This window comes from Pseudomonas sp. GM79 (assembly GCF_000282495.1).
In the GTDB taxonomy this organism is placed as follows: Bacteria; Pseudomonadota; Gammaproteobacteria; order Pseudomonadales; family Pseudomonadaceae; genus Aquipseudomonas.
Genome location: NZ_AKJE01000108.1, coordinates 113,037 through 163,257, shown reverse-complemented (window position 1 = coordinate 163,257; position 50,221 = coordinate 113,037). Strand labels below are relative to the sequence as shown.

General features: G+C 56.7%; 51 protein-coding genes and 2 pseudogenes (1 of these 53 running past the window's edge). 27 read left to right on the top strand and 26 right to left on the bottom strand.

Annotated elements, in window-relative coordinates; all coding sequences use genetic code 11:
• Positions 1-140: 140 nt before the first annotated feature.
• Positions 141-1,253, bottom strand: coding sequence for a sugar diacid recognition domain-containing protein (locus PMI36_RS03665; RefSeq protein WP_008075440.1), 1,113 nt, complete (start codon positions 1,251-1,253; stop codon positions 141-143).
• A gap of 169 nt (positions 1,254-1,422) precedes the next feature.
• On the opposite strand from PMI36_RS03665, the gene PMI36_RS03670 reads away from it, so the two are divergent.
• The 3 genes from PMI36_RS03670 to rarD all read left to right on the top strand — a co-directional run bounded on the left by PMI36_RS03670 (position 1,423) and on the right by rarD (position 5,432).
• Positions 1,423-2,733 carry an MFS transporter gene (locus PMI36_RS03670; RefSeq protein ID WP_008075439.1) on the top strand — a complete coding sequence of 437 codons (1,311 nt, stop codon included), beginning with the start codon at positions 1,423-1,425 and terminating at the stop codon, positions 2,731-2,733.
• 325 nt (positions 2,734-3,058) lie between these two features.
• Positions 3,059-4,072 carry an aldo/keto reductase gene (locus PMI36_RS03675; RefSeq protein WP_008075437.1) on the top strand — a complete coding sequence of 338 codons (1,014 nt, stop codon included), beginning with the start codon at positions 3,059-3,061 and terminating at the stop codon, positions 4,070-4,072.
• A 481-nt stretch (positions 4,073-4,553) separates the two neighbouring features.
• Positions 4,554-5,432: an EamA family transporter RarD gene (gene rarD / locus PMI36_RS03680; protein ID WP_008075435.1), complete on the top strand. Its 879-nt coding sequence runs from the start codon at positions 4,554-4,556 to the stop codon at positions 5,430-5,432.
• Between the two features lie 182 nt (positions 5,433-5,614).
• Here rarD and hppD read toward each other — a convergent pair whose 3' ends face one another.
• Positions 5,615-6,691, bottom strand: coding sequence for a 4-hydroxyphenylpyruvate dioxygenase (hppD, locus tag PMI36_RS03685; RefSeq protein ID WP_008075434.1), 1,077 nt, complete (start codon positions 6,689-6,691; stop codon positions 5,615-5,617).
• A gap of 246 nt (positions 6,692-6,937) precedes the next feature.
• Positions 6,938-7,885, bottom strand: coding sequence for a DMT family transporter (locus tag PMI36_RS03690; protein ID WP_008075433.1), 948 nt, complete (start codon positions 7,883-7,885; stop codon positions 6,938-6,940).
• A gap of 275 nt (positions 7,886-8,160) precedes the next feature.
• Here PMI36_RS03690 and PMI36_RS03695 point away from each other — a divergent pair, with 275 nt between their 5' ends.
• The 3 genes from PMI36_RS03695 to PMI36_RS03705 all read left to right on the top strand — a co-directional run bounded on the left by PMI36_RS03695 (position 8,161) and on the right by PMI36_RS03705 (position 11,271).
• A complete protein-coding gene (locus PMI36_RS03695; protein WP_008075432.1) occupies positions 8,161-9,033 on the top strand; it encodes a LysR family transcriptional regulator in 873 nt (290 codons plus the stop codon).
• A gap of 103 nt (positions 9,034-9,136) precedes the next feature.
• A complete protein-coding gene (locus PMI36_RS03700; protein WP_008075431.1) occupies positions 9,137-10,672 on the top strand; it encodes an EAL domain-containing protein in 1,536 nt (511 codons plus the stop codon).
• Between the two features lie 233 nt (positions 10,673-10,905).
• Positions 10,906-11,271 (top strand): histone-like nucleoid-structuring protein, MvaT/MvaU family, encoded by a 366-nt coding sequence (locus PMI36_RS03705; protein ID WP_008075430.1) that lies wholly within the window; start codon positions 10,906-10,908, stop codon positions 11,269-11,271.
• A 173-nt stretch (positions 11,272-11,444) separates the two neighbouring features.
• On the opposite strand, the gene PMI36_RS03710 is transcribed toward PMI36_RS03705, so the two are convergent.
• Positions 11,445-11,948, bottom strand: a complete 504-nt coding sequence (locus PMI36_RS03710; protein ID WP_085990046.1) for a DUF4946 domain-containing protein — start codon at positions 11,946-11,948, stop codon at positions 11,445-11,447.
• Between the two features lie 156 nt (positions 11,949-12,104).
• Here PMI36_RS03710 and gloA point away from each other — a divergent pair, with 156 nt between their 5' ends.
• A complete protein-coding gene (gene gloA / locus PMI36_RS03715; RefSeq protein WP_008075428.1) occupies positions 12,105-12,626 on the top strand; it encodes a lactoylglutathione lyase in 522 nt (173 codons plus the stop codon).
• A gap of 142 nt (positions 12,627-12,768) precedes the next feature.
• Here the strand turns inward: gloA and ahpF are convergent, their stop codons facing one another.
• From ahpF to PMI36_RS03730, 3 genes are all read right to left on the bottom strand, one after another.
• Complete coding sequence (gene ahpF / locus PMI36_RS03720; RefSeq protein ID WP_008075426.1) at positions 12,769-14,358, bottom strand: alkyl hydroperoxide reductase subunit F; 1,590 nt, start codon at positions 14,356-14,358, stop codon at positions 12,769-12,771.
• Positions 14,359-14,483: 125 nt separating this feature from the next.
• A complete protein-coding gene (gene ahpC, locus PMI36_RS03725) occupies positions 14,484-15,047 on the bottom strand; it encodes an alkyl hydroperoxide reductase subunit C (protein WP_007900047.1) in 564 nt (187 codons plus the stop codon).
• Between the two features lie 137 nt (positions 15,048-15,184).
• Positions 15,185-16,123 carry a site-specific integrase gene (locus tag PMI36_RS03730; RefSeq protein WP_008075425.1) on the bottom strand — a complete coding sequence of 313 codons (939 nt, stop codon included), beginning with the start codon at positions 16,121-16,123 and terminating at the stop codon, positions 15,185-15,187.
• 177 nt (positions 16,124-16,300) lie between these two features.
• Between PMI36_RS03730 and PMI36_RS03735 the strand changes: the two genes are divergently transcribed.
• Positions 16,301-17,320: a DNA-binding protein gene (locus tag PMI36_RS03735; RefSeq protein WP_008075424.1), complete on the top strand. Its 1,020-nt coding sequence runs from the start codon at positions 16,301-16,303 to the stop codon at positions 17,318-17,320.
• On the opposite strand, the gene gorA is transcribed toward PMI36_RS03735, so the two are convergent.
• Both gorA and galU read right to left on the bottom strand, forming a co-directional pair.
• Positions 17,317-18,675 carry a glutathione-disulfide reductase gene (gene gorA / locus PMI36_RS03740; RefSeq protein WP_008075423.1) on the bottom strand — a complete coding sequence of 453 codons (1,359 nt, stop codon included), beginning with the start codon at positions 18,673-18,675 and terminating at the stop codon, positions 17,317-17,319. The genes PMI36_RS03735 and gorA overlap by 4 nt on opposite strands.
• A 129-nt stretch (positions 18,676-18,804) precedes the next feature.
• A complete protein-coding gene (gene galU / locus PMI36_RS03745; RefSeq protein ID WP_007900040.1) occupies positions 18,805-19,644 on the bottom strand; it encodes a UTP--glucose-1-phosphate uridylyltransferase GalU in 840 nt (279 codons plus the stop codon).
• A 281-nt stretch (positions 19,645-19,925) separates the two neighbouring features.
• Here galU and PMI36_RS03750 point away from each other — a divergent pair, with 281 nt between their 5' ends.
• Complete coding sequence (locus PMI36_RS03750; protein WP_007900038.1) at positions 19,926-20,114, top strand: hypothetical protein; 189 nt, start codon at positions 19,926-19,928, stop codon at positions 20,112-20,114.
• Positions 20,115-20,253: 139 nt separating this feature from the next.
• Positions 20,254-20,535, top strand: a complete 282-nt coding sequence (locus tag PMI36_RS0129935; protein WP_032830692.1) for a lipoprotein — start codon at positions 20,254-20,256, stop codon at positions 20,533-20,535.
• 177 nt (positions 20,536-20,712) lie between these two features.
• Here PMI36_RS0129935 and PMI36_RS03755 read toward each other — a convergent pair whose 3' ends face one another.
• Together PMI36_RS03755 and PMI36_RS03760 are read right to left on the bottom strand one after the other, a co-directional pair.
• Positions 20,713-20,943: a hypothetical protein gene (locus tag PMI36_RS03755; RefSeq protein ID WP_007935641.1), complete on the bottom strand. Its 231-nt coding sequence runs from the start codon at positions 20,941-20,943 to the stop codon at positions 20,713-20,715.
• Positions 20,944-21,015: 72 nt separating this feature from the next.
• A complete protein-coding gene (locus tag PMI36_RS03760) occupies positions 21,016-21,372 on the bottom strand; it encodes a hypothetical protein (protein WP_008075420.1) in 357 nt (118 codons plus the stop codon).
• Between the two features lie 212 nt (positions 21,373-21,584).
• Here PMI36_RS03760 and PMI36_RS03765 point away from each other — a divergent pair, with 212 nt between their 5' ends.
• From PMI36_RS03765 to ada, 5 genes are all read left to right on the top strand, one after another.
• Positions 21,585-21,887, top strand: coding sequence for a DUF1883 domain-containing protein (locus PMI36_RS03765; protein ID WP_007900033.1), 303 nt, complete (start codon positions 21,585-21,587; stop codon positions 21,885-21,887).
• 28 nt (positions 21,888-21,915) lie between these two features.
• Complete coding sequence (locus PMI36_RS31645) at positions 21,916-22,086, top strand: hypothetical protein (protein WP_162130638.1); 171 nt, start codon at positions 21,916-21,918, stop codon at positions 22,084-22,086.
• A gap of 127 nt (positions 22,087-22,213) precedes the next feature.
• Positions 22,214-22,924, top strand: a complete 711-nt coding sequence (locus PMI36_RS03770; protein WP_008075418.1) for a 2OG-Fe(II) oxygenase — start codon at positions 22,214-22,216, stop codon at positions 22,922-22,924.
• Positions 22,914-23,594: a DNA oxidative demethylase AlkB gene (gene alkB, locus PMI36_RS03775; RefSeq protein ID WP_008075417.1), complete on the top strand. Its 681-nt coding sequence runs from the start codon at positions 22,914-22,916 to the stop codon at positions 23,592-23,594. Before PMI36_RS03770 ends, alkB begins: the two co-directional genes overlap by 11 nt.
• Before the next feature lie 87 nt (positions 23,595-23,681).
• Positions 23,682-24,755: a bifunctional DNA-binding transcriptional regulator/O6-methylguanine-DNA methyltransferase Ada gene (gene ada / locus PMI36_RS03780; RefSeq protein ID WP_008075416.1), complete on the top strand. Its 1,074-nt coding sequence runs from the start codon at positions 23,682-23,684 to the stop codon at positions 24,753-24,755.
• Here ada and PMI36_RS03785 read toward each other — a convergent pair.
• Both PMI36_RS03785 and acuI read right to left on the bottom strand, forming a co-directional pair.
• Entirely contained in the window at positions 24,719-25,207 is a 489-nt protein-coding gene (locus tag PMI36_RS03785; protein ID WP_008075415.1) for a GyrI-like domain-containing protein, read from the bottom strand. The two genes, ada and PMI36_RS03785, sit on opposite strands and share 37 nt — an antisense overlap.
• A gap of 53 nt (positions 25,208-25,260) precedes the next feature.
• Positions 25,261-26,244 (bottom strand): acrylyl-CoA reductase (NADPH), encoded by a 984-nt coding sequence (acuI, locus tag PMI36_RS03790; protein ID WP_008075413.1) that lies wholly within the window; start codon positions 26,242-26,244, stop codon positions 25,261-25,263.
• A 160-nt stretch (positions 26,245-26,404) separates the two neighbouring features.
• Here acuI and PMI36_RS03795 point away from each other — a divergent pair, with 160 nt between their 5' ends.
• The 9 genes from PMI36_RS03795 to PMI36_RS03835 all read left to right on the top strand — a co-directional run bounded on the left by PMI36_RS03795 (position 26,405) and on the right by PMI36_RS03835 (position 33,076).
• Positions 26,405-27,469 carry an NAD(P)H-dependent flavin oxidoreductase gene (locus PMI36_RS03795; RefSeq protein WP_008075412.1) on the top strand — a complete coding sequence of 355 codons (1,065 nt, stop codon included), beginning with the start codon at positions 26,405-26,407 and terminating at the stop codon, positions 27,467-27,469.
• A 217-nt stretch (positions 27,470-27,686) separates the two neighbouring features.
• Positions 27,687-28,445 carry a molybdate ABC transporter substrate-binding protein gene (gene modA / locus PMI36_RS03800; RefSeq protein WP_008075411.1) on the top strand — a complete coding sequence of 253 codons (759 nt, stop codon included), beginning with the start codon at positions 27,687-27,689 and terminating at the stop codon, positions 28,443-28,445.
• Positions 28,446-29,126, top strand: a complete 681-nt coding sequence (modB, locus tag PMI36_RS03805; RefSeq protein ID WP_008075410.1) for a molybdate ABC transporter permease subunit — start codon at positions 28,446-28,448, stop codon at positions 29,124-29,126.
• Between the two features lie 3 nt (positions 29,127-29,129).
• On the top strand, positions 29,130-30,209 hold the full coding sequence (gene modC, locus PMI36_RS03810) for a molybdenum ABC transporter ATP-binding protein (RefSeq protein WP_008075409.1): 1,080 nt from the start codon (positions 29,130-29,132) through the stop codon (positions 30,207-30,209).
• 75 nt (positions 30,210-30,284) lie between these two features.
• On the top strand, positions 30,285-31,322 hold the full coding sequence (locus PMI36_RS03815; RefSeq protein WP_008075408.1) for a DNA topoisomerase IB: 1,038 nt from the start codon (positions 30,285-30,287) through the stop codon (positions 31,320-31,322).
• A 69-nt stretch (positions 31,323-31,391) separates the two neighbouring features.
• Positions 31,392-31,649, top strand: a complete 258-nt coding sequence (locus PMI36_RS03820; protein ID WP_008075407.1) for a hypothetical protein — start codon at positions 31,392-31,394, stop codon at positions 31,647-31,649.
• Positions 31,650-31,780: 131 nt separating this feature from the next.
• Positions 31,781-32,011, top strand: coding sequence for a hypothetical protein (locus PMI36_RS03825; protein WP_007900017.1), 231 nt, complete (start codon positions 31,781-31,783; stop codon positions 32,009-32,011).
• A 307-nt stretch (positions 32,012-32,318) separates the two neighbouring features.
• Positions 32,319-32,603 carry a hypothetical protein gene (locus tag PMI36_RS03830; RefSeq protein ID WP_008075405.1) on the top strand — a complete coding sequence of 95 codons (285 nt, stop codon included), beginning with the start codon at positions 32,319-32,321 and terminating at the stop codon, positions 32,601-32,603.
• A 47-nt stretch (positions 32,604-32,650) separates the two neighbouring features.
• Positions 32,651-33,076 (top strand): hypothetical protein, encoded by a 426-nt coding sequence (locus PMI36_RS03835; protein ID WP_008075403.1) that lies wholly within the window; start codon positions 32,651-32,653, stop codon positions 33,074-33,076.
• Between the two features lie 275 nt (positions 33,077-33,351).
• Here the strand turns inward: PMI36_RS03835 and PMI36_RS31575 are convergent, their stop codons facing one another.
• The 5 genes from PMI36_RS31575 to PMI36_RS03855 form a co-directional block, all read right to left on the bottom strand.
• Positions 33,352-34,080: a hypothetical protein gene (locus PMI36_RS31575; protein WP_008075401.1), complete on the bottom strand. Its 729-nt coding sequence runs from the start codon at positions 34,078-34,080 to the stop codon at positions 33,352-33,354.
• Between the two features lie 182 nt (positions 34,081-34,262).
• Positions 34,263-36,410 carry an ATP-dependent helicase gene (locus PMI36_RS03840; protein WP_008075400.1) on the bottom strand — a complete coding sequence of 716 codons (2,148 nt, stop codon included), beginning with the start codon at positions 36,408-36,410 and terminating at the stop codon, positions 34,263-34,265.
• A gap of 913 nt (positions 36,411-37,323) precedes the next feature.
• Positions 37,324-37,677 (bottom strand): HNH endonuclease, encoded by a 354-nt coding sequence (locus PMI36_RS03845; protein ID WP_008075398.1) that lies wholly within the window; start codon positions 37,675-37,677, stop codon positions 37,324-37,326.
• A gap of 256 nt (positions 37,678-37,933) precedes the next feature.
• A complete protein-coding gene (locus tag PMI36_RS03850) occupies positions 37,934-38,224 on the bottom strand; it encodes a hypothetical protein (RefSeq protein WP_008075396.1) in 291 nt (96 codons plus the stop codon).
• Positions 38,224-40,389 carry a toprim domain-containing protein gene (locus PMI36_RS03855; RefSeq protein WP_008075394.1) on the bottom strand — a complete coding sequence of 722 codons (2,166 nt, stop codon included), beginning with the start codon at positions 40,387-40,389 and terminating at the stop codon, positions 38,224-38,226. Before PMI36_RS03855 ends, PMI36_RS03850 begins: the two co-directional genes overlap by 1 nt.
• Between PMI36_RS03855 and PMI36_RS31035 the strand changes: the two genes are divergently transcribed.
• Positions 40,377-41,024, top strand: coding sequence for an HNH endonuclease (locus tag PMI36_RS31035; protein WP_238543599.1), 648 nt, complete (start codon positions 40,377-40,379; stop codon positions 41,022-41,024). The two genes, PMI36_RS03855 and PMI36_RS31035, sit on opposite strands and share 13 nt — an antisense overlap.
• Positions 41,025-41,580: 556 nt before the next feature.
• On the opposite strand, the gene PMI36_RS03860 is transcribed toward PMI36_RS31035, so the two are convergent.
• From PMI36_RS03860 to PMI36_RS32275, 3 genes and pseudogenes are all read right to left on the bottom strand, one after another.
• The gene (locus tag PMI36_RS03860) at positions 41,581-41,844 is read right to left on the bottom strand and encodes a PAAR domain-containing protein (protein WP_008075392.1); all 264 of its coding nucleotides are present in this window, start codon (positions 41,842-41,844) and stop codon (positions 41,581-41,583) included.
• Positions 41,845-41,931: 87 nt separating this feature from the next.
• Positions 41,932-42,300: a hypothetical protein gene (locus PMI36_RS03865; RefSeq protein WP_008075391.1), complete on the bottom strand. Its 369-nt coding sequence runs from the start codon at positions 42,298-42,300 to the stop codon at positions 41,932-41,934.
• 423 nt (positions 42,301-42,723) lie between these two features.
• Positions 42,724-43,255, bottom strand: a pseudogene (locus PMI36_RS32275) (RHS repeat-associated core domain-containing protein); the annotation flags it as partial.
• A 367-nt stretch (positions 43,256-43,622) separates the two neighbouring features.
• Here PMI36_RS32275 and PMI36_RS03870 point away from each other — a divergent pair.
• Together PMI36_RS03870 and PMI36_RS0129910 are read left to right on the top strand one after the other, a co-directional pair.
• A complete protein-coding gene (locus PMI36_RS03870; protein ID WP_157214982.1) occupies positions 43,623-43,949 on the top strand; it encodes a hypothetical protein in 327 nt (108 codons plus the stop codon).
• A 241-nt stretch (positions 43,950-44,190) separates the two neighbouring features.
• A pseudogene (locus PMI36_RS0129910) lies at positions 44,191-44,982 on the top strand (tyrosine-type recombinase/integrase); the annotation flags it as partial.
• A gap of 505 nt (positions 44,983-45,487) precedes the next feature.
• Here PMI36_RS0129910 and PMI36_RS03875 read toward each other — a convergent pair.
• The 5 genes from PMI36_RS03875 to PMI36_RS03895 form a co-directional block, all read right to left on the bottom strand.
• Positions 45,488-46,198, bottom strand: a complete 711-nt coding sequence (locus PMI36_RS03875) for a GntR family transcriptional regulator (protein ID WP_008075386.1) — start codon at positions 46,196-46,198, stop codon at positions 45,488-45,490.
• Positions 46,199-46,269: 71 nt separating this feature from the next.
• Positions 46,270-47,292, bottom strand: a complete 1,023-nt coding sequence (locus PMI36_RS03880) for a proline racemase family protein (protein ID WP_008075385.1) — start codon at positions 47,290-47,292, stop codon at positions 46,270-46,272.
• A gap of 11 nt (positions 47,293-47,303) precedes the next feature.
• Entirely contained in the window at positions 47,304-48,785 is a 1,482-nt protein-coding gene (locus PMI36_RS03885) for an aldehyde dehydrogenase family protein (protein WP_008075384.1), read from the bottom strand.
• Positions 48,782-50,080 carry an NAD(P)/FAD-dependent oxidoreductase gene (locus tag PMI36_RS03890; protein ID WP_008075383.1) on the bottom strand — a complete coding sequence of 433 codons (1,299 nt, stop codon included), beginning with the start codon at positions 50,078-50,080 and terminating at the stop codon, positions 48,782-48,784. Before PMI36_RS03890 ends, PMI36_RS03885 begins: the two co-directional genes overlap by 4 nt.
• Positions 50,077-50,221 carry the 3' portion of a 4-hydroxyproline epimerase gene (locus tag PMI36_RS03895; protein WP_008075382.1) on the bottom strand. The gene runs 899 nt beyond the window's last position, so only the last 145 of its 1,044 coding nucleotides appear in the window; its start codon lies off the right edge, out of view — the gene reads right to left on this strand; the stop codon is at positions 50,077-50,079. Before PMI36_RS03895 ends, PMI36_RS03890 begins: the two co-directional genes overlap by 4 nt.

The window sequence follows — 50,221 nt, the reverse complement described above, 5'->3', positions numbered from 1 at the left end:
CTGCCGAAGGCTGCGATCTTTTGATCTTGCTCTTTTCCGGCGCACTGAAGATCAAGATCAAAAGATCGCAGGCTTCGCCAGCTCCTACATTTGAACGTGTGCGAATGAATGTGCGTGATCGACCCGGGGAATTGTGTGTATCAGTCGGTTTGGGGCAGCAGCTGGACACCAAGGTACAGCGCGAGCATTCCATCCAGCTTCAGCGGGTCGACGCCGCTGAGTTCGGCGATCCGCTCCATGCGGTAACGCAGACTGTTGCGATGAATGCCCAACGCCTCGGCGCAGGCCTGGCTCTGGCCGTCGTGTTCGCACCAACTGCGCAGGGTCGCCAGCAGTTGGCCGTTGCCATCCTTGGCGATGACTTTACGCAGCGGCCGCAGCAGTTCATCCAGCGCATCGTCGTTGCGGTGCCGCCAGAGCATCACCGGTAGCCGATAGCGGTTCAGGGTCAACAAGCGCGAATGCGGTAACACATCGCGTCCATAGGCCAACAGATCACCGACCCGACGATAGCAACGGCGCAATCCCGACAATCCATCGGCCTGCCCGCCCACGGCAATGCGCAAAATATTCCAGCCGAGGCCATCGAGCTTTTCCAGCAGCCGTTCGTTCTCGATCGCTGGCGTTGCCGGTCGGCACCACAGTAACGAAGACTTGGCCGAGCTCACGCACCAACTGTCCGGATAACGCGACATCAACCAGGCGCTGAGCGCTTCGACGGTCTGGCCCGGGCCGTGTTCCATGCCCAACTCGAACAGGTACGGCACCCGCGTCAACTGCGGTTTGAGCCCCAGCTGCTGCGCTTCGTCCAGCAACCGCGGCGAATCCCCCGCCTCGCTGAGCAGCAGCGCCAGCAGATCATCGCAACGCTGGCGCCGCCATTGCTGCTCGGCCTGCTGATTGCGCTGGCCCACCAGCATCTCGGCGGTCATTCGCACCAGCTCGGCGTAGGTGCGCAATTGCTCGGGTTCGCCGGTAATGCCGAGCACGCCAATCAAACGCTGATCGAGCAACAACGGCAGATTAATGCCCGGCTGCACGCCTTTGAGGTGAATCGCGGTTTGCGCGTCGATCTCCACCACGCGCCCGTTGGCCAACACCAGTTGCGCGCCTTCGTGGCGAGTGTTGATGCGCTCGGGTTCGCCGCTGCCCAGAATCAGCCCCTGGCTGTCCATGACATTGACGTTGTACGGCAGGATGGCCATCGCCCGGTCGACGATGTCCTGGGCCAGGTCGTGATCGAGTTCGAACATAGCGCGATTCCTTGAAAACGTGATGGAACGGGTTGTTCACCCGCACAGGCCTTGGTCATAAACCCTGTGCTCAGGCACAAAGACAATCACCCAAGGGGTGGCCGAGACTCACTGGGCGATCAACGTTACCCTTGCGTCGCAAAAAATCATAATAAAGAGAGAGCCCGCCATGTCACAGAGCGTCGCAGCTACCCTGGCCACCGCTGACGACAAAAACGCCGTTTACAAACGCATTACCCTGCGCTTGATCCCCTTCATCTTCATCTGCTACCTGTTCAATTACCTCGACCGGGTGAACGTCGGGTTCGCCAAACTGCAGATGCTCGACGCACTGAAATTCAGCGAAACCGTGTACGGCCTCGGTGCCGGGATCTTCTTCATCGGCTATGTACTCTGCGGCGTACCGAGCAACCTGGCCCTGACCAAATTCGGCCCGCGACGCTGGATCGCGCTGATGATGATCACTTGGGGCACGCTGTCGACTTGCCTGTTGTTCGTCACCACACCGACCGAGTTCTACACGTTGCGCCTGTTTACCGGTGCCGCCGAAGCCGGTTTTTTTCCGGGTGTGGTGCTTTATCTCTCGCAGTGGTTCCCGACGTTCCGTCGTGGCCGCATCATGGCGCTGTTCATGTCGGCGATCCCGGTGTCCGGTCTGCTTGGCAGTCCGTTTTCCGGCTGGATCCTCAACCACTTCGGCGCAGGCCAGGCTGGTTTGGCCGGCTGGCAGTGGATGTTCCTGCTGCAAGGCATACCGACCGTTATTCTCGGCGCCCTCGCCTACTTCCTGCTCAGCGACAGTTACGCCAACGCCAAGTGGCTGACCCCTTACGAGCGTTCGGTGCTTGAGGCCGATCACGCGCAAGACCTGGCCAGCAAACCGAAAACCGCTACCGATTCCCTGCTGGCGGTGTTCAAGAACCCGGCGATCTGGGCTTTCGGCCTGATTTATTTCTGCATCCAGAGCGGTGTCTACGCGATCAACTTCTGGCTGCCGTCGATCATCAAGAATCTGGGTTTCAGCGATAACCTGGTGATTGGTTGGCTCAGTGCGATTCCGTATCTGCTGGCGGCGGTGTTTATGTTGATGGTCGGTCGTTCCGCTGATTTGCGCAAAGAACGCCGCTGGCACTTGGTGGTGCCGATGCTGATGGGCGCGGTGGGTCTGTTGATTGCGGTGAACTTCGCTGCCAACCCCGCCATTGCCATTCTCGGGCTGACCATCGCCACCATGGGCGCCCTCACCGGCCTGCCGATGTTCTGGCCCGTGCCGACCGCAATGCTCAGCGCGGGTGCGGCTGCCGGTGGGTTGGCGTTGATCAACTCCATGGGGCAGATGGCGGGTTTTCTTAGCCCGTACCTGGTGGGTTGGGTCAAGGACAGCACCGGCTCGACCGATGCGGCGCTGTATCTGCTGGCGGGTGTGATTGTTTGTGGGAGTTTGCTGGCGCTGCGCATGACGCGGACGTTGCGGGTTTAAAGGGCAAGATCAAAAGATCGCAGGCTGCGCCAGCTCCTACACGGGAATGATGTACACCCTGTAGGAACTGGCGCAGCCTGCGATCTTTTTGCTTTGCATGCTTTTGTGGCGAGGGGGCTTGTCGGAGTGCCGCATCACCCCGTTCGGCTGCGAAGCAGTCGTAAACCCATTACATGCGGTTTAACTTTGAAATGCCGGGGCCGCTTCGCGACCCAACGGGGGCAAGCCCCCTCGCCACAGGTAATCAGGCCTGATAATTCCGATTGCTCCCAGTCACGGTTCTGGTATTTGATTAGGGCTTTCTGACCGGTAAAAGGATTTCGTCATGAGCTATCGCACGCTGGGTCATTCGGGTTTACAGGTGTCGACCCTCACATTGGGCACCATGATGTTCGGCGAACAGACCAGCACCGAAGATTCCCTGCGAATCATCGACAAGGCCTGGGACCAGGGCATCAACTTCATCGACACTGCGGACGTGTACACCAACGGCCGTTCCGAAGAGATCGTTGGCGAAGCGATCGCCAGTCGGCGGCAGGAATGGGTATTGGCCACCAAGGTCGGCTTCGGACCGGTGGACGGTATGCCGAACCGCAGCGGCCTGAGCCGCAAGCACCTGTTCAATGGCATCGACGCCAGCCTGACGCGGTTGGGCACCGATTATCTGGACATCTATTACCTGCACCGCGAAGACCACAACACGCCGCTGGAGGTCACGGTGTCCGCCATTGGCGATTTGATCCGTCAGGGCAAGATCCGCTACTGGGGCCTGTCGAACTACCGTGGATGGCGCATTGCCGAAGTGATTCGTGTGGCCGACAAACTCGGTGTCGACAGGCCGGTCATCAGCCAACCGCTGTACAACATCGTCAACCGTCAGGCGGAAACCGAGCAGATCACTGCTGCACAAAACTATGGCCTCGGTGTGGTGCCATACAGCCCGCTGGCGCGTGGTGTGCTCAGCGGCAAGTACGCGCCCGACGTGACACCGGACGCCAACAGCCGCGCTGGTCGTCAGGACAAACGCATTCTGGAAACCGAATGGCGGGTGGAGTCGTTACGCATTACCCAACAGATCCAGGAATACACGCAGGGCCGTGGCGTGGGCATCGTCGAGTTCGCGATTGCCTGGGTACTGAACAATGGCGCTGTGACTTCGGCCATCGTCGGGCCTCGCACTGAGGAACAGTGGGACGCGTACACCAAGGCACAGGCGGTGAAGATCACGGCTGAGGACGAGGCGTTCATTGATTCGCTGGTGACACCAGGGCACGCATCGACGCCGGGGTTCAATGACGTGAGCCATTTTGTGCCGGGGCGTAAACCGCATACGGCTTGAGATTTATCGCGGGCAAGCCCGCTCCCACAGGGTTTTGTGTCAATCACAAGATCTGTTGGCGGTCACGGCCTAATGTGGGAGTGGGCTTGCTCACGAAGACGGTTTCACATTCAGCATTGATGTTGGCCGGTAGACCGCTTTCGCGAGCAAGCCCACTCCCACAGGGTTCTGTGTCGATCACAAGATCTGTTGGCGGTCACGGCCTAATGTGGGAGTGGGCTTGCTCACGAAGACGGTTTCACATTCAGCATTGATGTTGGTCGGTAGACCGCTTTCGCGAGCAAGCCCGCTCCCACAGGGTTCTGTGTCGACCGCAAATATTGTGTATGACCCTGCTCCCACAGGTTGAGTGTCGACCTGCTGACTATGCTTTGGCTGAGGATCAGCCAGGATGTGGTAAATATTGATCACTCGGCCAATATTCAGCACAAAAACCACGTATCCTGCGCGCCCCGTTTGACCTTCAACCCGCGAGGACAGCTTGTCTAAAGGTATCGCTCTATCGGTTACAGCCTCGATGCTGTTTGCCGTCATGTATTACTACACATCGCTGCTCTCCCCCTTGAGCGGCGTAGAAATCTTCGGTTGGCGGATGCTGCTGACCGCGCCGTGCATGACGGTATTCATGGTGGTGTCCGGTGAATGGAAGCGCGTGGTCGAGATTGTTCGACGGCTGGCTGGCAAGCCGAAGCTGATTGTCGGCCTGATTGGCTCCGCAGTGCTGCTGGGCCTGCAACTCTGGTTGTTCATGTGGGCACCGCTCAACGGTTATAGCCTCGACGTGTCGCTGGGGTATTTCCTGTTGCCGCTGTCCATGGTCCTGACCGGGCGAATCGTCTATGGCGAGCGACTTTCCTATCTGCAGAAAATAGCGGTGTTCTTCGCCAGCCTCGGCGTGCTCAACGAGTTGTATCAGGTCGGCGGTTTTTCCTGGGCGACCTTGCTGGTGGTGGTCGGTTATCCGATTTATTTCATCGTGCGCAAGCGCCTGACCACCGACAACCTTGGCGGGCTCTGGCTGGACATGGCGTTGATGCTGCCAGTGGCGTTCTGGTTCGTGCAGGGCGGCGAGCAAGGTTTCGGTGTGTTTGATCAACATCCATGGTTGTCGCTGTTGATCCCGATACTCGGAGTGATAAGTGCTTCGGCGCTGGTGGTCTACATCATTGCCAGTCGGCTGCTGCCGTTCAGCCTGTTCGGGTTGTTGAGTTACGTCGAGCCGGTGCTGTTGCTCGGCGTTGCGTTGCTGCTGGGGGAAAGTATCAAGGCCGGCGAATGGCTGACCTATATTCCGATCTGGTTGGCGGTGTTGGTATTGGTGTTTGAAGGGTTCAAGCATCTGATGCGTCATCGACGATAAACCAAACAATGACGCCCCCTGTGGGAGCGGGCTTGCTCGCGAAGGCGGTGTGCCAGGCAACATTAAAGTCGACTGACACTCCCTCTTCGCGAGCAAGCCCGCTCCCACATTGGATTTGCCTCAGCCAATAAAAAGCCCGGCCAGCATTGCTGCTGACCGGGCTTTTTCACGCCTGAACCGGGTTAATCGGTAGAGAGCACACCCCGACGAACCTGGTCACGCTCGATGGATTCGAACAGTGCCTTGAAGTTGCCTTCACCGAAACCATCGTCGCCTTTACGCTGGATGAATTCGAAGAACACCGGGCCCATCAGGGTTTCCGAGAAGATCTGCAGCAGCAGACGCTTGTCGCCCGACTCGGACGAACCGTCCAGCAAAATGCCCCGCGCTTGCAACTCGTTGACCGGCTCGCCGTGGTTCGGCAAACGGCCTTCAAGCATTTCGTAGTAGGTGTCTGGCGGCGGCGTCATGAAGCGCATGCCGATGCTTTTCAGGTGATCCCAGGTCTTGATCAGGTCATCGCTGAGGAAGGCCACGTGCTGGATGCCTTCACCGTTGAACTGCATCAGGAACTCTTCGATCTGCCCGGCGCCCTTGGAGGACTCTTCGTTCAGCGGGATACGGATCATGCCGTCCGGCGCGGTCATGGCCTTGGAGGTCAGGCCGGTGTATTCGCCTTTGATGTCGAAGTAACGGATTTCACGGAAGTTGAACAGCTTCTCATAGAAGTTGGCCCAGTAGGCCATGCGCCCGCGATACACGTTGTGGGTCAGGTGATCGATGATCTTCAGGCCGGCCCCGACCGGATTGCGGTCCACGCCTTCGATGAACACGAAGTCGATGTCGTAGATCGAGCTGCCTTCACCGAAACGGTCGATCAGGTACAGCGGCGCGCCGCCAATGCCTTTGATCGCCGGCAGGTGCAGTTCCATCGGACCGGTTTCGATGTGGATCGGCTGGGCGCCGAGTTCCAGGGCACGCTTGTAGGCCTTTTGCGAATCCTTGACGCGGAACGCCATCCCGCACACCGACGGGCCATGCTCGGCCGCGAAGTACGACGCCACGCTGTTGGGCTCGTTGTTGAGGATCAGGTTGATCGCGCCCTGGCGATACAGGTGCACGTCTTTGGAACGGTGGGTCGCGACCTTGGTGAAGCCCATGATCTGGAAGATCGGCTCCAGGGTGTTAGGGGTCGGCGATGCGAATTCGATGAACTCAAAGCCCATCAGGCCCATTGGGTTTTCGTATAAATCTGCCATTTTGGCGCCTCATCATTTCTTATCAATTAACGGATCGTTAGTTGCTAGCAATGCTGAGACCGGAGGGTGGCGCGCAGGAGATACCCCGCACGCTGCGGGCGAGGAAGTCACCGTAGATCAATTGAAACCCAAAACTCTTCATTGTCGACCCAAGGCTCTTGCGGGCGAGGCTTCTGCTGCCAGAAGACGATTATTCTTATATGCGTAACCCGATTCTACACAGCGTAAATCAGTTTGTCCGCCTTCTTATAAAATCCCCCTTTTTGTAGCGTGCGCAAGCGGTTTGTTGCACAGAAAAATCCCCGCCAGGATCAGCCCGCCGCCCAGGCACATCACCCGTGTCAATTGCTCACCCAGCAACAATGCGCCAAACAGAACGGCGGTCAGCGGGTTCAAGGCGATGAACACACCCGAACGCGTCGCACCGATTTTGCGGATACCGTCGTAATAACCAATATAGGCCAATGCCGAACCCAGTACGCCCAGGTACAGCAGGCTCAACCATTGTTGCGTGCCGAGGCCAGCCAGCGCCGCGACACTCAGCTCACCACGCACGGCGCTGGTCACCCAAAGCATCAGCGTGCCCAGCAAAATCGAGTATGTCACCGTCTGCACCGGCCCCAACGTTTGATTCAGGCCTTTGGAGAACAGAGAATAAATGCCCCAGCCGAGCACGCAGCCGAAGATCAACAGATCGCCGATCCAGGCATCAGTACCACCGGCCAGCAATTGCGGATTGCGACTGACGATCACCAGACTGGCTCCGGCAATGCAGATCGCAATACCGGTCACTTTCGCCCGGCTCAGTCGTTCCTTGAACAGCAGCCACGACGCCAGGCCGATCACGGCCGGATTCAACGCCACGATCAACGATGCCCGTGACGCGTTGATGTAATGCAGCCCGTAGAAGAAGCACAGGTTGTAGAAGAAGATGCCGAAGAACCCCAGCAGCGTCAGTTGGAGCCATTGTCGAGGGCTGGGGCGCACCAAAGGCACACGCGCCAGCAATAAAAACAGCAGCAGCGCCATACTCGCCAGCAAGAACCGCAGGCTCGCGGCCAACAACGGACTGAGACTGTCGGCCAGAAATCGCCCGGCAACGAACGTCCCGCCCCAGATCATGGTGACCGCAGCCAGTTTCAGATAAACCGGTACATCGGAAGATTTCGCAAGTGTCTGTTCGTACGTAGTCATCAAGTCTCCACCATCAGAAATCGGGTACATGGCATAACCAGTCAGTTAAGCCATAGGGCACCCGTAGCAGCTGCCGAGCCCGCGAGGCTGCGTTCGGCTGCGCAGCAGTCGCAAGATCAGGGATCTGCGGCACGTCAGGCAGCCCGCATTAGCCGGATTCACGACTGCTTCGCAGCCGAACGCAGGCTTCGCCAGCTGCTACAGATTGCGACTGGCCTCGGCACATGCCGTATCATTCGGTTAATACCCAATCATCGTAAAATGAGTAAATACTCATGACCCTGACTCAACTCGAGATTTTCTCGCTGGTGGCCGAGCTGCGCGGCTTCACGGCGGCGGCCCATCGTTTGGAGATTTCCCAATCCGCGGTGTCCCACGCGCTCAAGTCGCTGGAACAGGAACTGGGTGTAGAACTGCTGCGTCGGCATCAGTCCCAGGTCGAGCTGAGTGACATCGGCCAGCAGCTGTTACTACGCGCTCGGGCGATGCTCGGGCTGGCCAACACGTTGCGCCAGGAAGCGGCGGATGCTCGCGGAATGAAACGCGGCACCCTGCGCATCGGCTCGTTCGGCCCGACTTCATCGATCAAACTGCTGCCAAAAATCCTGCAGCATTACCGCGCCGCACACCCGGGCATCGAGGTTCACATCGATGAAGGGCCGGATCGCCAAGTGATCCAGTGGCTGGAAGAGCGACGTATCGATATCGGCTTCGTGGTGTTGCCCCTGGAGCGTTTCGACACTTTTGGGCTGATCGAAGACCAGATGGTCGCGCTGCTGCCTGCCGACCATGCGTTGGCCGGTCGCGACAGTTTGAGCTTGAGCGATTTATGCCACGACCCTTTTGTGCTGACCGAAGCTGGCTCTTCGGAACTGGTGTCGCGCCTATTTAATGCGGCGCGGTTGACGCCGAACATTCGCTATCGCTGTTCGCAGTTGCTCAGCACGCTGGACACCGTAGGCCGTGGCGACGCCCTGACCGTTGTCGCCGAAGGCTCTTTGCCTGACCACAACGACAACCGCTACGTGAAAAAACCGCTGTCGCCACCGGTCAGCCGCCAAGTCGGGCTGGCGGTGCTCGATCAGCGTCAGTCATCACCTGCGACGCTGGCCTTTATCAAACTGGCTTCAAGCCTGAATGATCATTGAACGGCATAAGTGCTGTCGGCCAACTATCATCGCTGAACTCTTCTGGGAGGCGTGTCGCCCTGCCAGCCTTTGAGAGCCCTCTTTTATCGCGATGGATTTGCGAATGCCATTGAACGTCAAAAGTCGCCGCAAACGCGGTACCCGGATCGTCGTGACCGTTCTGAGCGCGCTGCTCCCGGTGGCGTTGGGGGTCGCCATCCTCTATCTGCAGGCTGAACGTACGCTCAAGCAAAGTACTGAACTGACTGGCGAAGAAGCCGTTCGCCAATTCGAGCTGATGCTCGACAACACCGCACTAGCGGCGCAAGAACTACTGCCTCTGGCCGGCCAGAATTGCAACGATGTCAAACTGGCCCTGCGTGAACAAGTCACCCGCCGGCCGTTCGTGCGCTCGACCAACCTTGTATGGAACACCACCCTCTATTGCAGTTCGTTGTTCGGTGAATATCAGGAAAAGATCAATCCCGGCGATTACACCCAAGGCAAGCTATGGCTCATGAACGGCAATCCAGTCACGCCCAATACCGCGTTGTTGGTGTATCGGCTGAATGAAGGGAACCTGGGCGCATTGACCACGCTGGACGGTTATCACCTGAGTAACGTGCTGCGCCTGATCGGTCGCAAAACATTATTGTTGCTGCAAGTAGGCCCTAATTGGCTGTCCGCCGACGGCAAAGTCCACAACGACGCCCTGCCCATTTTTCCGGTGGCGCAAAACACGCTGATGTCTACGCGATATGCCTTTACCGTGGCTGCCGGTTTCCCCGAAGGAGAAACCTGGCGTTACATGCGCAGTGAGTACCCGCCGCTGTTCAGTCTGTTGATGTTCTTCGGTGTGGTATCAGGTTCGATCGGGCATGTCCTGCAGAAGCGTTCGACGTCGCCGAGCCGTGAAATGCAGCGGGCGCTGGAGGCAGCAGAGTTCATTCCGTATTTTCAGCCCGTGGTGCATGGTGACAATAAGCAGTGGTCCGGCGCCGAAGTATTGATGCGCTGGAAACATCCCAAAGAAGGCCTGGTACGCCCTGATCTGTTCATCCCGTTTGCCGAACATTCCGGGCTGATCGTGCCGATGACTCGCTCCTTGATGCGACAGACCTGCGCATTGCTGGCTCCCCTGTCGACCTCGTTCGACAGGCCGTTTCACATTGGCATCAACATTACCGCCAGTCACTGCCGGGATCTGGAACTGGTCGAAGACTGCCGTGAATTCCTCAGCGCTTTCGCCCCAGGCAGCATCAACCTGGTGCTGGAGCTGACCGAACGCGAACTCATCGAGCCGACAGCCATCACCCTGCTATTGTTCGAGCAGCTTCACGGGTTGGGCGTGATGATCGCGATCGATGACTTCGGAACGGGTCACTCAAGCCTGGGTTATTTGCGTCAGTTCAATGTGGACTTTCTGAAAATCGATCAGAGCTTTGTCTCCATGATTGGCGTTGACGCCCTGTCCCGACACATTCTGGACAGCATCATCGAACTGTCGGCCAAACTCGATCTGGGTATTGTCGCCGAAGGCGTGGAAACCGTAGAACAGAGTGACTATCTGACGGCCCACGGCGTGAACTTCCTGCAAGGTTATCTGTTTGGTCGGCCGATGCCCGGCGCAGACTTCATTAGAGCATTAAGTGATCGTTAACTAACCGCTCTAAGGGGCGAAGCCATGAAGATGCGCACCAAATTGAATCAAAAGACTACTCTTGTTACATGAAGAAAAAGTCAGGATTTACTCTTGGCCAATTAACTACTACAATTTTTCATGCCTGCGCAGAACTGGCAGGTGCGCCATTATCACCGAGTCGCTTCAAGGCTCTTGGCTTATAGCTTTGTTTGCGGTTGGTATCAGCCAAACACACTATTGGAGTAAAGATATTGTCCAGACTCGCTGAATTCCGTGCAGCTGAAAAGGCCCTTCAAGAACAGCTCAAGCAGTTGGAATCGCTGAAGAACGATGCCGGGCTCAAGAAAGAAATCGAATTCGAAGAAAAGCTCCAGGGGCTGATGAAAACCTACGGCAAGAGCTTGCGCGACATCATCGCCATCCTCGATCCAAACCCGGCAAAATCCGGCCTGCAGCAGGCAGCAGCGCCTAAAACCCGCCGCGCTCGCGTGGTCAAGGTGTATCAGAACCCGCACACCGGTGAACTGATTGAAACCAAGGGCGGCAATCATCGCGGCCTGAAAGCCTGGAAGGAACAATACGGGGCTGCCACCGTTGATTCCTGGCTGCGAGGCTAAGCACTCGCGATCATAAAAAAGCCCTGCAATGCAGGGCTTTTTCATCGACAGCGTCTAAATGCAACGAAAGTCGCCGATCAACTCGTTACATTCCGATGAACTTTATGCTTAATCCCTTTGGCTATCTAAAAAATGCCGAACACGCTGAAATCTACTGATACGCAAACCTTAAACTAAAGTTTCAAGCTGTTTCGAGCCGCCGCTATGTCGTCCTGACTTGCCTTATAAACCTCTGCCTGCCCCGCATAAGAAAGAACATAGGCCTTATCGGCGTCAACCGCAGCGACCAATGTTTGAGACAGCACATGTCGACCGTTCTGCGTAATCGTGCAGGTAGTTTCCAGCGCCGATAGCCGGCTTAAGGTAGTCGGGTGAATTTTAGTGCAAACGCTCTGATACCCACTCTGAAAAAAGTCCTTTTGCACCGACTTGCGCATTTCCAGGAGCACGCCTTCCAGGTTCACCTGATGACCACTTTCTACCTGAGTCATGGTCAACTCCATCACCATCACCGGTGTACCGTCCTGGTCGTTTTTTACCGCGCGTTGCCGGGATACCTGCGGTTTAGCCTCATCTTGCGAAATAGCCTCGACAGTCCATCCGCTTGGCCAAATCACGACCGGAGCCTCTGCATAAACGGGGGTAACACCTGAAAGCAGACACATCAGGACGAACATCGATTGACAGAATCGGGTCATTGCAATGAACACTCACGAATTGAGCCGTAAAGTCTGAGCCTCACCCGGCTGTCAGGCAAGCCTGCGGTTTTGGTTTGGCGATGCCGGAGCCCTTGCGTATCATTGTGACCATTCTTGGATTTTCCGGAGGGCCCCATGAGCCTGCACGAACTCAATACATTTCCCGGTGTGACTGCACAACCCGACACCGCCACCCAGAAGTTCGTCTTCAACCACACCATGCTGCGGGTCAAGGACATTACCAAGTCGCTGGATTTCTACACCCGCGTCCTGGGTTTCTCGCTGGTGGAGAAACGCGATTTTCCGGAAGCCGAGTTCAGCCTGTATTTCCTGGCGCTGGTCGATAAAAACCAGATCCCGGCCGATGCCGCGGCTCGCACCGAGTGGATGAAATCGATTCCCGGCATTCTCGAACTGACCCATAACCACGGCACTGAGAACGACGCGGATTTCGCCTACCACAATGGCAACACCGACCCACGCGGCTTCGGCCATATCTGCATTTCGGTACCGGACATTCGTGCCGCGTGCGAGCGCTTCGAAGCGCTGGGCTGCGATTTCCAGAAACGCCTGAACGACGGCCGCATGAAGAGCCTGGCCTTCATCAAGGATCCGGATGGTTACTGGGTCGAGATCATTCAGCCGGCACCGATGTAAGTCCCATCACCAATCCCCTGTGGGAGCGGGCTTGCTCGCGAAAGCGGTGTGTCATTCAGCAGTGATGCTGGCTGACAGGCCGCCTTCGCGAGCAAGCCCGCTCCCACAATTTGGAATGTATGAGACACAAAAAACCCCATGATCACTCATGGGGTTTTGTGTTTTCGGCGTCGGCGTTTATGCAGGTGCGGATCAAGTGATCGAATGCACTGAGGGAAGCCTTGGCGCCCTCGCCCACCGCAATCACGATCTGCTTATACGGCACGGTGGTCACGTCACCGGCCGCAAACACGCCAGGCATCGACGTTTCACCGCGGGCATCGACGATGATCTCGCCACGCGGCGACAGCTCGATGGTGCCTTTGAGCCAATCGGTGTTAGGCAACAGACCTATCTGCACGAAGATTCCTTCCAGCTCGACAGTGCGCAACTCGTCCGACTGACGATCCTTGTAGCGCAGGCCGTTGACCTTTTGACCATCGCCAGTCACTTCAGTGGTTTGCGCACTGGTGATCACCGTAACGTTCGGCAGGCTGTGCAACTTGCGCTGCAATACTGCATCGGCGCGCAGTTGTACGTCGAACTCCAGCAGAGTCACGTGGGACACGATACCGGCCAGGTCGATGGCCGCTTCAACGCCGGAGTTACCGCCACCAATCACTGCCACACGCTTGCCTTTGAACAGCGGACCATCACAGTGCGGGCAGTACGCCACGCCCTTGTTGCGGTATTGCTGCTCACCGGGAACGTTCATTTCACGCCACCGGGCGCCGGTCGCCAAAATCACGGTCTTGGCTTTCAAGGACGCACCACTGGCGAAATGGATTTCGTGCAGCGCGCCATTTTTGCCTGGCACCAGCTTGTCGGCGCGTTGCAGGTTCATGATGTCCACGTCGTACTGCTTGACGTGTTCTTCCAGCGCCACGGCCAGTTTCGGCCCTTCGGTTTCCTGCACCGAGATGAAGTTCTCGATGGCCATGGTGTCGAGCACCTGACCACCAAAACGTTCCGCCGCCACACCGGTGCGAATGCCTTTACGAGCAGCGTAGATCGCCGCCGAAGCACCGGCCGGGCCACCGCCGACGACCAGTACATCAAAGGCTTCTTTGGCGCTGATTTTCTCGGCCTGGCGCTCGATGCCGCTGGTGTCGATCTTGGCGAGGATCTCTTCCAGGCCCATGCGGCCCTGGCCGAAGTTAACGCCGTTCAGGTAAATGCTTGGGACGGCCATGATCTGGCGCTCGTCGACTTCAGCCTGAAACAGCGCGCCATCGATGGCGACGTGGCGGATGTTCGGGTTCAGCACAGCCATCAGGTTCAACGCCTGGACCACGTCCGGGCAGTTCTGGCAGGAGAGCGAGAAGTAAGTCTCGAAGTTGAACTCGCCTTTGAGCGAGCGGATCTGTTCGATCACTTCGATACTGGCCTTCGAGGGGTGGCCGCCGACTTGCAACAGAGCCAGCACCAAGGACGTGAATTCGTGGCCCATCGGGATGCCGGCGAAACGCAGGCTGATGTCGGCTCCCGGGCGGTTGATCGAGAACGATGGCTTACGTGCATCGTCACCGTTGTCGAGCAAAGTAATCTGGGTAGAAAGACTGGCAACGTCTTTGAGTAATGCGAGCATTTCCTGGGATTTCGCACCGTCATCGAGGGATGCAACGATCTCGATCGGCTGGGTGACCCGTTCCAGGTACGATTTCAACTGGGCTTTAAGAGTGGCGTCCAACATACGGGCGATTTCCTTTATTCGTGTCGAAAAAAAACGCCCGAGCGAATCTCGCCCGGGCGTTTTTGAGGGCGGTGCAGCTTACTTAGGAGGTGCGGAGTTCCGCCCTGATGAAGCGCGTCACAGACTTAGATCTTGCCGACCAGGTCCAGGGACGGAGCCAGAGTGGCCTCGCCTTCTTTCCACTTGGCTGGGCAAACCTGGCCCGGGTGAGCAGCAACGTACTGAGCAGCCTTGATTTTGCGCAGCAGCTCGGAAGCATCACGGCCTACACCGCCGTCGTTCAGTTCAACGATTTTGACCTGGCCTTCAGGGTTGATCACGAAGGTGCCACGGTCAGCCAGACCAGCTTCTTCGATCAGCACGTCGAAGTTGCGGGAGATAGCGTGAGTCGGGTCGCCGATCATGGTGTACTGGATTTTGCCGATCGCTGGCGAAGTGTTGTGCCAGGCAGCGTGGGCAAAGTGGGTATCGGTGGAAACGCTGTAGATTTCGACGCCCAGCTTCTGGAACTCGGCGTAGTTGTCAGCCAGGTCTTCCAGTTCGGTCGGGCAGACGAAGGTGAAGTCAGCTGGGTAGAAGAACACGACAGACCACTTGCCTTTCAGGTCAGCGTCCGACACTTTTACGAAGTCGCCATTTTTAAAGGCGTCAGCTTTGAACGGTTTAACTTGGCTGTTGATGATAGGCATCGATGACTCTCCGTCAGGGGTTAAGAAGTTGATGGGTGAATCCTACCCAGTCGATCGCCGGCTGGCTCATTGGCAAACCTGATGCTGCTGATTGGTTTTCGCTATTAGCCGACAGTATTAATAGAAGAAAACGTGATCTACAGCGTCAATGGCTTTTCAGCGATGCGGGTCATCCCGATAAACGGGCTGGATTCAACATAGCGCATGGCGGACTTCATATCCTTCCAGCCCACGTAACTCATCAACGACTTCAAATCCCAACCGCTCTGATGGGCCCAAGTGGCAAAGCCACGACGCAAGGAGTGACTGGTGTAGTGCTCGGCCGGAATGCCGGCACGCTCCAGCGCCTGGCGCAACAACGGGATCACGCTGTTGGCATGCAAGCCCTCCTCGCTCAAATGGCCCCAGCGGTCGATACCTCGGAACACCGGCCCGCGGACCAACGCCGCTTCAGTGATCCACTGGATATAGGCCTGCACCGGACACAAACGCTGCAAGGCTGGCGTCTGGTACGTCTGACCGAGGTTCTCGCGGTCGCTCTTGCTGCGAGGCAAGTAGAGGGTAATGCCTGAGCCGGCGCTGGCCTGCACATGCTCAATCTGCACGCGACACAACTCATCGCTACGGAAACCGCGCCAAAAGCCCAGCAGAATCAGCGCCGTGTCGCGTCTGGCCCGCAGCAAACCCGGTTGATCGCCCTGCGCCTTGGCGGTTTGCGCTTCCTGCTCCAGCCAGGCCACCACTTGCTCCAGATGCTGAAGCTGCAATGGCTCGGCCTGTTTTTCCTGCGCCGGGTGCAGCGCGCGAATGCCCTTGAACACTTTGCGCACCACGGGCGCCTTGGTGGGATCGGCGAAACCCTGACTGTTGTGCCACTGCGCCAGCGCGGACAAACGTAACTTCAAAGTATTGATCGACAGCACGCCCGCATGAGCCACGAGATAGCGCGCCACGCTGTCACTGGTCGCCGGCAGGAACCCACCCCAACTGACCTCGAAATGCTCGATGGCCGCGCGATAGCTGCGACGGGTGTTGTCGCGGGTGGCGGCTTGCAGGTAGCGATCCAGATCGGTCATGGGCTCAGTTCTCGAAAACGTACCGCTGTAGCGGGTGAAACCCGGATTACAGCGCATCACACGGGGTAATACCAGTATATCCCGCATGATGAATCACAGAATTTAAACTTTATTCATATCATGGTACATTGCGAATATTAGTGGTACGTACCACAGTATCAAATCGTAGGAGAACACATGGCACGTGGCGGCGTAAACAAGGCACTGGTGCAAGCGGCACGCTCAGCAATCCTCGCCCGGGGCGAACACCCAAGCATCGACGCGGTGCGGATCGAGATGGGCAATACCGGTTCAAAAACCACAATCCATCGCTATATGAAGGAGCTCGATGACGGCGCTGAGCCCGCACAAACACCTTCCGAGCCTATCGACGATGAGCTGACAAGCCTGGTGTCGCGCCTGGCGCAACGCTTGAAAGAACAGGCGCAAGAACCCATCGACCAGGCACGCGCACAGTTCGAGCAACAACGAAAAGAGCTGGATACCCAGTTGCACGAGGCCCGTGAGGCCAATATCGAATTGCACCAGCAATACGAAATTCAAAGTCTGGCACTGACCCAGGAATCGGCAGAACTGCATGACACCCGCTCCATGCTGCAAAGCGAACAAACCCGCAATGCCGGATTGAACCAGGCGCTGGCAGATTTCGAATTACGCTTGCAAGACAAGGATGAGCAGATTCGCTCGCTGGAAGAAAAGCACCTGCACGCTCGTGAGGCACTGGAACACTACCGCAATGCCGTCAAAGACCAGCGCGAACAGGAACAGCGCCGCCACGAAGGTCAGGTGCAGCAGATTCAGATGGAGTTGCGTCAGGCGCAGCAAAGCGCACTGGTTCGCCAGGATGAAATCACCCAACTGCATCGCGACAACGAGCGCTTACTGACGGAAAACCGCGGAACGCTGCGAGAGTTGAGCCTGTCGCAAGAGCAACTCAAGCACACCAATAGCCGACAGGATCAGCTGCTGGACCAGATCAACCGTATCGACAGCGAACGCACCCTCCTCCAGGAACGCTTGCGCATTGCCATGCTGGAAAGCCAGTCACTCAAGCAGAACATCGACGAGCAGTCGCACATCAACAAAGCGCTGGAAGTTGAACTGATCAAGTTGCAGGCAAGCCTGGATGAAAGCGCGCGCCTGGCCGCTGTCGTTGCGACAGGGCCAGACGCATCAGCGCCACGTAAGGACGATTAACTCGCGACCGGCGTACGCATGGTGACGAACTCTTCGGCGGCAGTCGGATGCACGCCGATGGTTTCGTCGAAGTCACGTTTGGTTGCGCCGGCCTTCAGCGCAATCGCCAACCCCTGAACAATCTCGCCAGCCTCCGGACCGACCATGTGGCAGCCCAGGACCTTGTCAGTCTTGGCGTCCACCACCAGTTTCATCAAGGTTCGTTCCTGGCATTCAGTCAGGGTCAGCTTCATCGGCCGGAAACGGCTTTCGAAGATCACCACCTCATGCCCGGCCTCCCGCGCCTCTTCTTCGGTCAGGCCGACAGTGCCGATGTTAGGCAAGCTGAACACGGCGGTCGGGATCATCTTGTAATCCACCGGACGATATTGCTCGGGTTTGAACAAACGCCGCGCCACGGCCATGCCTTCCGCGAGCGCGACCGGCGTGAGCTGTACTCGCCCGATCACATCGCCCAGAGCCAGGATAGATGGCTCTGCGGTTTGATACTGCTCATCGACCTCGACAAAGCCTTTCTTGTCGAGTTTGACGCCGGTGTTTTCCAGCCCAAGGTTGTCGAGCATCGGACGCCGACCGGTGGCGTAGAACACGCAATCCGCCTCCAGCTTACGACCGTCCTTGAGCGTGGCTTTCAGGCTGCCATCGGCTTGCTTTTCGATGCGTTCGATGTCGGCATTGAATTGCAGGTTCATGCCGCGCTTGGTCAGCTCTTCCTGCAAATGCTTGCGCACCGCACCATCGAAGCCACGCAGGAACAGATCACCGCGATACAACAGCGTGGTCTCGGCACCCAGCCCGTGGAAAATCCCGGCAAACTCCACCGCAATGTAACCACCACCGACCACCAGAACGCGCTTTGGCAGCTCTTTAAGGAAGAACGCCTGGTTAGAACTGATCGCGTGCTCGTGCCCCGGAATCTCCGGGATCTGCGGCCAGCCACCGGTAGCGATCAGGATGTTTTTGGCGGTGTAGCGTTTGCCATCGAACTCGACGGTATGCGGATCGACGATTTTCGCATGGCCTTCATGCAAGGTCACACCGCTGTTGACCAGCAGATTGCGATAGATGCCGTTCAGGCGATTGATCTCGCGATCCTTGTTGGCGATCAGCGTCGCCCAGTCGAAATTCGCCTCACCCGGGGTCCAGCCGAAGCCTTGCGACTGCTCGAAGTCTTCGGCGAAGTGTGCGCCATAGACCAGCAATTTTTTCGGCACGCAGCCGACGTTCACACACGTACCGCCCAGGTAGCGGCTCTCGGCCACGGCGACTTTCGCGCCAAAACCGGCCGCAAACCGCGCAGCCCGCACACCGCCGGAACCGGCGCCAATCACATACAGGTCAAAATCGTAGGCCATTTCTATCTCCTCGGCAGGCCACCAGCATACCTGCGAGCGGCCTTTGGGCAAGCGTTGCAAACTATGTGGGGCCGGAAAATGAAAAAGCCACCCGAAGGTGGCTTTTCAATACAAGCAGCTCAAGCGCTATCAGTAAGCCTTGCCAGTCTTGTAGAAGTTCTCGAAGCAGAAGTTGGTCGCGTCGATGTAGCCTTCGGCGCCACCGCAGTCGAAACGCTTGCCTTTGAACTTGTAGGCCATGACGCAGCCGTTTTGTGCCTGCTTCATTAGGGCGTCGGTGATCTGGATTTCGCCGCCCTTGCCTGGCTCGGTTTGTTCGATCAGGTCGAAGATGTCCGGGGTCAGGATGTAGCGACCGATGATCGCCAGGTTCGACGGCGCATCTTCAGGCTTTGGTTTTTCAACCATGCTGTGAACGCGGTAGATGTCATCGCGGATCATCTCACCGGCAATCACACCGTACTTGTGAGTTTCTTGCGGGTCGACTTCCTGAATGGCAACGATCGAGCAGCGGAACTGCTTGTACAGCTTGACCATCTGGGTCAGTACGCCGTCGCCTTCCAGGTTTACGCACAAGTCATCCGCCAGTACCACGGCGAACGGTTCGTCGCCGATCAGCGGACGGCCGGTCAGAATCGCATGGCCCAAGCCTTTCATTTCGGTCTGGCGAGTGTAGGAGAACGAGCACTCGTCGAGCAGTTTGCGGATACCGACCAGGTATTTCTCTTTGTCAGTGCCCTTGATCTGGTTTTCCAGCTCGTAGCTGATGTCGAAGTGGTCTTCCAGAGCGCGCTTGCCACGACCGGTGACGATGGAGATTTCGGTCAACCCGGCATCCAGTGCTTCTTCGACGCCGTACTGGATCAGTGGCTTGTTTACCACCGGCAGCATTTCTTTGGGCATGGCTTTAGTCGCTGGCAGGAAGCGAGTACCGTAACCGGCTGCTGGGAACAAGCATTTCTTGATCATATAAGTCCTTGAAAGGGCTGTGTGTACGAGTTTCGGCGCAGTCTAATCAGGCGGCGTGCACCTTACAATGCCCCGCGCTGGCTAACCGATGCCATCATAGAGAAATATTCTGATGGATAGTTCCGCAGATACATTGCACAACCTCTTATAGATAGCAGAGGATCGGCAGATCTGCGCGGTCATCATCCGAAAGACAATCCGCCACACCCTACACCATAGGCACCCGTTGAGGGCATTTGGCGCTATCATTGCGCGATTGAACCAGCCAACGAGGCAGATAGATGTCGGCAGCAAAAAGTGTTAACGGGTACCTGATCAATCAGGCAAAAGACGGCCAGTGGTGGGTAGACAGCGTCGGCGGCGAAAATATTGCCGGGCCGTTCCCTACAGAAGCGTTGGCGATTGAAGTGGCATCGGTGTTGCAGGATCAACCCGCAGGCCCCAAGCGGCGCGGCAAGGACAAGCCTTGAGCTGAACCTGACACGACGCAGCCCTGCCTTTGTGCAGGGCTTTTTTGTGATTATCTGCAGAGAAGTGGCCATTCGCTACAATCTTTCGATGCCACCGCTGTCACAGCCTTTAGCCCCCATCACCGACGATCACCACGACATGAATAAATTTTTGCCACTGATTGCAGTCCTGGCCCTGAGCGGCTGCGCCACGTCCGAAACGACTTACCTGAAAAATGGCGAACAAGGCCTGAGCATCGACTGCTCCGGGGAAGCCAACGCCTGGGCCTCCTGCTACGAAAAAGCCGATGCCTCTTGCGCTGGCACCGGTTATCGGATCGTCGGTACCGACGGCACCCCGTCACCCCAGGAAAGCGACAAGACCTTGGGCGCGGACATCGGCAACTACAAGAACCGCAGTGTGGTAGTGGTCTGCAAGTAGCTCTCCCAATGCCGGTAAGTTAAGAAACTTGAGCTACGCAAATCCTGTGGGAGCGTGGCTTGCCCGCGAAGAACGATGACGCGTAATACCTGAGAAACCGCGGTGTATTCTTCGCGGGCAAGCCTCGCTCCCACAGGTTCAGTGTCTTGACTTACCGGGATTAGGGCTCGCCCTGCCCTACATATGAATTTCGGCGAATTTGATCCCGAGCCCGCGCACGGTCTCGATCAAATCGTCGAGACGACTGAAGGATTCGACTTCATCGTTGTCATCCACCAGGAAAAAACTGCGCCCGGCGCTTTTCTTGAAAAACACGATCCACTCCCCCGGGTTTGCCGGGTTCTGAATCACGTGGGTGGCAGAGATATGACCCTCTGCATGGCGCTCCCGCACCTGCTCTCGCTTCATGCTTGACTCCAGAAATGACAATGCCGTCAAAGTGCAACTTTGACGGCATCGATGCTGACTGGGGGTAGTTTATCAGCCGGATATGCATGCGGTGGCGGCATTGCGTACATCCCATGGGCGCAATGGCACATTGGAGATGCGCTCATGCAGCTTGATGCTGCTGCCGCCAGAGCGGTCTTCAATTTCAAATACGGCGGCCGGCCCCGACGAGAACTTTTGCGGCACGATAACTCGCACGCCTTCCTTTTGCGGTTCGACTTGCAGGGCTCCACGGCTATCGGCGAGCTTTTCGACCAGGCATTGGGCGTACTCATGGGGATTCTTGCCTGATATCACGCTCATGGTGGGCAGTGTCTCATTGATGTCCGAGACACTCGCACATCCACCCACTGCCAACGCCAACGGCCCGACCAGAACTCCCCACTTCATACAGAACCTCCGATAAAGACCTTCCGACAGCACAAATGCTGGTTTTCTCCGAGGCTCACTGCTTTTATCGCTCATAGAATTCCGTATAACTGTTTTTAATTGTCAAAGCGCACCTCGAGAGCCGGATAATAACCTGTTCGGGCTGATAAACTGCGCCAATCGCCCATGCTATCGTTTTGATTTTGTAGAAAAAGCCCTTCTGGAGGCGCCTCATGAAATTTATCCACCAGCGCGAGCACCTCAACGAAGACGACATCGTCGTCATCCAGTGCTCCCAAATGTGCAACATCCGCTTGATGAACGACGCCAACTTCCGCAGCTTCAAGAATGGCGGCCGTCATACTTACCACGGCGGCGCATTCGACACTTTCCCGGCCCGCATCACTGCGCCGAGCACCGGTTTCTGGAACATCACCATCGACACGGTCAATCGCCGGCCGATCAGCGTGACCCGCAAACCGACCCTGACGCACTCGATCAAGATCATCCGCCGCTCCAGCTCGAAACTGAGCTGAGCCCACACCCAAACAGGCAGGTATGACCGTGGCCCAGACGACCAAGTACGTCATCAAATACAAACTCAACGGCGAGCGCCGCTTTGAATTCGCCCAGCTGGAGAACGGCACGGAAGCAGAAGCCAAGGCCGCACTCGACGTCATTCATGGCCAGACTGAAGATGTCATCAGCGAGATCAGCGTGAGCAAAGCGCTGTAAAGCGATCTGGAGCGACAACATGGACGTCTGCTCCCCTTTCGAATTCGACCGCAAGCGCCGGAGTGCCCACTCCCGCAACGCTCACTAAACTGACCGCCTCGACCTTTTGGTCAAGGAGGCAGAACCCTTGTTTACCGACCCGATTCACCACGATGCCCTCGACTGGGGCGCGCTTGCGCAGCAACTCGATCAAGATGGCTGCGCGCTAATCCGGTCGTTTTTAGGCCATCAGACCTGCGATGAAATAAGCGCGCTGTACGACCGGCCCGAGCCCTTTCGCTCCAAAGTGGTGATGGCTCGCCACGGTTTTGGCCGTGGTGAATACAAGTACTTCAAGTACCCGTTGCCGGATCCGGTAGCCCGGTTGCGTAGCGCGCTTTACCCTCGACTGGTTCCAATCGCCAATCGCTGGTACGAATCCATGGGCCTGCCGACCCGTTTCCCCGAATCGCACGAAGCGTTTTTGCAGCGCTGTCATGCCGCAGGTCAGGAACGCCCGACACCTTTGTTGCTGCAATATGGGCCGCAGGACTACAACTGTTTGCATCAGGACCTGTACGGCGAACACGTCTTTCCGCTGCAAGTGGCGATTCTTCTGTCAGAACCGGGGGAAGACTTTACCGGCGGTGAGTTTGTGCTGACTGAACAACGTCCGCGGATGCAGTCGCGCCCGCAAGTCATCGACCTGAAGAAAGGCGACGCGCTGATTTTTGCTGTGAATCAGCGTCCGGTAAAAGGTGTTCGCGGCTATTACCGAGTAACGATGCGTCACGGCGTGAGTCGCCTGCACAGTGGAAAACGGCATACCCTTGGAATCATCTTTCACGATGCGCTATGACCCCATGAGCCCTATCACCTTCGATCTGTTTGCCGACGCCGAACCCGAGCAACAACCCAGGTGCGAGCAAATCGGCGAACAATCCTACGTCCTTAGAGGTTTCGCCCTGCCTTGGCTCGAGCGATTGCTGCCGGCACTGGAGGCGGTTCTGACAGCCGCGCCCTTTCGGCAGATGGTCACGCCCGGCGGCTTTACCATGTCGGTGGCACTGAGCAGTTGCGGCACCTGGGGCTGGACGACTGACCGCAGCGGCTACCAATACACCCGCAATGATCCGCAGACTGGCGACCCTTGGCCTGAAATGCCCGAGGTGTTTTTCGAGCTGGCGCAAGCGGCGGCGCGAGAGGCAGGCTTTATGGATTTCGTACCGGATTCCTGCCTGATCAACCGATATATTCCCGGTGCCAGAATGTCGTTGCATCAGGACAAAAACGAAGATTCCTACGCGGCTCCCATCGTTTCGGTGTCCTTGGGGTTGCCGGCGACGTTCCTGTTCGGTGGCTTCGAACGCAGCGCCAACAGCCAACGCGTGCCGCTGTTGCACGGCGATATTGTGGTCTGGGGCGGCGTCGACCGTTTGCGTTATCACGGCGTATTGCCGATCAAGCAGGGTTATCACCCTCAGTTGGGCGAACAACGGATCAACTTCACCTTTCGTACCGCAGGATGAAACCGTTGAATTCAACCGCAAGACCCGGAGTGTAGCGTCTCTGCCGGCTGGTTAATCTGCATGAAACGGGTCAACGGACATGAAGCCATGACAACTCATTCGAAAAATATCGCCACCGAAAACGATCCTCGCTGGGCTGCCGTGGTCGCACGCGATCCCCGCGCCGACGGGCAGTTTGTGTATGCGGTGAAAACCACCGGCATCTACTGCCGCCCCAGCAGCCTGGCGCGTTTGCCGAAACCGCAGAATGTCGAGTTCTTCGACACCGCCGAGCAAGCTCAGGCGGCAGGTTATCGTCCCAGCAAACGAGCCGCGAAGGATCAAAGCGACGTCGCCGCACAGCACGCCACAACCGTGGCCGCCGCATGCCGTCACATCGAATCCGCCGAGACGTTGCCGGCGCTGAATGAACTGGCGGACGCAGCCGGCCTGAGCAGTTTCCACTTCCATCGCGTGTTCAAGGCCATCACCGGCCTGACGCCCAAGGGCTACGCCACCGCCCATCGTTCACGCAAGGTTCGTGCGCGCCTGGCGGACGGAGGCACGGTCACCGACGCGCTGTATGACGCCGGATTCAACTCCAACAGCCGATTCTATGAGGCCGCGGATCAAGTGCTGGGCATGAAGCCCGGCGATTACCGTGCGGCCGGGCAGAACAACGATATTCGTTTTGCCGTCGGCCAGTGTTCTCTGGGAGCGATTCTGGTGGCGCAAAGTGAGCGCGGCGTCTGCGCGATTCTGTTGGGGGACGACCCGCATCAATTGGTCTGTGACCTGCAGGACAAGTTTCGGCGCGCCAACCTGATTGGCGCCGATCATGAGTTCGAGCAGTTGATCGCTAAAGTGGTGGGCTTCATCGAAGCCCCGGCGCTCGGCCTGGACTTGCCGCTGGACGTACGCGGCACGGCGTTCCAGGAGCGGGTGTGGCAAGCCCTGCGGGAGATTCCCGCTGGCAGCACCGCCAGTTATGCCGATATCGCTCAGCGCATCGGCGCGCCCAAAGCCGTACGCGCCGTGGCCCAGGCCTGCGGCGCAAACAGCCTGGCGGTGGCGATCCCTTGCCATCGCGTGGTGCGCAGCGACGGCAACCTGTCGGGCTATCGCTGGGGTGTGGAGCGCAAGCGTCAGTTGCTTGAACGCGAAAACGCGGCTGAGTCCTGAATGCCGATGTAGACCGCCACGGTCTCCGGGCCGGTGTAGACCTCGAAGTCCGTGGCGAACTTGCGGCGAACCTGCGGGTTATCCTCGAAGTAAGCCCAGATCAGGCCCCACGTCTGAATGACGCTGTCGGGCATCGGCCCTTTGGCGCTGAACACCAGGTAATCGCCGCCCTCAACCTGAATCTGCGCAAAGTCCTCGGAGGGCGCGGTGACCGCTGCACCCGCGGTTACATCGAAGTGGCCCGAAGCGTCGGACTCGTAGCTGGAATAGACGCCGTACATAAAGGAATCCGGCTGTTTGTGGGCGATCTTGTCGAAAACGTCCTCGACGAAAAATTGTTCCCACATAGGCCCGATACGCGCGGTATCTGGCTGCTGTTCTGCGGCATTGAGGGTTCGCACCTGCAACCCCGAGACGCTAAAGGACAGCACTTCACGCAGCTTTACATCCATTGTCGCTATTTCCTTGTTTCTATAGTTTGTCTGTTTGATTGGCGCGAAGACGATCAACGATTGACGTCGACCACCACCCGACCGCGCAACTGGCCGGCAAGCAGGCGCTGGGCCGCGTCGATGGCTTCACTCAAGCCGATTTCGTGACTGATCAGCGGCAGCAAGGCAAAGTCCAGATCCTTGGCCAGGCGATTCCAGGCCAGTATTCGCTTGGCTTTGGGTTGGGTCACGCTGTTGATGCCGGCCAGGGTCACACCGCGCAAAATGAACGGTGCAACGGAGGCCGGGAAGTCCATGCCTTGTGCCAGACCGCAGGCAGCGACAGTGCCGTTGGCCCGAGTGCTGGCGCAAGCGTTGGCCAGCGTGTGGCTACCGACTGAGTCAATCACCGCCGCCCAACGCTCCTTGGCCAACGGTTTGCCCGGTTCTGACAATGTGCTGCGATCGATGATTTCGCTGGCGCCCAATTGCTTGAGGTAGTCGTGCTCGGAGGTACGACCGGTGGACGCCACCACGCGATAGCCGAGTTTACTCAGCAGCGCGATGGCGAAACTGCCTACGCCACCGTTGGCGCCTGTCACCAGCACTTCGCCTTGATCGGGGTTCACGCCGTTGTGCTCCAGCGCCAGGATGCTCAGCATCGCCGTATAGCCGGCCGTGCCGATGGCCATCGCTTGCGCGGCGGTGAATGCTTTAGGCAACGGGATCAGCCAGTCGCCATTCAGGCGAGCTTTCTGCGCCAATCCGCCCCAGTGTCCTTCGCCCACACCCCAGCCATTGAGCAGGACTTGATCACCAACCTTGTAATCCGGATGACCGCTGACTTCGACAGTGCCTGCCAGATCGATCCCCGGCACCATCGGGAATTTTCGCACCACCGGGCTGCTGCCGGTGATCGCCAGGCCATCCTTGAAGTTCAGCGTGCTGTACGCCACGCGCACGGTCACATCGCCTTCAGGCAATTGATCGTCACTGATCTCTTGCAGCGTGGCCCGGTAACCGTTGTCGTCCTTGTCGATCAAAATGCCTTTGAACATCACTGCCTCCCGATGGAATCGCTCAGTTGTCGTGCTGTTGAAATAACACATGAAAACACATCGCCGTAGCCGACTTTAAGCCAATCCTCAAACTCGACTGGCCTTGGGTCAGTCATTGCTGATACAAACTCGCTTCTACCGACGTCGGAGAACACTGCACATGAGTCAATGGCCAGACACCCGCATTCTTGACCTGCTCGGGATCGAACTGCCGATCATCCAGGGCCCCTTGGCCGGCGCGACAACGTCGGCCATGGTGATTGCGGTGAGCAACGCTGGCGGCCTGGGCTCGATGCCCGCCGCGATGCTGAGCATCGAGCAATTGCGCGAGGAGCTGAAAACGATTCGCCAACACACCCAGCGCCCGTTCAGCGTCAATTTCTTTTGCCATCAACCTCCGGCACCCGATGAGCAACGCGCCCGGGACTGGAAAAATCTGCTGGAACCGTATTACCGGGAATTGGGTGTCGACTTCGACGCGCCGACACCGGTGTCCAATCGCGCTCCGTTCGATAACGCGGCCTGCGAAGTGATCGAAGAGTTTCGTCCCGCAGTGGTGAGTTTTCACTTTGGCCTGCCGGAAAAATCCCTGCTGGATCGGGTAAAAGCGACCGGGGCGAAAATTCTCTCTTCGGCAACTACCGTCGAAGAGGCCATCTGGCTGGAACAGCATGGTTGCGACGCGATCATCGCCATGGGTTACGAGGCCGGCGGTCACCGGGGGATGTTCCTCAGTGATGACCTGAGTAGCCAGGTAGGGACATTTGCCCTGGTGCCACAAATCGTCGATGCGGTGAAAGTGCCGGTGATTGCGGCGGGCGGGATTGGAGATGCGCGAGGTGTTGCGGCGGCTTTTCTGCTGGGCGCTTCGGCGGTCCAGGTGGGTACGGCTTATTTGTTCACGCCGGAGGCCAAGGTCAGCGCGTCTCACCAGAAGGCGTTACGCACGGCCAAGGAAAGCGATACGGCGGTGACTAACATTTTCACTGGGCGCCCGGCACGCGGGATTCTCAATCGGGTGATGCGTGAGCTGGGGCCGATGAGCGCCAAGGCGCCGGCGTTCCCTCTGGCGGGCGGTGCGTTGATGCCGTTGCGGGCCAAAGGGGAAGCGGATTTCAGCAGCCTTTGGGCCGGGCAGGCGTTTACGTTGGGGGTTGAAATGACTTCGGCAGAGCTGACCCGGCGGTTGGCGGATGAGGCGTTGGCCAAGTTAACCCACCGCTAGACGCCAAACCTGTGGGAGCGGGCTTGCTCGCGAAGGCGGTGTGTCAGGCGACATCAATGTTGACTGTACCGTCGTCTTCGCGAGCAAGCCCGCTCCCACAGGTTCCAACGGCATTCAGTACCAACCTGCACTTTGCATCCGACAAGTTCCGTTTACAGGCAATTCGCTATATATTCCGCTATATAGCGTTTCATCTCGCCTACCACGGAGCCGTTTCATGACCATTCGTGCCTCACGTATTGCCCCCGCGTGCCTGCTCACCGTGTTCGCTTTCGGGTCAGCCCAGGCGGATGAAGTCCAGGTCGCCGTTGCTGCCAACTTCACCGCGCCGATCCAGGCCATCGCGGCCGATTTCGAGAAAGACACCGGGCACAAACTGGTCACCTCCTTTGGTGCAACCGGCCAGTTTTACACCCAGATCAAGAACGGTGCGCCGTTCGAAGTGTTCCTCTCGGCAGACGACATCACCCCGAAAAAACTCGAAACCGAAGGCGACACAGTCAAAGGCTCGCGCTTCACTTACGCCATCGGCACCCTGGCGCTGTGGTCGGCCAAGGACGGTTATGTCGACGCCCAGGGCAAGGTGCTGAGCGACAATCAGTATCAGCATCTGTCCATCGCCAACCCGAAAGCCGCCCCGTATGGCCTGGCTGCCACTCAAGTGCTGGCCAAACAGGGGCTGACCGACAAGGTCAAAGACAAGATCGTTGAAGGCCAGAACATCACCCAGGCCTACCAGTTCGTATCCACTGGTAATGCCGAACTCGGTTTTGTGGCCTTGTCGCAGATCTACAAAGACGGCAAAGTCACCAGCGGTTCGGCCTGGATCGTTCCGGCCAATCTGCATGACCCGATCAAACAAGACGCGGTAATCCTCAATAAGGGCAAGGACAACCCGGCCGCCAAGGCGCTGGTTGACTACCTCAAAGGTCCGAAAGCCGCCGCTGTCATCAAATCCTACGGTTACCAACTCTAAATGACGCTATCGAGTGCCGATTATTCCGCCATCTGGCTGACTCTCAAACTGGCGTCCCTGACGACCGTGATCCTGTTGGTCATCGGCACTCCGATTGCGTTATGGCTGTCGCGTACCCAGTCCTGGCTGCGCGGCCCGATCGGGGCGATCGTCGCCCTGCCCTTGGTACTGCCGCCCACGGTGATTGGCTTTTATTTGTTGCTGGCGCTCGGTCCTAACGGGTGGGTCGGCCAGTTCACCCAATCGCTAGGGCTCGGCACCTTGACCTTTAGTTTTGCGGGGTTGGTGATCGGCTCGGTGCTGTACTCGATGCCGTTCGTGATCCAACCACTGCAAAATGCTTTTTCCGCCATCGGCACTCGCCCGTTGGAAGTGGCTGCAACCTTGCGCGCCAATCCCTGGGACACGTTCTTCAGCGTGATTGTGCCGCTGGCCCGCCCCGGTTTCATCACCGCGGCCATTCTCGGTTTCGCCCACACTGTTGGCGAGTTCGGTGTAGTACTGATGATCGGCGGCAACATTCCCGACAAGACTCGCGTGGTCTCGGTGCAGATCTACGATCACGTCGAAGCCATGGAATACGCCCAGGCTCATTGGCTGGCCGGGTCGATGCTGGTGTTCTCGTTTGCAGTATTGCTGGCGCTCTACTCCAGCCGTAAAACCAAAGCGGTCTGGAGCTGATCGATGATTCATGCGCGCTTGAAACTGAATTATTCGGGATTCTCCCTGGATGTGGACCTGCAACTGCCTGGCCGCGGAGTGACCGCGCTTTACGGCCATTCCGGCTCGGGAAAAACCACGTGCCTGCGCTGCATCGCCGGTCTGGAACAGGCCGGGCAGGGTTTTATTCAGGTCAACGATGAAGTCTGGGAAGACAGCGACAAGGGTATTTTTGTCCCGCCGCATAAACGCGCCCTGGGTTACGTTTTCCAGGAAGCCAGCCTGTTCCCGCATTTATCGGTGCGGGCCAATCTGGAGTTCGGCCTCAGACGTATTCCCCGCCAACAGCGCCGGGTCGACATGGCCCATGCCACTGAGTTGCTGGGGATTGGCCATTTGCTGGCCCGTGATCCGCAGAACCTTTCTGGCGGTGAGCGCCAGCGGATCGGCATCGCTCGTGCCCTGCTCACCAGCCCGAAACTATTGCTGATGGATGAGCCGCTGGCGGCGCTCGATACCCAGCGTAAGAACGAAATCCTGCCATATCTGCAACGGCTGCACGATGAGCTAGACATCCCCGTGCTGTACGTCAGCCACTCCCAGGATGAAGTCGCGCGGCTCGCCGACCACCTCGTTCTGCTCAGCAACGGCAAGGCTTTGGCCAGCGGCGCCATCGGCGAAACCCTGGCCCGGCTCGATCTGCCGCTGGCGCTTGGCGACGATGCCGGTGTGGTGATCGAAGGGCATGTCAGCGCTTATGACGCCGACTACCAGTTGTTGACCTTGCAACTGCCCAACACGGAGCTGAGCATTCGGGTCGCCCATTCGCCGATGGCCGAGGGCCAGGCGCTGCGCTGCAAGGTCCAGGCGCGGGATGTCAGCCTGAGCCTGCAAGGCGTCGAGCAAAGCAGTATTCTCAATCGCCTGCCGGTCACGGTGATCAGTGAAATCGGTGCCGATAACGCCGCTCACGTACTGATCCGCCTGAACGCGGCCGGCACACCGCTACTGGCGCGAATCACCCGCTATTCCCGGGATCAACTGGGCGTGCACCCCGGACAGCAACTCTGGGCGCAAATCAAAGCGGTGGCGGTGCTGGCCTGAATCCGTCGGCACCCCGACGATGACGCGAGGTCAATGGCTTAACGCCCCATGATTCGTCACCCAGGATTGCCCGCCATGCCAGATACCGCGTTGCCCGATGTTCTGCCGCCCGACCTGCATTACGTCGATGACAGCCAGCCTGGCATCACCCGCAAACTCCTGCGCAGCAAGTTTTGCTACTTCGACCCGGCGGGTCAGCGCATTACCGATCCGGATGAAATCAAACGCATCAATGCACTCGCGGTGCCGCCCGCCTACACCGATGTGTGGATCTGCCCCGACCCGCGCGGCCATCTGCAAGCCACCGGCCGCGACGCTCGCGGTCGCAAGCAATACCGTTATCACCCGCGCTGGCGAGAAGTGCGTGATGCCGACAAATATTCGCGCTTGCGGGACTTCGGCCTGGCCCTGCCGAAACTGCGCAAGCAACTGGAAGCGCTACTGGCGGCCCCCGGCTTCAGCCGCGACAAGGTCATGGCCACGGTGATTACCTTGCTCGATGCGACGCTGATCCGCGTCGGCAACACGCAATACGCCCGGGACAATCGCTCCTACGGCCTGACGACCCTGCGCAACCGTCATGTCGAGGTCAACGGCAGCGCAATCCTGTTCCAGTTTCGCGGCAAGAGCGGCATCGAGCACCAGATCACCGTCAAAGACCGGCGCCTGGCGCGAATCATCAAACGCTGCCTGGAAATCCCCGGGCAAAACCTCTTTCAGTATCTGGACGAAAACGGCGAGCGGCACACCATCAGTTCCTCCGACGTCAACGCCTACTTAAAGACGCTGACCGGCGCCGATTTCACCGCAAAGGACTACCGCACTTGGGCCGGCAGTGCGTTGGCATTGGCGGTGCTGCGCGAGTTGCAGTGGGAATCGGAAGCCGACGCGAAGCGCCATGTGGTGGAAATGGTCAAGAACGTCGCCCGGCAGTTGGGCAACACTCCGGCGGTTTGCCGCAAGTGCTACATCCATCCGGCGGTCGTCGATGGTTTCATGCAGGGCGCATTATCCAGACTGCCGCGATCAAGAGGACGTAAAAGGTTGAGGGCAGAAGAAGTCGCTTTGGCTGTGCTTCTGGAGAAGCTTATCGAGACGGCTGAAACACCCTAAGACCTCTTCGAGGCGAACTAAACCGACGAACTGACCTGTCCTTTTTTTGCGTGATTGCAAAGGGCTTCTATGCTTGATCTGAATACGAATAGCTTCGGTGACGCCATGGAAGACATTTTCGTTGTGAAGCGCTGCAACAAGATCATCATTCATGGTCGCCGGGCCGGAGAACCCGATCACCCGCCACCCGATGCTGCCGTCTGGTATCGCATTACCGATACCCGCACTCGCGGCTTCATCGGTGACGGCTTCGATCTTGAAGAGGACGCCGCACGCGAATGTCGGCGGCTTAACGCGGTCAGCTCGCCGAAGTCCCGGCTGGCCTGAAGCTGACCTGTTTTATTTCCGGGTCTATACTCAAAGGAGCTGAAGGATCAGCGACCCATCGGCAGAAAGCTCGCTCCCCCGCGGGCTTTTTGTTGCCCTTTACCCGATTTCTTTGAACGGAGGTGTATGTCATGTCCGAGAAAGAGTCCATCACCACCCTGCTTACCCTGCTTGACTCCCGTCAGGCGCGCCTTGCCGCTGCCTGCAAGGAAATCGCCGACTGGGTTGATAACCAAGGGGGGCATCCGACAGCCCTCAGGATTCGCGATCGTCTGAATGACATCGAGAAAGACACGCCGCAGATTCGCAGCGCGCTGTCTGCACTCAAACCTGTAGAGCCGCCGCTGCCTCGGTTCAGATGAGTCGACCCAAGTACTTGAGCCATGCACAAAGCCCCCTTCAGGGCACCTGAACGGTGACAATCGTCACCAGGTTTATACCTGCCTGTCATGCGCTACACACCCACCCGGCCAAATTTGCCGGGATTTTTTTGTTTGTGTCTTTTCCCATTTCACACGGCCTTCACAACTCATCCCCTACAGTGCATCCACTCCTTTCAAGAAATCCCCCTGGCCCGCCCGCATGCGGGCCTTTTTTTTGCCTGCTGTATAGCGAACGAACGCCCTCGCCCGTCTGTCGAACGATTACACATCACGAAGGAGATACCCAATGGTCACTCACTTCAAAGTCGGCGGGCACCTGGCCTGCGGACACAAAGGCAGCAACCTGACTTCAAGCAGCATACTGACCCGGGTGAAATGCCGAAGCTGCCGAAACACCGATGCGTTCAAAGAAGCGCGCAAAGCCGAACGCAACGCTGCACGTCGGGCCGCACGCAAGGCCAAAGCCACCCACGCCGCCAATGACTGGCGCGCGGCCTGGACCCAGCGGCTGATCGAAATGCCCGGGTTGCAAAGACTGCCACGTGGTTTTACCGGCCAGCCATTTGTGTAGCTGACTTCCCGATCCCCGCATGGGGCGCTGGATGAGAGGAAATACCGATGAACAGACTTCTTCTGCTTCTGATCATCTGCCTGTGCCCCGGGCTGGCGATGGCACAAGGATGCGACGTCAAAACCCGATCCCAAAGCCCTTCCGTTCCCGCGATCGAAACACACAGCTGCTATGAGTACGAAGGGATGCCCGTGGACTCTATTGATTGGTCCTGCAGCAATGAGAGCAAGGAAATGCTGACCAGCACCAAGAAAAAAGTCTCACAGTGTGCCGATCGTTATCAGGCCACCTGCCTGGGCACTTTGACTCCAGAGGCGCTAGCCAACCCTCAATCCATCAGCAAAGACAAGAACAGCAAACCGCTGAACATTCCTGACAATGCCCAGGTCATCACGTATTACTACAGCGTCGAGAACCTGCCGCAAGCCAGGATCGATTGCGAAACCGGTGGTGGGAAATGGAAGCAGAAGTAGCTGCTTTTTGAACTGAAGGTACTCAGGGTCGATACAAGCGAGATAGCGAGCATCGCAGCTGAAATTCTTGTGACGGGTATCAACGATAGCGCCTGTCAAAAATTGAGAGGCAGAAACGACAAAGGCCTGCATGAGAAACCTCATGCAGGCCTTTGATAAATATGGTGCGAAGCCGGGGTCGAACATACTACATTGCTCCAACCATTTTTGACCACAGTACCTGTACTTAAATGCCGTTTCCCATTTCTTAAAATCGGTGCTTAGGCCAGCCCATCCTACGGGCATATTAACTCATTGATTCCAGATTTTTGGATGATAAAGTTAGCACCATCTTCAACATCAATCGATTGCGCGCCAAACATCATGTCCGGGCCTGTTAACGAATAGTAGCCCGCGTATTCATCTTGGTTATTATTGGCCACTGCGCCTCGAATATGCATTATTAGCTTTTTCTTTAAATCGACTATCTCTTGCAAATTACCGCTAATGGAGCCATCAATGAATTTGTTTATTTCGATGCTGCATCTACTTATAGCCTTCCCCACCAAAAATGAATTTGCTCCAAAATCAATCGTCCAGCCGTGGTGGCTTCTATAAATCCGATCAGAATGTTTTGGGGCTCTAACAGGTGAGCCAGATGAGTGAGTATGCCACCAAGCCGTTCGACGAATGAACTCTTCTGCTAATTCACGTGGCACATCCTCCGTTCGCACTAGCCAAGGTCTTGTCGAACGCACATGCCCTACAATCGCTAAATTTTTTTTTGCTAGATTGGTTCTTAAAGCTATGAGCTCCTCAAGTATTCTCTCATCTATTTCAGCTGTAAGGAATAATGACTCACAACTTGAGCACGCTCTTGCGCGACGGAACCAAGATATATCTCTATGATCTGTCTTGTACCATCGTTGAGCTTTAGGCTTTCCAGCTTTTGTTGGAGATAAGGCACGGCAAATGGTAAATTTCCTGCAATTAGGGCAATAAACCTTAGTTCCTTTATTTGGCATAACTCTCTCCAAATCGCAGGCTACGTAACTATTTTATTGGTTCCACGCTCCTGCGTGTGAATGCAGTCGTAGACGCTTCGCGTCTGCTCTCGGTTGGACGCAGAACGTCCCACCTAGCTTTCCACGTTAGAGCGTTGAAACCATCGAAAAGCACTAAGCCAGCCCTATAACAAAAACCTAAATCAAGCTTCCAGCCCCATTTCCCGAATATATGGAGATGGAAAGGCAGGCTCCTGAAACATTTGATAATTTACCATCAAAACCACCTGTTTTTTTCCGCGTGTAAATGCCACATAAAAAACGCGACGCTCAGCCTCCAACTGTGCGACTGTATCCGCCAATTTACTTGGCCATATATCTTGATTGCAATCCAGGATAACCACCACATCAAACTCCTTACCCTTTGCACGCAACGCAGTCATCAGATGGAGTTTACGCTTCCGGCCATCAACAACGTCATCCTCATTAGGAGACACGCGGACAAGTGTAGAAATCGCCTTTTCTACATCCTCATAGAAAGAAGTATAGTCATTGCCATAACGCTCCGCATAAGCACTAAGATACAAAAAAGGCGGGTCGGCATAGAAAATATCATCTTGCGACTTCCCATAATCCTTCTGCAATCCATCAAATTGTTCACTGAGAACATGAATTGTCGAAGCCACAGACTCGGCGAGCAGGAAATCATGTATTGCATGGTAAAACTCACCTGTCATCTTTCCGCCTGCATTATCCCCTTTTAGCGAACCCTGATATAAATAAAATACGTTGAGCGCATCCTCTAGGGATCCTGGTCGACTTGATAGAAGATGTCCCTTTATCTTGGCACGGTCCTCCTTCTTCAAGGGATAGCGTTTAACCTTATCGCACAACTTGAGCAAACTCTCGACTGGGTCTGGCCAAAATGGAGCCAGTGCCTTGAATTGAGCCTTCAAAACCAACAGTTGCTTAAGTTCCTCAAAAGCACTGCTTAGCATTACATTCAGGTCTTCTGCAGCAAAAAAAGGTATGTCTGCTCCAGCAAAAACAATCTGATAAGGGATGATCTGGCTTCTCTTTCGACTTATCAGAGCAATATTTCCTATGCTGTCATTCTGGAGGAGGTCCTTGACAAGGGCCAGAACATACTCAACGGATGCCTCGACAGAGCGCACGGGTACCACATCGATATTGGCAACGACCTTCGATGCAGCACGAACGTTTTTATCCACACGACGTTGATTGTGCTTGATAAGCCTTTGCGAATACTCAACTATATTATTCGGACAACGGTAGTTTATCTCAAGAACATGCAGCGCATATTCTTTTCCAACGAACTCGTCTGGGCTCAATATGAAGTCCGGCGAGGCGCCCCGCCACTCATAAATAGCCTGATCGTCATCACCAACTATGCACAGCTCAGACTTATTCAGCTTGGCAATCACACTCAACAAATTCAGATCAAGGGCATTAACATCCTGAAACTCATCAACGACTATATGATGGCAGCGCGCAGCTCCAGTTGTATACTTGCGCTCTTTCAGCGCGCATTCCATCTCCACCAACCCCCAGTACTTCTGATCTTCTAGAGAAATTTTTGCGACTTTATACAGATGTGCAACTGCCTCGCACCAGAACAGCATGAACCGCTCGAAAGTTTGAGAAATTTGCAGACTTTCACTGACCTCGCGCTCAATAATCTCAAGATCCTGCAACCACTCTAAGAATGCCGTTACATGATTATAAAGTCCGGCCTGATCCAACCAACGCACATGTTTCTTGAATGACTTGATATCTGTATGTTTGTCATGGCGGAATCCAAGCCCTTTGAGAAAATCGATCTTGTCCATCAGGCTTTTTGTAGCACGAATTTTAAGCTTGCTGTCTGTCAACACTTCTCGCAACGCCGGGTGCTGTTGCCAGATGGGTTGCAAGTCATTGCTTACCAAAAAAGAGCGATCATTACTGGAAGTCAAGAGCCGTGGGCTATGAATTCTGAGCTTGAGCCGGCGATAGCTCCATGCGTTCAGGGTATTTACTTCAACACACCCATCAAGCTCAGAAAAAGAGGAATCGTTCTTAATACGATCGCACAGTTCGTCACGTGCGACGCGCGTAAATGTAAATATTAAGAAACGTGCCGACTCCCCCCTAGCAGCCGCTCGCCGCGCAGCCACCAAACAGCGCCACAGAATGGAGTATGTTTTCCCGCTTCCTGCCGGCGCCAGCAACCGTACCGCTTTTGCAGGCTCTAAGCAGAATTCGCGCTGAGTCATATCCAGATTGGTTGCTCCGAAAATATTAATATCACTGATCTCAGTCACCGATGCATTCTTCTCGTTGTCAGCCATTTATGCACTCTCCATCAGAGTAATTTGATGCATATGCAAATTTAAAAACTCCAACTTACTTATCCGAGAAAACCTCTAATCTTTTCAAAAGCAAGGTTATTGGAGACAACGAGCCGCCCTCTATCACTGGAGAAATAATTAGTATCATTAGCCCCCCCCTGTTTCTGACAAAGTGTCTGAAATATAGGCCGTCTGTGAAGTTGGAGTTTGATACAACCTGCCGGCTCCTGGCTGGCGGGCTGCGGATAGTCAGGTTCGATGGATTCGAAGTGTTGGACAGTACGGTAAGAGGTTAGTGTTTCGCCGGAAGCGGCCTCGCTTTGTCCGGCGATAAGTTGGTCGTTTCTGTTGCTGTGTTCCCAATCCTGGCGGCTCATAGCAATTTTTTACCTATCCTTGGCGAGCCGTCGTTAGAGGATAGATCCTCATCCCGATATGCGGCGCGCAAGCGTGCGGTAGATCACATTCTGCTGGAGCATAGGTCGGCTTGTGTCTATTGGCCAGTAATCGAGGGTTGGCTTTGCAGGGGTGGAGCGTCGCGGCTAAGGTGCTCCTAGAGCGAGGTAGCCTGGATGACCATTGGCGGAAAATGCTCTGCGGTTTTCCACCCAACACGAACTTGAGAGTCCTATATGAACAATGCTTCTTGTCCACCAACCTCTGCGAGTGGCCGCAATGGGTCCAGGCTGTGTGAAAACGTTCTAGAGCGAGTTTGACACTCGAGAACCGCAACGAAAATCGCATTCCTACGCAAACTTTAGGTCTGGCTGACCAGCCGAACGCTGCCAGATTTTACGTAGCAACGCAGACTTCAAAACGGTGCATGCGTTTTCACACAGCCTGGGTCGGCTCCGGCCTGCAGTGATCGGCTCCCGATAGACGCGTTCCAGAGCAGCCAAGGCCACCTTGGTGATCAGAACAAATGGGCACCTGCTGGGAGTGGGTGCCAGCCACCTTTGCTCAGCCGCTTCTCCACTAGAGCCTTGTACTCCTGCGGCTCAGGCGCTTCCTTGCGCTTATGACGGCCCTGATTGCACCGCTGGCAGGCGGCAGCAATATTGGACTGGGTATCTCTTCCGCCATCCTGCCTGGCGACTAGATGCTCGGCTGTGCACTGGAAGTGCCTAGCCTGCCGAAGGGAAAGGCCATAGAGGCGGGCGAAGGCCTCAGGAGTGTCGCGCCACATCTGGAAGCCGCAGTAATAGCAGCGGCCACCTTGGCGATCGAACGCAGCGTAACGATGTTTGATAACAGATTTATCGGCCATGGCGGCCTCCTGAATGAAAAAGGAAGTCCGCTGCGCCTAAAGGCGAGAAACGGTACCAGTCGAGTCACTCGAACCGGCCCAACATCGCCCCCTTAAGGGAACGACAAGAGCAAATCTATGCCAAAACTAAAGCAGTGATCAAGTAGTCTGGAGGCAACCTGAACTCGTCAAGTATTCCCGGACACCCCATGCAGGCGAAATCATCACCAATCAACAGTGTAAAAGTATAAAGCCCGGTAGTTATCCGGGCTAAACGTCACTCTACCTTCGCGTTAGGCCATCGCGCTCGGGCTTCAACCAAGGCTTCGGCATGAGTCATCGGCTCGCCGATCATTGTGAAGGGGCTGTACCCAGTCACATGCACTATCCAGTGACTGCGGCGGGCTTCACCATCGTTGGCCACAACTTCGACCATCAGCTCCAAACGGTGCAACTTGATATAGCGGCGCTCCTCCTGTGTCAGCCTGCTAGATGGTGAGACGCTTAAGCGGTTGCCCACCACCTGGGCACTGAACCCACGATCATGGAGATAGTCGATAACTCCCATCAGAAGGCCTCCGCGTCGGATTCATCGAAGACTATGTCCGGCGAAGTACTGGTGGTGTCGGGGGATAGTTGCCGACTCGAAGTCCTGCAAGTCCCAATGTCCTGCTCGGGGATATCGTCTGGCAGGACATCAGGACTTGCAGGACATTGCTTCGATAACTTTCTCCCGATGTCCCACTTCACCGTCCCCCCAGACTTACCCAGGGGCTTGCACTCGATGCCTATCTGCCGAAGAGCGGGAGCGGCACGTCGCAGGGCGTCCCCTAGCCCCTTCGCGGAACGCGGCCACGAATCGCAGCCGGTTGGACGGTACTGCTCCAGGATAAGCAGAATCTCTTTTACTGATGCGGTCACTCCTTGCGGGCGCGCCTCGACCAGCTCCACTACGGCGGCAGCTACCGGGCTAGCGTCAATGGTGCGAGCCAGACTTTCCTGCCGACTGGCGTTGAACTCTCGCAGGAAATCCTCGGGCGCATGTCCTGCTGCGGCGGCGACAGCCATACCGAGGCGAGCGAACTCAACCAGCCGCGGACGCTCGGCTTCGTACTCCCGCCAAAAGTCTGTCACTTCCAGCCGTTCGCTGATAACCGGCGTCTCGATAGTGATCGTTCTGTCCACCAGATCTTGCGCCGTGACTGACGCAGATATGCCATTCAGCACGACGGGGCGCTTCACGCTGATAACACTTTCCTCGGCATCCGAGTACAGCTTGCGCTTGGCAAAGCCGCCTCCGGTTGCCAATACACACATGGCATCCTGAGTTGCTGCGGGTAAGTGCGAGATGTTCTCCAGGCTCACTACCGCACACACACGAGCAGAAATGAATGGATCCTCCGCCGACTTCGGTGCGCTGCGTAATCTGCAGGAATTCGGATCAATAAGCTGGCGTAGCGCTGTTTGTGTCGTGCTCTTGGCGCTGCCCTGCTCGCCCAGCAGATCCAGCACTGGATAAGGTGTATCAGGACGCAGGCATTCGATCAGCCACGCCAGGGCCAGCAGACGGGAGCCGCGCGGGATGTTCGCCACATGCCAAAGTTGCTCGATCGATCCACCTGGAACTGGAGCCGGAATCGGCTGCATGGATTCAGGCCGAACAAACATCGCCTCAGGTGACTCGACGATCTCCCACTTACCTGGCCGTATGCGAACCGCTCGGCTACTGCCTGATACAGCCAGGTCGAGAAAATAATCTCCAGCGGCACCAGCAGTGCGCCGGTTTACCTCCTCGCGGTCTCCATGGAATCGACCGAGGCCGGCCAGAGTGCTCAGCGCCTCGCGGACCGATTGTTCTCGGGGCGCTTTTCCGCTGTCGGAATAAAAACCGGCGACCAGTGCATCTCGGAACTGGCGCGTGTCTAGATTACGCACCTCGCCCGTAGCGCGATCCCGGGCGAAGACGTCCTTGTTCTCATCGTGGAACAACTCAAAGCGTTGCTCCACGAACTTGACCAGTAGAGACGCCTGGCTCTGCTTTTCGTCAGCATCATCACCGGGTTCGAAGTGTTCCTCGGCTGGCTGCTGATCGTCTTCGAACTGCTGTTTGCCGGGAGCGTTCACCATTTGCAGCAGTTGCTCGACGGTGCCGCCCGCGTCCAGCCAGTCGGATACGTCGCCCTTCGGCAGCAGCCCTGGAAGGCTCAGTACGCGAACTTCTGCCTCGGCCTGACTCAGTGCCCGACAAACCTTGTCGGCGTGTTGACGTCCCGGCTCGTCGTTATCCGCCAGAATCACTACGTGGCGGCGCGCGAAATGTTTGTTGAGCGCATTAGGCCACTTGCCAGCGCCGCCGGCGTTGCAGGTTGCGACCAACCCCAGTGACTCCAGGCGCAATACGTCCTTCTCGCCCTCCACGACAAACACTGGCGTATCCCACGGCGTGTCCAGCAATTGCGGCAGACGGTAGGGAACCTGACGCACCCCCTTCACTGACCACATCCAGCCGCCTTTTCCGTCCGGGCGGCGCTGGCGAAAGTCCTTTGGTTCGTAGCGGACAACTTGAAACAGATCGTTGCCGTCTTCGTCGGTGTAGTCATAACAAGCCGAGATGCGACGGCTGGCCGGTAGGACATCAGGACTTTCAGGATATGGCGCCGGCTGCTTTTCTTTCCATAGACAGAGCGCTGGCTGACGGATGAGAGCTTTCGGGGGAATTGTTGCTGGCTGCATTTGAAATCTTTGAGATTTACGATCCGGCTCAGCATGGGATTTGGGAAATTCATCCCGACGCATCATCTGGAAGCCGATTTGGCGTTTCTATTCGACGAGTTTCGAATCCTGTCGAAGAATCACTAGCAGTCGCCGAGGATGCTGCCGAGCAAGCAGCCACCTTTGACCCCACAGACCTAGCAGATGCCAGAAAGCGCGTAACCGCGGACATCATCCGTCGCAGAGGGCAACCCGCTTTCCGCAAAGCTCTAATGGACGCCTATGGCGACGCCTGTGCCATTACAGGCTGCAACCCGCCCATAGTGCTCGAGGCCGCGCACATCCACCCCTATAAGGGCGACCACACCAACGTTGTATCCAATGGGCTGCTGTTACGGGCGGACATCCATACCTTGTTCGATCTAAGGCTGATCGCCATCGAATCCGAGACGATGGTCGTACGGGTTTCACCAAAACTGGAAGGTACCGATTACGGAAATTTGGATGGTTCCCTGCTTCGGACAAGATTCTCACCGAGCAAGCCCAGAGGCCTTGGATTTGCACTGGAACCAGTGTGGAAGGTGCGATTGAACGAGGAAGTGTGGCCTGTCCCGGAGCTTGGGGCAGGTATTAAGAGTGCAGATTTTCCAGGCTAAACGAGCCGAAACCGCATCAGATTTGAAGCTGACTGGGCTTCCGGTAAGCACAATTGAGCCGCAGGCATTACGAATTGGATGACTGCATTCAGCCGAGGTTGTGTAAAAACGTTTTTAGAGCAGGTTTGACGATCGGAACCAGAACGAAAATCGCGCTCTTACGCAAATTTCAGGTCTGCTGACTAGCCCCAAGCGCTGGCAGATTTTACGTAGCAACGCAGACTTCCAAACGGGGTCTGCGTTTTTACACCCTCTGGGCCAGTTTCTGCCGCTAGTCACAGGTAGCTATGGGTCGAAAGTAGAAGTTCGTGAACGGCTGCTTCCGGCCGATTCTGTTGAAAAAGTCGGCTTCGTTTTCCACGGCAGAAAAGTACGCGTCTGAGATTGAAATCTGTGTTTTGGGCAGAAGGTTCAGGGCTCGGATTTCACGTAGCAGAGTGCAAAAGAGGTGTTTTCACCCATCAATATTCGAGCGCTTGGCAAACCGACTTTTTCAACAGAATCGACCGGAAGCAGCCTTAGTCGAACGTCCGCTGTTGGGTAAGTTGCCATTCGACTAGCTAATCACAGCCCCCTTCGGACCACTGGCGATCAGGCTGGCACCACAGGTGGTTTTCATACCGTCCAGTGCCACGGGGGTTCCATCGACCGAATAAGTGCTGCTGCCCTCGGCAATGGGGAAAACGCCCTTGCACAGGGGGCAACTGACTTTATGGCCGACACCGGCAATGGGCTTGCCGTTGAGATCGGTTTGGGGAAACGCCTCAAGTACCACTCCACCATGGCTGGTGGAGTCGCCCAGTCGGATGATGTCTTTCATGGTTTGACTACCTTCATCCTGCTTCTGTCATGAATCTACTGCGGAAAATAAATAACCCCTCATTGATCTCACACTTTCATCTGGATATCAGGAGCCAACGTATTTGTAATAAACCGAAAGTTGGCCGTCGCTTTCGGAAACTTCAATATGAAGGATGGCCTCGCCTGGTGCACCATTAGCAAAAAGGACACATTCTAATCCGAGTGCTTTGTCGTTCGTTTCATAGGCATCAATAAAAGGACGTTGCTGCCCGCGCGAATCAAAGGCTGTTTCTTCGGGGGCGATGGACAATTTTGTGCCTTTGTCGAAGTACTCATCGATAGACTCGTAAATCTCATCAGCTACTGCGTTGGATATCCCGAATTCTTGCTGGAGTGCCTGAGAGTCTCGAACATCAATGGCTTCGACTAGCTCTTTGAGCTTGGCATATGCTTGCTGATTTGTGGGCGTGCTCATTTATCGACTCCGTCTTTTGGATGGTGTGGCAGTGCTGGTACCGGCGTTGGCTTCGATTCCCGTGAAATAGCCTCGTGCCTGAAGCGTGGCGCATTTTGCCGCTTTCGGGCTAAGCCCTGCAGCACGTAGGGAGTTGAAGGCTACGACTGTTTCACTACCGAGCAAACCGGCAGTTGATGCCTTATCTTGGGCGCGATTGGCCTTGTAGTGTGGCGTTCCACGAGTGGTCCCATCTGGGTTTCGCCCCTGAAGGCTTATAGCAGGAGCGTCATTGTAGTTATACCCCGATATGCCATTCATTGAAGCGTCTTGATAGATGTGATGCGAGTCTTGAAGCCCACCTATTTTCCGTAGATCGCCGTGGCGACCGGTGACGACACCCTCCGCCTCTAGTACCTTTTTACACTCGCATGGGCATGTCGGACTGAGGCCAAGGCTGTCGACCCATCCCGTCGGGTTAGGTGCATAGGCATATAAGTTCAGCCCCCCTGTATAACCAATCGGATCCTTGCTAATGAAACGGCCAACGCTCGGATCATAGTAACGGTGGCGGTTGTAATGCAGCCCCGTCTCGTGGTCATGATACTGACCCTGGAATCGGATTGGATTCGTCAGCCCTTGCTGCTGCGCCAATGCCGAACGTTGCTCCTGCACTTCACCCCAGGCCTTGTAATGCGCACTCCAGGCGATGTTACCCATCTGATCCGTCAGTTCCTGTGGCGTACCGAGGTGATCGCACTGATACCAGGCCAGTGCGTCAAACGGTTGCGCATTCTGCACATGGCCCCACAGTGGTATAGTCGCCGCTGTAATCGGGCTGGCTCAACAAGTGGATCGGCTTATGCCTAAGGGCCTGGGCCACCGGGATAAAGGTACCGGGCTCAAAGATGTAATGCACGGTGCGACCAGCACCGCCATCGACCTGGGCCGGACTACTTTCCCAGGCCAGGTTGTCGCACGGATGCCATACAGCCCAATGTTTTCGCATACCTTGAATTGATTGCGGAGCGGAAAATCCCGTAACCGGAAAGACAAAATCGGCAGCTGATACCCATCCCAGCGGCGCGCCATTATGCCGATTCTGCATACTATGAACGTTTGATCAGCAAGTATTCGGTCCCTAGCACCATGCTCAAGTGCAGCCCCAAGTGGCCGACAACTGTAGTGGCCACATGTCTTGCCATCCCACCCGTTTAATTGGAGCTTCAATGATGTACAAGAGGGTCACCGGAGTATTTTGTCTGCTCTTGAGCGGCTGTTCGCTTTACCCCCATACCAAGAGTGATTTGCTGAGCACAGGAACCGCGAGCCCGGAATATTGCTTGGCGCAAGACCGTGGACAAGTAGAAGAACGAGTCCAGAATTATCTGAATCATTGCTTTCACGCAAAGAATATCGCCCTGCCGAATGGTGCATATATCGTCGAATCGACTAAATTGGAGCTAAACAAAACGGCAGAAAAAACCGACATGGTTTTGTTCGGACCGACCATTTACGGTGATCAGTACTATCTAAATATTGTCGTCTCCGGAAAAAATCCAGCCTGCAAAACGACAATGACTGCTGTCGCCGCCAATTGGGTTTTCAAACGAAACTTTGAAAAACTGGTTGAAAGTGCCAACGGTGGAGACCCTTGGTGTCCGCTCTGATTCCTGATTTACGCGGCGTGTGCTGGAAGTCGGCCAAGGGTTGAAGTCGAAGCCATGTTTATATCCCGCTTAGCGACGTTGAAAGAGATGTTCACATCGATTTCATGCAGCTTATATTGAAAAATGGGGACAGTTCCTGAGCCCCCCATAAACCTATCCCAAGCCCTGAGCCTGTTGATGCACTTCATCGCGAAGGGCCTGCTCAGCTTCTTCCCAGATTTCCGCGAACTCCAGCCTCAAGCGCGAACTGAAGAAACTGATCGCTTTTTTCGATGACCCGCCAGCGTCACTGGAAACGATCGAGCCGTTGCACGTGCGTCAGTATCTCAGCTGGCGCAAGTCAGCGCCGGGCCGAGCAAATCGAGAAATGGCGCTACTAAGCGCAATTTGGAACTACGCCAAGGACGACGGTTACACGTCTCTGGCCAACCCATGCGCCGGCATCAAGGGCAATAAAGAGACAGGCCGGGACACATACGTCGAGGACGAATTATTCAAGCGTGTTCACGACAAGGCCGATGCCGGCCTGCGTGACGCCATGGACTTGGCCTATTTAACCGGCGAGCGAGTGACTGACACGCGACTTATGGACGAACAGGACGTTAGAGATGGGCAGATTTGGGTACTCCAAGAGAAAACAAAGGCCAAGCGGCGAATTGAGGTGGCAGGCGAGCTAAAGGTTTTGATTGATCGCATCATGTCCCGAAAGTCAGGACATAAGGTCCGCTCGACGCGACTGATCGTGTCTGAGGATGGCACGCCAATGACGGTGGCGATGTTGCGCAGGAGGTTTGATATGACCAGGGAGGCCGCTGGAGTGTCGAAGCCGGAGTTTAAAATGCGCGATTTGCGCGCAAAGACCGGTACGGACAAGGCTGAATCCAGTGGTGACATCATGCAGACCAAGGATCAACTTGGGCATACCACCGTTGTTATGACGGAGCAGTACATACGTAACCGCAAGAGCAAGAGCAAAAGCAAAAGCAAAAGCAAAAGCAAAAGCAAAAGCAAAAAAGTTTCGCCAACCAAGTGAATTGCGGACCATCTCCAAAATAACGGACCAGAAACAAACAAGGGTTTGCATTAGCTTTCGCCCGCAAACCCTTGATTTTAGATGGTGCCGAAGCCGGAATCGAACCTTCTTCTTTGTTGCTGAAAATAAAGGAAATTTTTAAGTTCGAAAATTTCTGTACCTCTATGTGTACCCTCACTGGGCTTCCAATGGTACGACTGGAACGCAGTGGGGCACCGCGTAGACGAAAATATCCCGGGTGTTTTTTTCGTTCCTCGTGGAATTCAGTCAAACTCCATGGAGCAATATTTGGAGCGGGAAGCAAGATTCGCATCTGGCGTCCGACCCATTGAAATATAAGGGGTTTCTTTTATTCCTGAAGCAGGAAGGGACTTGTTTCTGGACTTGTTCGGCGGGCATGTCAATAAAAGGAAGAACGTAATCCCAAGACGTACCGCTCGAAAGAGTTTTTACATAGACTCGGGTCGAAAGCTTCCATCAATCCACGGTCATCTATTTCCGAATCTCAAACAACCGACATCTTCTCGGTAAGGTTTTGCTGCATATAGGCGAGAAAACGTCGCTGAAACAGCATCGTATGTTCGTGCGCCGCATGCTCGGCTTCGTCGGGTTTACGCTCGGCGATGGCATTGACGATTTCATCGTGGTCCCGGCCCAGTCGAGTCGAGGTGCTGGCCGCGCTGATGATGTAGTCAAAGTGCAGATGCAGCAGACGCTGGCCTTCACCCAACAGCTTTTCGTAGTAACTGACGAAGTAGGTGTTTTTCCCCGCTTCGGCGATCGCCATGTGAAAGGCTTTGTTGGTTTCGGACATGGCCTGGAAGTCCCCGGTGCTGACCGCGTCCAGATAGGCAGCATCGGCCGCGCGTATCCGCAGCAGATCGTCATCGGTGCGATGCAACGCCGCCAGCCTCGTGACTGCGCGTTGAATCAGGTCCAGGGCGGAAATGTAGTTGGGGAACTCTTCAATTTCGAAAGGCGTCACCAGCAGCGTGCGGTTCGGCAGAATGGTCACCAGCCCTTCGCTGATCAAACGGGCAAGCGCATCACGCACTGGAGAGCGGGAAAGACCGAATTGGGCAGCCAACGACACCTCGTCAAGCGGGACGCCCGGCTTGAGCTTCAGGGTCAGGATCTGCTTGCGCAATTCTTCGTAGATATAGCGACCGCCATGGCGTTTGGCACCACTGGCCGTTTCAGTCGTTTCTTTGCTCATAGGGTCATTTTCTCAGCAGTGCAGGCCAGTCATCTGACCAGCCTGCAACTTTAACACTTGCCTCGGGATTGTTAGAAACCTTCACCCCAGGTATCACTCAACATGAAGCCTTCGGCCAGCGGATCGTCCGGATCAACGCCGATCTGCTGCAATCCGTAGAGCCAGGCCCGACCCGTGATCCTCGGCAGAACCGCCGGTTTGCCGCCAACTTCCGTCAGCCCCAGCAACTCGACCTGAAACTCACCACCGATGGTGGAACGCGAGGTCAGCGTGTCCCCCACTTCAACCAGGCCTCGTGCGCTCAAGGTCGCCAGATTGGCCGAGCTGCCGGTGCCGCAGGGCGAGCGGTCAACCCGTCCCGGGGGCAGCGTGGTGCAGGTCTGGTAAGTGCGCTCGTCGAGCCGGTTGCGGAACATCACGTAGGCCACTTCATTCAGCTCTTTGAACAGCGGATGACTGACCGTCACGTGTTGATTGATCAAGCCTTTCAGGCGCACACCCTGCGTCGCCAGCTCGCGAGCGTTCTCCGGGGCGATGGTCAAGCCGACTTGATCGACATCCACCAGTGCGTAATACACACCGCCGAATGCGATGTCAGCCTTGATCAAACCGAACTCGGCCGTCTGGATCGGGGCGTCCAGCTGTTCGACAAACGAGGGCACCATGTCCAGCGACACACTCACGCAGCGCCCGTCCGCGCACTGCGCGCGCGCCGTCACTAGCCCCGCCGGCGTGTCCAGCACCACCGTGGTGACCGGCTCTTCCATTGGCAACATGCCGAGTTCCAGCAAGGCCGTCACCACACAGATGCAGTTGCTGCCCGACATGGGGTGAGCCTTGTCCGCCTGCAGCACGATGAAACCGGCCTGGGCCTCGGGCCGGGTCGGTGGCAACAGCAGGTTCACCGACATTTGCAGGCAACCGCGCGGTTCCAGAATCACTAACCGTCGGAGGCTGTCGTCGACGTCGTTGATGTAGTTCATCTTGTCGAGCATGGTCTTGCCGGGGATATCAATGACACCGCCGGTGATGACCTTGCCGATCTCGCCTTCACAATGCACATCGGCCATTTGCAGCGTTCTTTTCCAGCGCATAACGGACTCCTTTACTTGATGTACCAGCCCCATGGCTGCTCGCTGTCATAGCGGGTGATCTGCTTGGTTTCCAGGTAGTTGTTCAACCCCCACTCCCCCAGCTCACGGCCGATACCGCTTTGTTTGTAGCCGCCCCACGGGGCTTCGGTGAAGGTCGGTTGCGAGCAATTGATCCAGACGATACCCGCGCGCAGTCGTCGGGCGACGCGCTCGGCACGCACAAGATCCTTTGACATGACCGCAGCGGCGAGGCCGAAGCGCGAGTCGTTGGCGCTGCGCAAGGCGTCGGCTTCGTCGTCGAAAGGACGCACGCACACCACCGGCCCGAAGATTTCCTCGGTCCAGATCCAGCTGTCTTCCGGCACATCGGCAAAGATCGCCGGGGTCAGGAAGTAGCCCTTCTCGCAATTCGCCGGGCGCGTCCCGCCGGTGAGCAAGGTCGCGCCTTCCTCCTGGCCCCGGGCGATGGCTTGCAGGACCTTGTCGTACTGGCCACGACTGACCAATGGGCCGAGCAATACACCTTCGTCCATCCCGTTGCCGATGCTCAGGCTTTGGGTCTGTTGCACCAGGCGCTTGAGCAATGGCTCATACAAGTCGCGCTGAACCAGCACCCTCGAAGTGGCCGAACACACCTCACCCTGGTTCCAGAAAATCCCGAACATGATCCATTCGACCGCCGCGTCGATATCGCTGTCATCGAAGATGATGAACGGCGATTTGCCGCCCAACTCCAGGCTGAGGTTTTTGATTTCCCGGGCGGCGGCTTGCATGATCCGCGTGCCGGTCGGGACGCTGCCGGTAAAGGCCAGTTTGTCGATCCCCGGATGCTCGCTCAGTGGCGCGCCGGCCTCCACACCCAGGCCGGTCACGACATTCAGCACACCGGCAGGCAAGCCGGCCTGATGGGCAATGTCCGCCAGTTCCAGCGCGGTCAGCGGTGTCAACTCCGACGGTTTGAGCACCATGCAGCAACCGGCGGCCAGGGCCGGTGCGACTTTCCATGCGGCCATCAGCATCGGGAAATTCCACGGAATGATGGCCCCGGCGACACCCATCGGTTCTTTGCGCGCTATCGAGGTAAAGCGTTCATCCGCGAGCGCAATGCTTTGCTCGCGCTGAGCATCGAGGCCGTCGGCCAGGTCGGCGTAAAAGTCGAAACAGCCCGCCGTATCACCAATGTCCCACAGGGCTTCGGGCAACGGCTTGCCGTTATCCCGCACTTCAAGTTCGGCCAGCTCGTTCTGACGCACGCGGATGCCATTGGCGATCGCCCGCAGAATCGTTGCACGTTCGGCGCCGGCCATCTGCGGCCATGGACCTTCGTCAAAGGCTCGGCGAGCGGCGTTTACCGCCAGGTCGACATCGTCTGCCGTGGCCGCTGCGACCCGGGTGATGACCGACTCATTGCTGGGGTCGACGGTTTCAAACGTGCCGCCCTTCTTCGGTCGAACCCACTGGCCGTCGATGTAGAGCTGATCATAGGATTTCATGCGTGGTCTCCAAATAGGGCAAAGCGCTTGGCGCTAAAAGGGCTCAGGTTCTGGGCCGGTATGCGTCCAGCAACCATATCGGTAATGAGTCGCCCGGTCGTGGCGCCCAATGTCAGGCCGAGTTGGCCGTGGCCGAACGCCATAAACACATTCGTCAGGCGGGCGCTGCGGTCAATGACGGGTTTGGTGTCAGGCAGGAACGGGCGATAGCCGACGCCGTACTCGACGTTGTCCAGCCGCAACTGCGGCAGGATTTTTCGGGCTTTCTCAAGAATGATGTCGGCGCGTTTGAAGTTCGGCTCGGCATTCGGGCTGGCGAATTCGATGGTGCCGCCGATCTGCAAGCCTCGGGTCATCGGGCTGAAGCAGAACCCGCCGTCGGCGTAGATCACCGAGTGGCGGATCTCCACCTCTGGAGTGGGCAACAGCACTTGATAACCGGCGATCCCGGCCAGCGGAATCTGCGCACCGATTTGCTCAAAGAACTGTCGCGAACCGGTGCCGGCCGCAATCACTACATGGTCGGCGGCGTGGCGTTCACCGTTGGTGAGCGTGACGCCACTGGCGCGATCGGCCACTTCATCGAGCTGTTTGACCTGGGCGCGGACACGCACGCCGCCCTGTTCGATAAAGCTCTGTGTCAGCGCCGCAATAAAGCCTTTGGTGTCGCTGACCGCGTGCCAGTCCGGAAACAGCAGGCCGTGGCTGAACTTGCCGGCCAGTGAAGGCTCCAGATCCGCGATCGCCGCACGATCAAGCACCTCGGACTTGAAGCCCAACGCTTTGCGCAACTCAAGATGCGGACGTTCGTGATCCAGCCCTGACGGCGTATCAAACAACTCGATGATCGGCCGTTCGCCCATCAAGGACTTGTCCGGGCAAGCGTCGAGCAAAGGCGCATAGTCCTCGTAGACGTGGTGCGTGAGGGTCGCCATGGCCTCGGAAATCTCGACGATTTTCGAGTGCCGGGCGCACGCCAGGAATCGCAGGAACCACGGCAAGATGCCGGGCAATGCGCCGGGCCTTAGCGCCAAGGGTCCTTTCTGATCAAGCAGCCAGCCGGGGATCTTCTTCAGGATCCCGGGCTTGGACAGCGGAATGACCTCGCTGACCGCCATCTGTCCGCAACTCCACTTGGCGGTGCTGTCACCCGCCGCTGCCGGGTCGATCAGGGTCACCGCATAACCGTCCCGTTGCAGATACAGGGCACAACAGACGCCCACAATGCCTCCGCCGACCACGAGGGCCTTTTCACGCAGGTCGGGGGCAAGAGCTGCGGACTGCAGAGGTGTCATAGGGAAGTCTCTTTCGCTGAGGCTGGAGCGGCAAAATCTTCCAGACTGAAGCCGTCCCACCAGGGTTGGGTATCGTCGACAATAAACTCCGCGCGCCCGGTGATCCACGCCCGGCCTTCAATGCTGGGGCGAATCGCCGGC

Coding starts and splice junctions, on each gene's coding strand:
- PMI36_RS03665 (WP_008075440.1), bottom strand. CDS start 1,253: ATGTTCGAACTCGATCACGACCTGGCCCAGGACATCGTCGACCGGGCG.
- PMI36_RS03670 (WP_008075439.1), top strand. CDS start 1,423: ATGTCACAGAGCGTCGCAGCTACCCTGGCCACCGCTGACGACAAAAAC.
- PMI36_RS03675 (WP_008075437.1), top strand. CDS start 3,059: ATGAGCTATCGCACGCTGGGTCATTCGGGTTTACAGGTGTCGACCCTC.
- hppD (WP_008075434.1), bottom strand. CDS start 6,691: ATGGCAGATTTATACGAAAACCCAATGGGCCTGATGGGCTTTGAGTTC.
- PMI36_RS03690 (WP_008075433.1), bottom strand. CDS start 7,885: ATGACTACGTACGAACAGACACTTGCGAAATCTTCCGATGTACCGGTT.
- PMI36_RS03695 (WP_008075432.1), top strand. CDS start 8,161: ATGACCCTGACTCAACTCGAGATTTTCTCGCTGGTGGCCGAGCTGCGC.
- PMI36_RS03700 (WP_008075431.1), top strand. CDS start 9,137: ATGCCATTGAACGTCAAAAGTCGCCGCAAACGCGGTACCCGGATCGTC.
- PMI36_RS03710 (WP_085990046.1), bottom strand. CDS start 11,948: ATGTTCGTCCTGATGTGTCTGCTTTCAGGTGTTACCCCCGTTTATGCA.
- gloA (WP_008075428.1), top strand. CDS start 12,105: ATGAGCCTGCACGAACTCAATACATTTCCCGGTGTGACTGCACAACCC.
- ahpF (WP_008075426.1), bottom strand. CDS start 14,358: ATGTTGGACGCCACTCTTAAAGCCCAGTTGAAATCGTACCTGGAACGG.
- ahpC (WP_007900047.1), bottom strand. CDS start 15,047: ATGCCTATCATCAACAGCCAAGTTAAACCGTTCAAAGCTGACGCCTTT.
- PMI36_RS03730 (WP_008075425.1), bottom strand. CDS start 16,123: ATGACCGATCTGGATCGCTACCTGCAAGCCGCCACCCGCGACAACACC.
- PMI36_RS03735 (WP_008075424.1), top strand. CDS start 16,301: ATGGCACGTGGCGGCGTAAACAAGGCACTGGTGCAAGCGGCACGCTCA.
- gorA (WP_008075423.1), bottom strand. CDS start 18,675: ATGGCCTACGATTTTGACCTGTATGTGATTGGCGCCGGTTCCGGCGGT.
- galU (WP_007900040.1), bottom strand. CDS start 19,644: ATGATCAAGAAATGCTTGTTCCCAGCAGCCGGTTACGGTACTCGCTTC.
- PMI36_RS03750 (WP_007900038.1), top strand. CDS start 19,926: ATGTCGGCAGCAAAAAGTGTTAACGGGTACCTGATCAATCAGGCAAAA.
- PMI36_RS0129935 (WP_032830692.1), top strand. CDS start 20,254: ATGAATAAATTTTTGCCACTGATTGCAGTCCTGGCCCTGAGCGGCTGC.
- PMI36_RS03755 (WP_007935641.1), bottom strand. CDS start 20,943: ATGAAGCGAGAGCAGGTGCGGGAGCGCCATGCAGAGGGTCATATCTCT.
- PMI36_RS03760 (WP_008075420.1), bottom strand. CDS start 21,372: ATGAAGTGGGGAGTTCTGGTCGGGCCGTTGGCGTTGGCAGTGGGTGGA.
- PMI36_RS03765 (WP_007900033.1), top strand. CDS start 21,585: ATGAAATTTATCCACCAGCGCGAGCACCTCAACGAAGACGACATCGTC.
- alkB (WP_008075417.1), top strand. CDS start 22,914: ATGCGCTATGACCCCATGAGCCCTATCACCTTCGATCTGTTTGCCGAC.
- ada (WP_008075416.1), top strand. CDS start 23,682: ATGACAACTCATTCGAAAAATATCGCCACCGAAAACGATCCTCGCTGG.
- PMI36_RS03785 (WP_008075415.1), bottom strand. CDS start 25,207: ATGGATGTAAAGCTGCGTGAAGTGCTGTCCTTTAGCGTCTCGGGGTTG.
- acuI (WP_008075413.1), bottom strand. CDS start 26,244: ATGTTCAAAGGCATTTTGATCGACAAGGACGACAACGGTTACCGGGCC.
- PMI36_RS03795 (WP_008075412.1), top strand. CDS start 26,405: ATGAGTCAATGGCCAGACACCCGCATTCTTGACCTGCTCGGGATCGAA.
- modA (WP_008075411.1), top strand. CDS start 27,687: ATGACCATTCGTGCCTCACGTATTGCCCCCGCGTGCCTGCTCACCGTG.
- modB (WP_008075410.1), top strand. CDS start 28,446: ATGACGCTATCGAGTGCCGATTATTCCGCCATCTGGCTGACTCTCAAA.
- modC (WP_008075409.1), top strand. CDS start 29,130: ATGATTCATGCGCGCTTGAAACTGAATTATTCGGGATTCTCCCTGGAT.
- PMI36_RS03815 (WP_008075408.1), top strand. CDS start 30,285: ATGCCAGATACCGCGTTGCCCGATGTTCTGCCGCCCGACCTGCATTAC.
- PMI36_RS03820 (WP_008075407.1), top strand. CDS start 31,392: ATGCTTGATCTGAATACGAATAGCTTCGGTGACGCCATGGAAGACATT.
- PMI36_RS03825 (WP_007900017.1), top strand. CDS start 31,781: ATGTCCGAGAAAGAGTCCATCACCACCCTGCTTACCCTGCTTGACTCC.
- PMI36_RS03830 (WP_008075405.1), top strand. CDS start 32,319: ATGGTCACTCACTTCAAAGTCGGCGGGCACCTGGCCTGCGGACACAAA.
- PMI36_RS03835 (WP_008075403.1), top strand. CDS start 32,651: ATGAACAGACTTCTTCTGCTTCTGATCATCTGCCTGTGCCCCGGGCTG.
- PMI36_RS31575 (WP_008075401.1), bottom strand. CDS start 34,080: ATGCCAAATAAAGGAACTAAGGTTTATTGCCCTAATTGCAGGAAATTT.
- PMI36_RS03840 (WP_008075400.1), bottom strand. CDS start 36,410: ATGGCTGACAACGAGAAGAATGCATCGGTGACTGAGATCAGTGATATT.
- PMI36_RS03845 (WP_008075398.1), bottom strand. CDS start 37,677: ATGGCCGATAAATCTGTTATCAAACATCGTTACGCTGCGTTCGATCGC.
- PMI36_RS03850 (WP_008075396.1), bottom strand. CDS start 38,224: ATGGGAGTTATCGACTATCTCCATGATCGTGGGTTCAGTGCCCAGGTG.
- PMI36_RS03855 (WP_008075394.1), bottom strand. CDS start 40,389: ATGCAGCCAGCAACAATTCCCCCGAAAGCTCTCATCCGTCAGCCAGCG.
- PMI36_RS03860 (WP_008075392.1), bottom strand. CDS start 41,844: ATGAAAGACATCATCCGACTGGGCGACTCCACCAGCCATGGTGGAGTG.
- PMI36_RS03865 (WP_008075391.1), bottom strand. CDS start 42,300: ATGAGCACGCCCACAAATCAGCAAGCATATGCCAAGCTCAAAGAGCTA.
- PMI36_RS03875 (WP_008075386.1), bottom strand. CDS start 46,198: ATGAGCAAAGAAACGACTGAAACGGCCAGTGGTGCCAAACGCCATGGC.
- PMI36_RS03880 (WP_008075385.1), bottom strand. CDS start 47,292: ATGCGCTGGAAAAGAACGCTGCAAATGGCCGATGTGCATTGTGAAGGC.
- PMI36_RS03885 (WP_008075384.1), bottom strand. CDS start 48,785: ATGAAATCCTATGATCAGCTCTACATCGACGGCCAGTGGGTTCGACCG.
- PMI36_RS03890 (WP_008075383.1), bottom strand. CDS start 50,080: ATGACACCTCTGCAGTCCGCAGCTCTTGCCCCCGACCTGCGTGAAAAG.